We start from the raw sequence: 56,273 nt of genomic DNA, 5'->3' as shown, positions 1-56,273 counted from the left end.
AGGCATGCCGTACTCCCAACAGAGACAATCCAACGTCAATAAGGAATTGCTGGCCGTGACTGCAAGGCCCGCCCCTGCGCACGCCTGGAACCAACCCGATCAGCACTCGTTAATGCCTCGTCCGCGCCAGAACGATTGGCTGAAAGGATCATGTCCCACCCGCCGTATCCCGGCTGAGACCACGTTTTGGCATCGATGACATCGCGGTCCCCCTCCTCGTCTCGTATCTGGCCCCTGTTCGCTCTCAACTTCTTCATGGCCGACATGCAGTCGGGCATCGGCCCTTTCGTCGGCGTCTTCCTCCAGGAGCGCGGCTGGGCGAGCGGGTTGATCGGTACCGCGATGACGATCGGCAATGTCGCGGGCATGCTGATCACCACGCCGATCGGCGGCTTCATCGACGCCAGCCGCAACAAGCGCATGTGGGTCGTGATTCCCGGCATCTGCGTGGTGCTCGCCTCCGCGATCATCCTGATCTCGCAAAATTTCTGGGCGGTGACGTTCTCGCAGATCGCACAATCGCTGGCGAGCGCCGCGATCGTGCCGGCGGTCACCGGCATCACGCTCGGCATCGCCAAGCAGAAGGGCTTCAACGCGCTCAACGGCCGCAACCAGGCCTTCAACCACGCCGGCAACATGGTCGGCGCCGCGCTGTCGGGCTATCTCGGTTACAAGTTCGGCTATGTCTCGGTGTTCGTGCTGGCGGCGGTGTTCGGCGCCATCGCGATCGCCTGTGTGATGATGATCCCGGCCAAGGCGATCGACGATCGCGCGGCGCGCGGCAGCAAGGAGGACGATCCCGACAGCGCGCCGGACGCGCTCACGATGCTGCTCAAGCATCGTGCACTGCTGGTGCTGGCACTGGCGCTCGCGCTGTTCCATCTCGGCAATGCCGCCATCGTTCCGCTCTATGGCCTGGCGGCGGTCGCCGAGGGCCAGGCCAACGGCCCGAGCTTCGTCGCGACCATCGTGGTGATCGCACAAGGCATCATGGTCATCACGTCGCTGATCGCAATGAAGGCGGCGAGCAAGCGCAACTACTGGCCCATCATTCTTGTCTCCTTCATGTTCCTGCCCATCCGCGGCGTGCTCGCCTTCTTCGTCACGGGATGGTGGGGCGTCGTACCGATGCAGGTGCTCGACGGCCTGGGCACCGGACTCCAGACGGTTGCCGTCCCCGGCATGGTCGCGCGCTCGCTCAACGGCACCGGCCGCATCAATCTCGGCCAGGGTGCCGTGATCACCGTGCAGGGTGTCGGCGCGAGCCTCAGCCCCGCGCTTGGCGGCTGGATCGCGCAATGGATCGGCTACGGCCCGACATTCCTGCTGCTCGGCGGTTTCGGCCTCGCGTCCATGGCGCTGTGGTTCGCGTTCGGCGCCCACGTGAAGAAGTATTGAGGCGCGAGCTTCACGTGCCAAAATTCTTCTGGATCGCCTTGTCGAGCGTCTCGCCGCCGACGAAGCGCTGGCGTAGCTCGCGCTTGAGCAGCTTGCCGCTCGGGTTCTTGGGCAGGGCATCGACGAAGATGACGCGCTTGGGCACCTTGAAATGCGCCATCTGGCCGGCGCAATGCTTGATGACGGACTCCTCGTCGAGCTTCTCCCCGCTCTTGACCACGACGATCGCAGTCACCGCCTCGATCCAGCGCGGATCGGGCAGGCCTACCACCGCCACCTCGGACACGGCGGGGATGCGGTAGACCATCTCCTCGACCTCGCGGCTCGCGACGTTCTCGCCGCCGGTCTTGATCATGTCCTTGACGCGATCGACCACGGTGATGTGGCCCTCTTCATCGACAGTGGCGAGATCGCCGGAGTGAAACCAGCCGCCGGAGAACGCCGCCGCCGTCTTGACCGGATCGTTGTAATAGCCGGAGAGCAGATGCGGTGAGCGGTGCACGATCTCGCCGACTTCGCCGACCTTCACATCCTCCATTGACGTATTGACCACGCGGGTCTCGACATTGAGCACGGGCTTGCCGGCCGAGCCGGCCTTGCGCAGCTGGTCCGCAGGACCCAGCACGGTCGCGAGCGGCGCGATCTCGGTCTGGCCGTAGAAATTCCAGAACTTCACGCTGGGCAGGCGGCGCTGGAGCTCGAGCAGCACCTCCACCGGCATGATCGAGGCGCCGTAATAGCCTTTCTGCAAGGTGGACAAATCCGTCTTGTCGAAATTGGGCGAGCGCAGCATCGCGATCCAGATCGTCGGCGGCGCGAAGAACGACGTGATCTTGTGCGTCTGGATCAATGAGAGAATGTTGTCGGCCGCAGGCTTGCCCGTGATCACGCCGGAGGCGCCGAGATAGATTTGCGGCCCCAGGAACACGTCGAGCTGCGCGCAATGATAGAGCGGAAGGGCGTGCAGGAATTTGTCGTCCACGCTCATGCCGCCGTCGATGATGCAGCTGACATACTGCCACATCACGGCTTCATGGGTCAGCATCGCGCCCTTGGGCAGCGACTCCGTGCCGCTGGTGTAGACGATCTGCGCGAGATCGCGGCTGTCGACGAAGGCCCCAAGGTACGAGCCGTTGGCATCGAGCAGATCGGCGAAGGTGGTGAGGCCCGCTGGCGCCGTGGCGGGATCCTCACCCGGCAGCCAGATCATCTTCTCGACCGCGCAATCCCGGGCGCTGGCCGCGCGCGCGGACTCGACGAAATCAGGGCCGGCCGCGAGCAGCTTTGCGCCGGAGCTCTTCAGGATGAAATTGATCTCGTCCGGATTGAGCATGAAGTTGATCGGCACCAGCACCGCGCCGATCCGGGCCACTGCGAACCGGAGCGCCGCAAAGGCATGCGAATTGCGCGAGAGCACGGCGAGGCGGTCACCCTTTTTCACGCCGAGGCCAAGCAGGCCACGGCCGAGCCGATTGCAGATCGCGTCCATCTCGGCAAAGGTCCAGCTCACATTGCCGCAGCTCACCGCGAGCTTGCCCGGATCGCGGCCCGCCGCACGGCGCAGGAGGTCGCCGATGGAATGCTCGCGGGCCTTCGAGATGGTGGCTGCGATATCGCCGGTCATTTCCATTCCCCTGAATTTTCTCTTTGCGTGAGGGCCGCCCAGCACAGGTCAGGCCATGGCATCACACGGTTCTCGTCTTTGCAAAAGCGTAGTCGGCGGGACCGGCCGCGTCAAATCACCCAGCGAGCGCGGCGCCGTTACGCAAGAGTTGACGCTTCAGGGAGGCAAATCTAGCCTCGTGCATCAACGATAAAACTTAGGGGGAAATGCCATGTGCCGGATTATTTGTGCTACCCTAGCGGCCGGATTGACTGCGTTTCTAATCAGCCCGTCTCTCGCCCAGCAGGCACCGCTCAAGATCGGCGTGCTCTCCGACTTCTCCTCAGTCTATTCCGACATCGGAGGCCAGGGGAATGTCGAGGCCACCAAAATGGCGATCGAAGATTTCGGCGGGCAGATGTTCGGCAAGCCGATCGACATGGTCAGCGCCGACGTGCTGAACAAGCCCGATGTCGCCTCCACCATCGCGCGAAAGTGGTGGGAGACCGAGGGCGTCGACATGATCATCGACCTGCCGACCTCGGCCACTGCGCTTGCAGTGATGGAGCTGTCGAAGCAGTATGAGAAGATCATGATCGTGACGGATGCGGCAAGCTCCGACATTACCGGAAAGTCCTGCTCGCCCTACACCGCGCACTGGACCTACGACACCTACGCCAACGCGCACACGGTCGGCAGCGCCATCGTCAAGAACGGCGGCGATAGCTGGTTCTTCCTCACGGCGGACTACGTGTTCGGTCATTCAGTCGAGCGCGACACCTCCGACGTGGTGAAGGCGGCCGGCGGAAAGGTGCTCGGCAGCGTCAAGCATCCGCTCAACACCGCGGACTTCTCCTCATTCCTGCTGCAGGCCCAGGCCTCGAAGTCCAAGATCATCGGGCTGGCGAACGGCGGTGGCGACACCATCAATGCGATCAAGCAGGCCGGTGAGTTCGGCATCGTCGCCGGCGGCCAGAACCTGGCTGCGATCGTGATGTTCATCTCCGACGTGCACAGCTTAGGGCTGAAGCTCGCGCAGGGACTGATCATCACCGAGGCCTATTACTGGGACCTCAACGAGAAGACCCGCGCTTTCGGCAAGCGTTTCATGGAGCGCGTCAAGCGCATGCCGACGATGAACCAGGCGGCGACCTACAGCGCGACGCTGCACTACCTGAAGGCGGTGCAGGCCGCTGGCACAAAGGACACCAAGACCGTGATGGCCAAGATGCGCGAGCTGCCGGTGAAGGATGCCTTCACCGACAACGGCAGCTTACGCGAAGACGGCCGCATGGTGCACAGCATGTATCTGTTCCAGGTGAAGAAGCCCGAGGAGTCCAAAGGCCCGTGGGACTATTACAAGCTGCTCGCCGAAGTCCCTGCCGACCAGGCCTTCCGGCCCCTGAAGGACGGCGGCTGCCCTCTTGTGAAGTGAGCCAACAGGACGGACAAGGCGTAGGTTCGCTAGCGCTGTCGGTACAGGCTCAGAGCTTGTGCCCCTTCTGTCGCAGCGCCTCGATGAGGCGCTGCTTCAACTCGTCGGCCGTCTTCTGACCGACGTCCTGACCGATCTGCGCGCTGGCCTGCGCCAGCGCATCCGACTTCTCCAGAAGCTTCTTCCCGGCTGGCTGGACATAGAAAGCCTCGATCTGGCGCAGCTCGTCAATGCTGAAGCTCTGCGCATAGAGAGCGGCGACCTGGTCGATCATTGAGGTGAGGGCCGGGGTGTAGATCTCGGAGCCGGGTGCCGTCACCGCGTCATAATCGCGCTCGATCTCCGGCCTGTCCTGCGCGACCCAGGGCCTCAGCTTGAGCAGGAGCTGCGGCAACAGCGCGCGATACTGATCCGCGATCTTCAAGGTGACCACGAGCTTGCGCGCCGCGCTCATCGCCTCCGGCGAGGGCGCTTGCGCCGATGCACCCGAGATCAGGAGCAGGAGTGTGCCGGCGATCGTCAACACAAGTCTGGACATAAACCCCTCCGTTGGATCTCTCCGCGAAAATGCAGGCCGGCGATACTCAACGACCCGCGGGCGCCACGGCAGACCTGTCCGCAGGCGCGCTTTCCAGGACGGTGTCGGCCTCCTCGATCTCCGTCACCTTCACGAACAGGTTCGGCACCCGTTCGGTCCGGTCGAGCAGCCAGGCGGCTGCGATCATGATGACGATGCCGACGACGGAGACCGCGAGCTGCTCCCAGACGCCCTTGGTGTATTGCGTCAGGATCCAGTGCGCCGAGAACGACAGGAAGACGCCAAGGCAGAAGATCGGCAGCGAATGCTGGCCGCAGAGGATCACAGGGCGCAGCCAGGCCCCGTGCAGGGTCCGCCATTTGCGCGAGATGAGGTGAGTCACCCAGATCGCCAGCGCCAGGAAATGCGTGAAGCGCAGCATGTCGAGGTCGGTCTTGTCGATCGGGTAGATCGCCTTGATCATCCATTTCGGGGTCAGGGCATCGAGCGCGGGGACGTGCCAGGTCATCACGATCAGCAGCGCGAAGGCGAGCCAGGCCGCGGCCAGCGCCATCGCCGCCCTGGACCACACCCATCTCGCGATCTTGTCGATCTGGCCGATGCCGCACCAGGCTGCGAACACGAACATCAGCTGCCAGCAGAACGGGTTGAAGTACCAGTGCGTGCCGGGCGGATAGGAGGCGACGTTCCAGTCGAACCAGCGCGCCAGCACGTAGAGCACCACGGATGCGGCGAGCGTCAGGTTCGGCCGGCGCACCAGGCACCACACGATGAAAGGCGAGGCGAAAACGAGCGTGATGTAGAGCGGCAGCACGTCGAGATTGACCGGCTTGTACTTCAGGAGGATCGCCTGCCCGATCAGCTCGTCCGGATGCGACAGGAAATTGAACACGTTGAACTCGTGCTCGTACATCGGATTGTCGAAGCGGCGCGCGGTGCGGGCGATCTGCGCCGTGAACAGCAGGAACAGCATGATGTGGGCGACGTACATCTCGACCGCGCGCCGCCACAGCCGCTTCAGCGCGGCGAGAAACCAGCCGCCAGCGACGATCGGCCCGTAGATCCAGCCGACCAGATAACCGGAGATGAAGACGAAGAATTCGGCGGCGTCGCTGAAGCCGTAATTGCGCAAGGTCAGCCAAGCCACGACGTCGTGCGGAATGTGGTCGAGGAAGATCATCCACAGACCGATGCCGCGGAAGAGATCGAGTCGCAAATCCCGCTCGACCGGCGCGAGCAGCGCTGACTGGTCCCGTGTGATCATGGCCCCGCCTCGTTCGGTGGGCGTCGCGCCGTCGCGGCGCCGCAAAATCGGATGCTAAAAAATTGAAATCAAAAGTCGCCTGGCCGTGTGGCCAGGGCCGACGGTAGCCGACCTTGCTGCGCGCGCAAGGGCATAGTCATCGGAGCGGGCGGCACAAGCGTGCCGTCCTCCGCGCTGCACCATGAAGGGCCCTTCAAGATAAAGGGCGAAAACAACCCCATGCACAGTAGCTAACTCCTTGCGGCGCCTGCTTAATTTATTTGACGCGTCGGGCAGATTTCGGCCCCGATAGCGGCCCGGCCGCCGCTGCCGTCAGCTGAGCTCGTCACCCGTCGCCTGCATCTCGTTGAGCATCGCCTCGGCCTTGTGGCGCAGCGGCAGCGCGCCGCTCTCGGCGGCGATCGCGATGGTCGCGCGCAGGGCGCTCAGGATCGCCGCCCTGGCCTCCGGATCCGACGGCGGCGTCACCACGGCCTCGCCGAACAGCGCCTCCGCCTCCAGGCCGGAGAACCCCTGTTGCCGCGCGGTGTTGCGCGCTTCGCGCAGCATGTTCTGCGCGGCCTGGACGTCGCCGAGACGGTGGGTGGCGAGCGCCAGGTAGATCGAGCTGCGAAGCACCGCCGAGGTATAGCCGACCGCCTTCGCTTCCTCACGCGCTTCCGTCAGCATGCCGCGCGCCCGGTCAAACAGCCCCTGCTCCAGATAGGCCATGCCGAGACGGCAGGCGAGCACCGGCACGAACAGCCGGATGCCGTGCTTCTGCGCCAGGACAAAACCATTCTCGAGAATGGCCGCGGCCGCCGCCGGCTCGCCGCGGCCGAGCATCAGCCAGCCGCCGCTATAGGCCGCGGCGACGCGGTCGTAGGGGCGGCCGGTCTCCTCCGCGATCGCTGCGGCTTGCTGCTGGAGCTGCTCGGCGGCATCGATCTGGCCCATCACCGTGTGAGTGACGCTGTTCATCATGCAGCAAAGCAGGAGCAAAGATCGTGGGGTCGTGCCGATCGGAGCACTCGCGGTCAGACCCGCAAGGTGGACGCGGGCGGTGGCCAGCATCTTCTCGGCGCGATCGTAGCGGCCGGAAAGAAAATAGGCCTGCCCGAGACTGTATTGCGCGAGATTACGCCAAGCGGGATTTCCCGAGCTTTCCGCCAGATGCACCACATCTTCCCCGATCGTGACAGCTTCAACCGGCGTTCCATAGAAATTCTGGGCACCCGCTCTCATGGTCATGGCCGCGACCTTGCGTTCAATATCGCCAATCGCATCGGCTCGCCGTTCGGCCTCGCTCCCCAAATCCAGGGCTTCGGCGACACGCCCCGACCCGGCAAAGGCCAATCGCGCCTCCATCCGCAGGTCGATGGCGTCCGTTTCGCGCGCGTGCGTCACCGGGATCTTGTCGAGAGAACCCATCGCGATCTCGAAATAATCGACCGCTTCGGCAAAGGCCGAGCGCACCAGACATTTTCGAGCCGCGCTCCTGCCATGCTGAAAAGCCTTCCGCCAATCCTTCGCTCGGGTCGCGTGATAGCAGAGCGTATCCGGACCGTCGGTCCACGCCTCGTCGGTCTCGAGAGCCGCCAGAATGCTGGCATGGATGCTTTCCCGCACCTTCTCGACCATCGAATCGTAGGTCACCTGCCTGACCATCTCGTGCCGGAACTCGAGCGAATCCTCCAACTCACTGTCGATCCTGACGAGCAACTCGGCCCGGTCGAGCGCGGTGAGGCAATCCTGCAGGACGTCTTCCGGCACGGCCGCTACTCTTCGCAGTGTGGCCTGGTCGGCCCGGGGTCCAAGCGCCGCGGCGATCTGGAGAAGCGATCGTTCCTGTCGTGACACACGATCCAGCCGCGCCGCGATCACACCCTGAATGCTGCTGGGGATGCCGAGTTCGTCCACAGGACGCGCAAGGGAAAGGTCGCCCCACTGGCCAAGAAGCATGCCGCTGTCCTTCAAACTGCGGCAGACCTCCTCAATGAACAGCGGAACGTTGGCCGTATGAGAGATGATCCGATTCTTCAGGTCTTCGTTGGTCGTGGCGGGACCAAGCATGTCCGCGAGCATGGCCAGCCCCGAATTGTCATCGAGAGGCCGCATCGCCACGATTTCCGCGCGGCAGCTCGCGATCCACACCGGCATTCCATTGGGCCGCGTCGTCAGCAGCACAAGCAAATCAGGGCATTGCAGCCCCGAAAGGGTCGCGACGACCGCATCGCTGGCCCGATCCATCCAGTGCAGGTCCTCAATCAAAAGGATCGTACGCTGACGACGGGCGACGCTCTCGATGATCGCACAGCTTGCGTCTGAAATCGCACGACCGCGCGCGTGAGGCTCCAATTCATCCCATTGCGGATCGGAAACCGGCAAATCCAGGATCGCGTCGAGAGCCCGCTGTTGCACCACCGGCAATTCGTCTCTGGGATCATCCGTCTTGGTCTGATCTCTTGCTGACGTATCGAGGATCGAGAGCAACAGGCGCTTGAGCGCGCTGTACGGCGCACCCTGGAGATTCGGGCTGCACTCGACATCGATCAGCCGCCAGCCGCCAGCCCGGAGGTCCTGCGCGAATTCATGCGCAAGCCGAGACTTGCCAATGCCGGCGTCACCCATCAGCAGAACCGTCTGCCGGCCGGCAGCAACCCTATCCGCAGCGCGCCACAACAACGCCCGCTCCGTCGTGCGGTCGACGAATCTGGAAACGCTCCGCGCACGTCGGACCCGCCAGCTCGACAGATCACTCGCACCCATCACCCGGTAGACAGGCAGGGGCTCGCCGAAACCACGGAGCGCCTTGCGGCCAAGGAATTCAAAGCGGACGTGTCCGTCCGCCAGCTCCTGGCAGGCTTCGGAGACATAGATCTGGTTCGCCTCGGCTGCCGTCTCCAGCCGAGCCGCGAGGTGCTGGGCTGCGCCGCCGATCTCGTAGACCTTGGAAAATTCGCTCGCGACCATGTAGGCCACCACATGACCCGAGTGCAGGCCGACCCGGACTTGAAGTCCTGGATCGCCCAGACTGCCAACACGCCGGACCAGCTCGATGGCCGCGTGGCAGGCTAAGGGCGCGTGGTTGTCGTCGGCGATCGGGGCGCCGAAGACGGCGGCCAACCCGTCACCCAACTCCTTGCTGACGATGCCGCCGAACTGGCGCACCGCGCCTCTCATCGCCGCAAGAGCAGGCTCGAGGCGCGACACCGCCGCCTCCGGCTCCAGTTCGGCAACAAGACCTGTGGAATCGACGACGTCGGCACGCAGAATCGTCACAAAGCGTCGTTCGCTGTCGGGGTCGACGGGCTGGCGCACCGCCGCTCCGCATTTGGAGCACCAGCGGTCGCCCGGACCAATCGCCGACTGACAAGCGAAGCAATGCATTCCAGCGCCTTCAACCACTGCCTCGGCAGCCTCACCCCAATCCCCGCGAGGCGTTCGACCCAACAATACCTATAGGAAAGTGCATGGCAATTGGGCTTGCGACATAGGCGACGTTACGGGATGGAGGCTCTCTGGACGAAATACATTCCTGAGTGGTAGCGTTGAGGGCGCACAACAAACAGCGTGATCGGCCGTAGCGTGACGCGTATTTTCGGCCACCGCACCAGAGATTTTGACAAACAGACATATGAAGGAAAGAGGCGATGGCCGGACTGGTATATAGCGGCAAGGCATTTCGAGACTTGATGAATAGCAATTACTATCCTTTGGCGAACATGAAGAAGAGCGTCGCGAAGCTCAAGGAGTCCGAGGACATCGACCTGCCGACCTTGGAATACGGCCAGTACCATTTGATTCTGAACCCGGCATCGAACTGGCCGCAGGGCAGCGCCAAGTACTGGCACAAGGAAAAGGGCCGGGCCCGCGTCGACCTCAGCACCCAGCCGAACACAGTCCCCCTGTCCAGGGATGAGCCGGGCGTCATTCCGCTGACGCGATGCGATCTGCTCGATGCCTGCGTCCGGAAATGCTTCAACTCCGAGCCGCCAATCCCGATGAAGACGAAGATCATCACCCACGAAGCCAGCGACGCTTTCGCGCACCGGCACGAGATCCGGCTGGAGTGGGACTACAAGAAGGGCTCGGACAAGCCGACGCTGCTCAATCTGACGATGGTCTGTCCGCACAGATCCTGACGCATTCTGTAGTACGCAAGACGCATCACGCCCGCGCGACTGGCGCGGGCGTAGTGTTTGCTTCCGATCGCCGTTCGCCCCAAGGGGGCAGCCCTCGCGCTTGCCAAGACCGTGCTGTCGAAGGAAGCAGCACTGCCAAGACGCTGGTCCTATCCACCGCCTCCAAAAAACCGGTTCAGCTCGTACGCAGTCTGCTGCGGAAGCTCCTCCGGGAAGAAGTGCCCGCCATCAAGCGGCTTTCCGTCGATGTCATCTGCCCACGCCCGCCAGAGCCCCAAGGGGCCGCCCTCGCTCGCATACCACGCGTTGAGGGGGCCGCGACCGCTCCAGAGCACGAGCACAGGGCAGTCAATTCGGCGGCCGGAACGACGGTCCGCCACATCGTGCGCGTGATCGAGTGTCGCGGCCGCACGATATTCCTCGCAGATCGCGTGAACATGCGCCTCATCGCTCAACGCGTCGATATAGGCTGCTCGCACCGCCGGACTGAAGCTGCCGGCCGAAGACCCCCAGCCATGCAGCGCATTGTCGATGATGGCGTCGGGGGCTGCCGACAATAACCGCTCGGGAAGAGGTTCAGGCTGCGCAAGCAACGACCACGGCCAATAGCCGACCGTCAGGTTCTTGTCGGCGCGCTCCCAGGCGTCGGCAATAGGAACGACATCCAGGACGGCAAGTCGCTGCACGCGTTCGCGGTGATCAAGCGCGAGCCGAAAGGCGACACGGCCGCCACGATCATGGCCCGCGACCGAGAAACGGTCGAAGCCGAGTTTCGTCATGACGGACACCATGTCGTTTGCCATTGCTCGTTTTGCATATGGCGCATGGTCCGGACTGGAGGGAGGACAATCGCTCCGGCCATATCCGCGAAGATCGGCGCAGACCACGGTGAACTTTTGCGCGAGCAACGGCGCAACGTCTCGCCACATCAGATGCGTCTGCGGAAATCCGTGCAACAGGAGAACGGCCGGCCCCGAACCGGCCCGACGGATGAAGATCCGGGCCTCGTCCGCCTGAACATCGGCGGCGTCGAAATCCTCGAACTGCATTGGCCCTCTCCTTCCGAACGACGGCAAGCCAACAATCGAGCACCGGACGGGCCCGGTGTCCTCGTGTTGACGCCCGGCGCCATCCTGGGTTCCTTCCCGGATGGCATGCTCTGGGCTGATCGCGCTTACGCTTGGCAGCTCCACCGACGGCGACGGGACGCGCTTCGGCATGGTCCGAACGAACCCAAGCTCAGCCAAGCAGGACATGCATGATCGAGGACGCCCCAAAACAAAAAATGGCGCGCGCAAGGCGTGCCATTTCCTTCTGTAAACCAACAAATTCAGCGAAGGCCGCCGGCGACGTGAAGCGTCTCGCCCGTGACGTAGGATGCGTCGTCCGAAGCGAAGAAGGCCACCGCGGCAGCGATCTCCTCGACCTTGCCGACTCGGCCAAGCGGAGTGGTGGATTCGATCCAGTTTCGCATGTCGCCCTCGTGCAGGCCGGCGGACACGACCCCCTCGGTGACGATCATGCCGGGATTGACGGCGTTGACGCGGATCTTGCGCGGCGCCAGTTCCTTGGCCAGCACGGCGGAGATCGCATCCACCGATGCTTTGGTGGCGGAGTAGACGGCGCCGTTCGGCGGCGCGAGGGTCGACGCCGCGGAGCTGATGTTGATGATGCTTCCGCCATTGGCGTTGAAGTGCCGCGCCGCCTCTCCTGAGACCAGGAGGAGGCCCAGCACATTGAGATCGAACTGCTTGTGGAAATGCTCCGGCGTGATGGCCTCGAGCGGCGCGAACTCGTAAACGCCCGCGTTGTTGACGAGGATGTCGATCGCACCGAGCGCCTTCACGGTATCCGCGACTACGCTTTTCACGTCCTTGGCATCGGCCAGATTACCGTGAACGGCGATCGCTTTGCCGCCCTTGGCGACAATGGCGGCGACCACGCTGTCGGCGGCCTGTTTGCTGGCGCTGTAGTTGACGGCGACCGCCGCACCCTCGGCTGCGAGCCGCGCGGCGATTTCGGCACCGATGCCTTTGGATGCGCCGGTCACGAGCGCAACTTTTCCTTCGAGTCTCTTGGTCATCACATTCTCCATCATCCGGCGCGACGCCGATATTCAATAGTTCAATACTAGTGAACTATTGAATGAGTTCAAGGGAGGTGCTATATTTTGTGCATGGTGCAGTTCGTTCACCCATCGCGGAGCGAGATTTCACTGGCTGGGGTGCTGGGAGCGCTCGCGGACCCTATGCGGCTGCGGATCGTCAAAAGCCTGGCCGCACAGAGTGATTGCATGTCGTGCACCGAGGCGGCGCCCTGCCCTGACATGGCGAAGTCGACCCTGTCGAACCATTTTCGCATCCTGCGCGAGGCCGGCCTGATCCGGACGTCAAAGCAAGGCGTCCAGCACCGCAATGTCCTGCGCGAGGAGGACATCAACGCGCGGTTTCCGAAGTTGCTGAAGATGATCCTGAGCTATCCGGAGTGAGCCGTTCCCCCACTCTTGCGCAAGGTGCGACCGACGTTTCCACCGGAGCGCGGCCAAAACAAAAATGGCCCGCGTGAAGCGGGCCATTTTCGGATCGGGACCGGTAAGGTCCGAACTTGGTTGCGGGGATAGGATTTGAACCTATGACCTTCAGGTTATGAGCCTGACGAGCTACCGGGCTGCTCCACCCCGCGTTAACCGTTGCTTTGCCTTCGTGAAAGCGCCGGGGACGGTGAATGAAGGGCCGGCGCTGTTCGCGTGGCTTGCTTCGTCCGTCCCGAAGGCTTCCTTGGAAGGCAACCCCGGGCAAAGCCCGTTGGGTGCGGGCGGTATGTACCAACCCGGGGTGCCTTTGGAAAGGGCTGTGGGGACGTTTTTTTCGACTTTATGACAGCGCGGTGGACGAATTTGCAGCCTATTTGGCCGGCCCTTGCCAGAAGTTCCACAAGGGGCCAGCTTGCGGCAACAAAACCAGGCGGAAACGCCACTTAATGGGGGAGAACGCCATGGACCACGCCTTGGATCGCCCCTCAGATCGCCCCCCGCCGAGCGCCCCGCTTCGGGGCCTCGAAGACGCCTTCCATGCCATGGTCGAGCGGTCGCGGGCCGAGCCGGCGCCTGGCCTCGCCGAGCGGCTCGACCGGCTGGCGCGGTTGCGCACTGTCGTCGCCGACAACGAGGAGCGCTTCCGGCAGGCGATCTCGGCCGATTTCGGTCACCGCTGCGCGGTCGAGACCAATATCGCCGAGACCATGATGGTGTTCTCCGAGATCCGTCATGCCACCAAGCACCTCAAGAGCTGGATGGCGCCGCAGCGCGTTTCGACGGCGCTGCAATTCCTGCCCGCGCGCAACCGGCTGATGCCGCAGCCGCTCGGCGTCGTCGGCGTCATCGCGCCCTGGAATTATCCGCTGCAGCTGACGCTCGCGCCCGCCATCGGCGCGCTCGCCGCCGGCAACCGCGTCATCATCAAGCCGAGCGAGCTCGTGCCGCATTTCTCAGCGCTGCTGAAGGAGACGGTCGCCGCGCGGTTCGACGCTGCGGAATTGCTCGTCACCGGCGTCGAAGACGAGGTCGCAAAGGCCTTCGCGCATCTGCCGTTCGATCATCTCGTGTTCACCGGCTCGACCCGGGTGGGGCGGCTGGTGGCGGAGGCCGCGGGGCGTAACCTGACGCCCGTCACACTCGAGCTCGGCGGCAAGTCGCCTGTTATCATCGACGCCTCGGCCGACCTCGAAGAGGCCGCCGAGCGCATCGCCTACGGCAAGCTGCTCAATGCCGGGCAGACCTGCATCGCGCCGGACTATGTGCTGGTGCCCGAGCGCGCGTTGCAGGCCTTCGCCGAAAAAGTTCGCGCGCAGATGCGGCGCATGTACGGCACCGATCCCGCCAACAAGGATTACACCTCCGTGATCTCCGACCGGCATTATGCGCGGCTGGAAAATCTCGTCGCGGATGCGGCAGGCCGCGGCGCAAAGATCCTGCAGCCGGCGGAACCGGACGATCCCAACTGGAAGGCGCACCGCAAATTCCCGCCGACGCTGATCGTGGGCGCAACCGAAGACATGGCGGTGATGCAGGAGGAGATTTTCGGCCCCGTACTGCCCGTGCTCGGCTATCGCGAACCGGCCGATGCCATCGCCTTCGTCAACGCCAGCGACCGGCCGCTGGCGCTGTACTGGTTCGGCAAGGACCGCGTTGCGCGCGACGAGGTGCTGGCGCGCACCGTCTCCGGCGGCGTCACCATCAACGACTGCCTGTTCCACTTCGCGCAGATCAACCAGCCGATGGGCGGCGTCGGCGCATCCGGCACCGGCGCCTATCATGGCGAATGGGGCTTTCGCACGTTCAGCAAGCTGAAGCCGGTGTTCTATCGCTCGAAATTCAACCGCCTCGCCGACCTCTATCCGCCCTATGGCGGCAAGATCGCGCGGCTGGAGAAGATGATGCGATTCATGTCGTAGGTTTCAGCACCTGTCATTGCGAGCGCAGCGAAGCAATCCAGAATCCCTCCGCGGCAAAGGTCTGGATTGCTTCGCTTGCGCTCGCAATGACGGAAAGAATGAATGCAGGGGGAAACATCAGTGACGGACACATTCGATTTCGTCGTCGTGGGCGCGGGCTCCGGCGGCTGCGCGGTGGCGGGGCGGCTGTCGGAGGATGCGGGGACATCCGTGGCGCTGCTCGATGCCGGCGGTCGGAACGACAATTGGCGGATCACCACGCCGTTCGGACTGGCTTTGCCATACAAGGCGGCGAACTGGGGTTTCGATACCGTGCCGCAGAAGGGATTGAACGGCCGGATCGGCTATCAACCGCGCGGCAAGGGACTCGGCGGATCCTCGGCGATCAACGCCATGGTCTATATCCGCGGCAACAAATGGGACTACGACCACTGGGCCTCGCTCGGCAATGCCGGCTGGTCATATGCGGACGTGCTGCCCTATTTCAAGCGCTCGGAGAACAACGCCGATTTCGACGGCGCCTATCATGGCAAGGGCGGCCCGCTGCATGTCAACAGACTGCGCGCGGACAATCCGATCCACGACATCTTCCATCAGGCCGCCCGCGAGGCGCAGTTCCGCATCCGCGAGGACTTCAATGAAGAGGATCACGAAGGGCTCGGCAGCTACCAGGTGACCCAGCACAATGGTGAGCGCTGGAGCGCGGCGCGCGCCTATCTGCATCCCCACATGGACAAGCGCGCCAATCTGCGTGTCGAGACGCAGGCGCATGCCACGCGCATCCTGTTCGAAAGTGGGCGCGCGGTCGGCATCGAATATGTCCAGGGCAAGCAGACAAAGAAGCTACGCGCCCGTCGCGAGGTGATCCTCGCCTCCGGCGCCTTCCAGTCACCGCAATTGCTGATGCTGTCGGGCATAGGCGACGGCAAGGCGCTTGCCGCCCACGGGATCGACGTCGTGCATCATTTGCCGGGCGTAGGACGCAATCTGCAGGATCATCCGGATTTCGTGTTCGTCTACGCCTCCGACTATCCACACTTCGTCCATTCGTCGCTCGGCCGGCTACCATCCCTGCTCCGCGCCATCCAACGATACCGCCGGGAGCGGCGCGGCCTGATGACCACCAATTTCGCCGAGTGTGGCGGCTTCCTGAAGACCCGGGCCGACCTCGATGTGCCCGACATCCAGCTGCACTTCATCATCGCGACGCTCGACGACCACGGCCGCAAGAAGCACAAGGAGGCGGGCTTCTCGTGCCATGTCTGCCTGTTGCGGCCGAAGAGCCGTGGCAGCGTCTGGCTGAAAAGCGCCGATCCGCTGGCAGCGCCGCTGATCGATCCGAATTTCTTGGGCGAGGCGGAGGATCTCGAGACGATGGTCGCGGGCTTCAAGACGACGCGAAGGCTGATGGAGACGCCCGCGATGCGCGCGTTGCAGAAGAAGGACATGTTCACGTCCGATGTGAGAACGGACGACGATATCCGCGCCATCCTGCGCGCGCGTGTCGACACCGTCTATCACCCCGTCGGCACCTGCAAGATGGGCACCGACGCGATGGCCGTGGTCGATCCGGCGCTGAAGGTGCACGGCGTGGAAGGTCTGCGCGTCGTCGACGCCTCGATCATGCCGACACTGATCGGCGGCAACACCAATGCGCCGGCGATCATGATCGGCGAGAAGGCGGCGGATATGATCAGGGGCGAGATGCGGTGACTCTACCTCGTCGTCCCGGCCTAGTGCGCAATTGCGCATGGGGGGCTGGGACGATAGCAGCTTCTCAATTCAGCAAGAACCCGCCGTCCACCGTCACCACACTGCCCGTCATGTACCGCGAGGCCTTCGAGGCCAGCAGCAGGATCGCGCCGTCGAGATCGGACTCGGCGCCGATGCGGCGCTGGGGAATGCGCTCGGTCAGGCGCTCGCCCGGCGGCGTCGCCCAGAACGCGTGGTTCATCTCGGTGTCGATGTAGCCGGGTGCCAGCGCGTTGACGCGGATGTTCTGCCCCGCAAGCTCCAGCGCCATCGCTTTGGTCGCCTGGATGATGCCGGCCTTGGAGATCGCGTAAGGCGACACCGCCTTCAGCACGCCGGTGCCGAGCACGGAGGCGATGTTGACGATGTTGCCTGCCTGCTTGCGCGCGATCATGCGGCGCGCGATCTCGGTCGCGAGGAAATAGGCGCCCTTGAGATTGGCGCCCATCACCGCGTCCCAATCGGCCTCGGTCTGCTCGGTCGCGAGCTTTTCGATCGCGATGCCAGCATTGTTGATCAGCACCGTGACCGGGCCGAGCGCGGCTTCCGTGGCATCGACGGCCCTGGCGATCGATGCGATGTCGGTGACGTCGAGCGCGACGGCGGCGGCGCGGCCGCCCTTGCCGCGGATCTCGTCTTCCAGGCTCTTCAGCTTGTCGGTCTGCCGCGCCGCGAGCGCGACGGCCGCGCCATGTGCCGCCAACACCCGGGCAAATTGCCGCCCCAAGCCCTGGCTCGCACCTGTGACGAGGATGGTTTCTCGACTGACGTCGAATAGGTCTGACATTGGGCGCGTCCCTGAGCTTTGGGGTCATCGGTTTTGGCCATCAATACAGACGATTTTAACGATCTGAAACCGGAATGATCGGTTCTGCGTTCACTCGTTCCATGGCAGGCTCCCGCGCATGAACAGTTTCGATCTCGCCGTCTATGCGGCGCTCGCCATCGCGATCGGCTTCGGTTTCAGGACCGGCCTGCTCGGCAGCGCCATGACGATCCTGGCCTATCTCCTCGCCGCCCCCATCGCGGTTGCGCTGATGCCGCTGATCGTCCCGCAGGTCGCGGGCAATCCGAATGCGCCGCTGCTGCAGAACTGGATCTGGTTCTTCGGCATCTTCGTGGTGGTCGGCATGCTGTTTGGACATCTCGGCCGGCTGGCGCTGAGCGACACGATACGCGACGCCGGCATCGGCGACCGCCTCGGCGGCGCCGCGCTCGGCGCCATCAGGGTCGGCCTCGTCGCCACCACCTTGGTGCTGGTGTTCGACCAGATCGTGCCGGCCAACCGGCAGCCGCCGTTCCTCGCCGGTTCGCATCTGCGGCCGCTGTTCTCGACGGTCGGCCAGATGGGCTTCAAGTCGCTGCCGCCGGAGGCGGCCTCCGCGATCGACCGTCTCAAGCAGGAGCGGCGCATCTGATGAGGCGCATTTGCATCGCCGCGCAAGCGTGCATGCATTTTGATGCGAGCCAATCCCTTATCAGCGGCGCCAAGGTTGGCTAGAATAGCGGCTCTAAAAACCTGCCTGACATTACGGGAGTGAAACAGTGGATCTTGGGATCAAAGGCCGCCGCGCCATCGTCTGCGCATCCAGCAAAGGCCTCGGACGCGCCTGCGCCATCTCGCTGGCCGAGGCCGGCGTTCACGTCACGCTGACCGCGCGCGGCGCCGAGGCCCTGAAGAAGACGGCCGACGACATCCGCAAGGCCTATCCTGGTGTGACCGTCACCGAGATCGTCGGCGACATCACGACGCCGGCGGGCCGCGAGGCGGTGCTGAAGGCCTGCCCCGAGCCGGATATCCTGATCAACAATGCCGGCGGACCTCCGCCCGGCGATTTCCGCAACTGGACCCGCGACGACTGGATCAAGGCAATCGATGCCAACATGCTGACCCCGATCGAGCTGATCAAGTCGACGGTGGACGGCATGATGGCCCGCAAGTTCGGCCGCATCGTCAACATCACCTCAGCGGCGGTGAAGGCGCCGATCGACATCCTCGGTCTCTCCAACGGCGCGCGCGCCGGCCTCACCGGCTTCATCGCCGGCCTCTCGCGCAAGACCGTGATCAACAACGTCACCATCAACGGCCTGCTGCCGGGCCCGTTTGAGACCGATCGCCTGCGCAGCACCGCGAAGGGGGAATCCGAGAAGCGCGGCATCACGCCGGACCAGGTTCTGGCCGAGCGCGCCAAGCTCAATCCCGCGGGCCGCTTCGGCGATCCCGAGGAGTTCGGCTACGCCTGCGCATTCCTGTGCGGCGCCAAGGCCGGCTTCATCACCGGGCAGAACCTTCTGCTCGATGGCGGTGCCTTCCCGGGAACGCTGTGAGGGCGGTCTGGTACGAGGAGACAGGACCGGCGGCGGACGTCCTCACCTATGGTGAGATGGCCACGCCGGTCGCAGGTCCAGGCGAAGTTCGTATTCGCCTGGAAGCCTCCGGCGTCAATCCGGCCGATGTCGGCCGGCGCGGGGGCGGCTATCGCGCCAAGGAATTTTCGCGCGTCATTCCGAACAGCGATGGCGCGGGCTTTATCGACCAGATCGGCGATGGCGCGACGCGGTTCAAGATCGGCGACAGGGTCTGGCTGTTCAACGGCCAGCGCAACGGCCGCGCCTTTGGCACCGCGGCCGAATATATCGCGCTTGCCGAGCATCTGGTGACGCCGTTGCCGGACAATCTCTCTTTTGCGCAAGGCGCGACGCTGGGCATTCCCGCAATGACGGCGTGGTGCTCCCTGTTTGCGGACGGGCCGATCGTCGGCAAGTCGGTGCTGGTCACCGGCGGCGCGGGTGCAGTCGGGCATTACGCCGTGCAACTCGCGAAATGGGGCGGCGCGCAGGTGATCGCGACCGTCAGCTCGGCGATAAAAGGCGAGCATGCGCGACAAGCCGGTGCCGATCTCGTGGTCAATTACAGGGACGAAGATGTCGTTGCCAAGGCCATGGCCTTCACCGGCGGACGCGGGGTCGACCAATTGGTCGATGTCGATTTCGGCGGCAACATCGCGACGACCCTGAAATTGATGGCCATGAATTCGACAATCGCGGTCTACGCCACGAACGGCAACCGCACGCCGACCGTGCCGATGCGCGAGCTGATGGAGAAGTGCATTACGCTCCGCTCGCTCGTCTTGTTCGCGCTGCCGCCGGCGCTGCTTGCGGCGGCGCAGGCCGACATCTCGAAATGGCTGGCAGCGGGGCCGCGAATCCACAATGTCGCGGCGCAGTTTGCGCTGTCGGAGACGGCGCAGGCCCATGTCGCCGTCGAGAAAGGCGACAAGCTCGGCACCGTGGTGGTCGACTGCGCGCGCTGATATCGGCCGGAATCACCGCTGCTTGGTGATCTCGTCTTCGTCCCGCTGGCTTGGAGCGGATGAATCGGCCACCAGGTCTCCGTCGGTCCAGTCGACGCCGAATTCATCGAGCCCGTCGGCGAGCAGATCGCCCAGCATCGGCTCACCGAGCAGATAATGCGCCGTCTCGCGCCGGGGACTGCGATACTCCGCGCGTGCCTCCACGGCGCGTGCGCGCAAATCGTCCCAATCGTCGATCGTGCCGTCGCCGCGGCCGAGCCAGGTCAGCGCGACGAGATCGATCTGCTCGTCCTCGTTCATGGCCACGATGAAACTTCCGAGTTCGTTGACGACCGGATCGGAGCCGTCATCCTCGAGGACGTCGACCGCATCGTCATCAGTCGCATTCGAGCCGGAATCCGGATCGGAATCCGCCTGCTTGACGTCGAATTCACGCGCCTTTTCGATGATGAAGGCGACCTTCTCCGCGGAAATCGCAAGCTCTGGCATGGCTGGCCCTTTGTCTTTCCCTGGGTTCCCGCGATAACGCCGCACGGCGTCAGATGATCCATTGCGCCTGAGGGCGAAACTGCGCATGTTCCCCCGCAAAGCAAGAACATCAAACAAGAACATGGGGATGCGCCGGATGCAGTGGAAAGTCGGCAGGGTCAAGATCACCAAACTCGTCGAGATGGAGACGGTGGGTTCAACCCGCTTCATCCTCCCGGCAGCAACCAACGATGAAATCCGGAAGCTGCCCTGGCTGATCCCGCATTTCGCCACGGAAGAAGGCCGGCTGAAAATGTCGATCCATTCGCTGGTGCTCGAAACTCCTTCGCGCCGCATCGTGGTCGATACCGGACTTGGCAACGACAAGCAGGGCCGCAACGTCCCGACCTGGAACAATCGCACCACACCATTCCTGGAGACGATGATTGCGGCGGGCTTTCCGCCCGACAGCATCGATACCGTGCTGTGCACGCATCTTCATGTCGATCATGTCGGCTGGAACACGAAATGGGTCGACGGCAAATGGGTGCCGAGCTTCCCCAACGCGCGCTACGTCTTCGGCAAGACCGAATACCAGCACTGGCGCGACCACTCCACCGAGCCGGACAAGCAGGCCGTGTTTGTCGATTCCGTGAAGCCGATCGTCGATGCCGGCCGGGCGGAGTTGGTCGCGAGCGACCACCGGCTCAGCGAGGAGATCAGCATGATCCCAACCCCCGGCCACAGCCCCGGGCATATGAGCGTTCTGATCCGGTCGGACGGCGAGCAGGGACTGCTGACGGGCGACGTCGCCCATCATCCCTGCCAGATGGCGCATCTCGGCTGGTCCTCGAACGCGGATTCCGATCAGAGCCAATCTGCCGCGACGCGGCGCGAATTGTTCGGCCGGTTTGCCGACACCCCGACGCTGGTGATCGGCGGGCACTTTTCGGCCGGGCACATCAAGCGGGATGGGGACGCATTCAGGTTCGAGGCGCTGGCCTAGTCTCGTGCCCCGGACGAACCTCCCGAATCGAGAGGGCTGCAATGCGCCCTCTTTGAGCGGTTGAATTTCCCGCCGCCCTGTTCCATGAAGCTGTTTAACCGATCGGTCCATTCCAGGGAGAAACGAGAATGAAGCTTGTTCGTTATGGCGAGAAGGGTGCGGAAAAGCCCGGCCTGATCGACAAATCCGGCCAGTTGCGGGACCTGTCGGCGCATGTGAAGGACCTGACCGGCGAGGCCTATTCGCCCGAGAGCCTGAAGAAGCTGGCGGCGCTCGATCCGGCCTCGCTGCCCGCCGTCTCCGGCAAGCCGCGGTTCGGCGCCCCCGTTATCGGCATGTCGAAATTCGTGGCGATCGGCCTCAACTACAGCGACCACGCCAAGGAGACCGGCGCGGAAATCCCGAGCGAGCCGATCATTTTCATGAAGGCCAACACCTCGCTGTCCGGCCCGAACGACGCCATCGAGAAGCCGCGCGGCTCGACCAAGCTCGACTGGGAGGTCGAGATCGCCGCGATCATCGGCACGCGCGCAAAATACGTTTCGGAAGCCGACGCGCTCAACCACGTCGCCGGCTACTGCGTCTGCAACGACGTCTCCGAGCGCGCCTTCCAGATCGAGCGCCTGGGTCAGTGGACCAAGGGCAAGTCGCACGACACGTTCGGCCCGCTCGGTCCCTGGCTCGCCACCAAGGACGAGATCAAGGACGTGCAGAACCTGCCGATGTGGCTCGACGTGAACGGCCAGCGCCGTCAGACCGGCTCGACCAAGACCATGATCTTCTCGATGGCCAAGTGCATCTCCTATGTCTCGCAGTTCATGACGCTGCTGCCGGGCGACATCATCACGACAGGCACCCCGCCCGGCGTCGGCCTCGGCATGAAGCCGCCGACCTTCCTCAATGTCGGCGACGTCATCACGCTCGGCATCGAGGGCCTCGGCGAGCAGCGCCAGGAGATCGTCGCGGCGTAAGCCGCGGCCAGCGCACACTCGTCGTCATGCCCGGGCTTGTCCCGGGCATCCACGTCTCACAGTCTATCCACGCGGACGCGCGTGGATGGCCGGGTCAAGCCCGGCCATGACGGACGAGACACCATTTGCTCAAGACCGATCGCAGGGAATTGTCCCATGAAGCTCACCTTCTCCCCCGCCTCGCCCTTTGCCCGCAAGGTGCGCATCGCCGCGATCGAGCTCGGGCTGATCGACAAGATCGAACTCACGCCGGCGAGCGTCGCGCCCGGCACGGCCAACGAGGACTATTCACGCATCACGCCGCTGAAAAAGCTGCCGGTGCTGATCACCAATGACGGCGACGTCATCCTGGACTCGTATGTCATCGTCGAATATCTCAATGAGATGGCCGGCGGCAGCCTGATCCCCGATTACGGTCCGCGGCGCTGGAAGGCCAAGACCAATCATTCCCTGATCAACGGCATGCTCGATTCCATGCTGCTGTGCCGCTACGAGAAGATGGTGCGGCCGCAGGGCCTGCAATGGCAGGCGTGGTCGGACGACCATTGGAACCGGGCCTGGACCGGCATGGCGCGCTTCGAGAACATGCCCGATGTCCTCAACGGTCCGTTCGACATCTCGCAGATCGGCCTCGTCTGCGTGCTCGGCTATGCCGACTTCCGCTTCGCCGATTGCGGCTGGCGCAAGGCCTATCCGAAGCTCGACGCGTTCCACCAGAAAATGCTGGAGCGGCCCTCCGTGAAGATCTCAGTGCCGCCAGCGGCGTAGTATCGCGACGGCGGGGAGAAGGATGATGCTCGATCGCTTCCCCCGCCTCGGCATTCTCGGCGCGAGCCTCATGCTCGCGTTGACCGTCTCAACCACTTCCGTGCAAGCCGACGGCATGGTGCCTGGACAGCGAAACCTCGCCTGCGAACCGCCATCGTCAACCGACGACGGCTGGATGACTGCGTCGCCCGACAGCGTCGGCATGGACGGCGCGCAACTTTGCGGCATCGCCGCCCGACTCGGGCAACGCGCGACTTCGGTCCATTCGGTTGTCGTCGCGCGCCACGGCAAGCTCGTCTTCGAGCAATACTTCGCCGGCTACGACCAACCCTGGGGACAACCGGAAGGCCAGCGCGAATTCACCGCGACGACGAAGCACGACATCCGTTCGGCATCGAAGAGCATCGTTTCGCTGCTCGTCGGCATCGCGATCGATCGCAAGCTGATCGAAGGCGTCGACGAGCCTGTGCTCAAGTTCTTCCCCGATCATCAGGCGGTGAAGCAAGCGGGCTGGGAGGCCATCACGCTGCGCCATCTGCTGACGATGTCCTCGGGAATGAAATGGGACGAGGCGCGAGCATGGACCGATCCGAACAACGACGAGCCGCATCTCACCTTTGAAGCCGATCCGATCAGCTATGTGCTCGCAAGACCGATCGCCGCACCGCCGGATGTACTCTGGACCTATAATGGCGGCGGGACTGAACTGCTCGGCAACATCCTCGAACGCGTCTCGGGCAAGCCGCTAGAGACGTTTGCGCGCGAGGTGCTGTTCCAGCCGCTCGGGATCACCGATTTCGAGTGGAAGGCCTACCCGAAGAACGGCAAGATCGCGGCGGCCGCCGGCCTGCGCTTGCGTCCGCGAGATGCCGCCAAGCTCGGCCAGCTCGTGCTCGATCGCGGCCAGTGGAACGGCCAACAAATCGTCTCGGCCGATTGGATTGCACAATCGATCGCGCCGCGCTTCCAGGCGATCGGCTATTTCGGCGGCACGCTGTTCTACGGCTATCAATGGTGGATGGGCCGCTCGCTGGCCGGCGGGATGGAAATCAAATGGGTTGGCGCCTTCGGCTGGGGCGGACAACGCATTTTCATCGTGCCTGAGCTTGACCTCGTCATGATGACCACCGCTGCCCAATACGGCCAGCCGAAGGAAGGGCTGGCCGCGATCGACGTCCTCTCCAACATCGTCATTCCGTCCGTGCGTGACGCACGCTGAGTGCAAGGAAGCGAGCATGAGCCTGAAATACGCGGTCGGCGATCTCACCATCCATCGCATCATCGAGCAGGAAACCTCGTTCGTCCCGGCGCTGGAGATGTTGCCGGGGCTGACACCGGAGCTGCTGGCCGAGAACCGCGCGTGGATGAGGGAGGCGAAAGCCCTGGATGACAGCGACACATTGATGCTGTGCTTCCAGTCCTATGTGATCAAGACGCCGCACCACACCATTCTGGTCGACAGCTGCATCGGCAACGACAAGCCGCGGCCGCAGCGCCCGAAATGGAACATGAAGACCGACGACACCTATCTGCGCGGACTCAACGCTGCCGGATTCTCGCCTCACGACATCGACTTCGTGATGTGCACGCATCTGCATGTCGATCACGTCGGCTGGAACACGCGTCTGGAGAACGGCCGCTGGGTGCCGACCTTCCCGAAAGCGCGCTACGTCTTCGCCAAGCAGGAGTTCGATCATTGGACCGAGCAGAACGCGAAGGCGGAGGTGCCGCCCTTCGCCGACAGCGTGCTGCCGGTGGTCGAGGCCAAACGCCACGAGCTTGTCGGCAACGATCACCAGATCGGCGACCACGTTCGTATTCTGCCGACGCCGGGCCACACGCCGGGCCATATCGCCATCACGATGGGCCACGGCAGGGATGACGCCGTGTTCTCCGGCGACCTCATGCACTCGCCGTTGCAGACGCTCTATCCGGAGCTGTCGGTCAAGTTCGACCTCGATCAGGCCAAGGCGGCAACGACGCGCCGCAGCTTCCTGGAACGCTATTGCGATACCGACACGTTGTGCTGCACCGCGCATTTCCCCTCGCCGTCCGTTGGGAATATCCGGCGCAAGGGCAGTGGCTTCGTATGCGCGGCGGTGTAGTCGAATGGCGCAATCGTAGGGTGGGCAAAGCGAAGCGTGCCCACCATGCCAAACGCGTTGTAGAATGATGGTGGGCACGGCGCGCGAAGCGCGCCTTTGCCCACCTTACGATTCCACCCGTGTGGAGAAAGCAAATGACAATGCTCCCCGACATCCCGCTCCCCGCCGGCATCCGCTCACGCTATGTCGACGATATCAACGGCCTGCGCATGCATGTGCTGGAGGCCGGCTTCGAGACCAAGGGGCGGCCCTGCACCCTGCTGCTGCACGGCTTTCCCGAGCTTGCCTTCTCCTGGCGAAAGGTGATGCCGGCGCTGAGCTCGGCTGGCTATCACGTGATCGCGCCGGACCAGCGCGGCTATGGCCGGACGACGGGATGGAGCGCGGAGTATGACGGCGATCTCGCGCCCTTTTCGCTCTTCAACCTGGTGCGGGATGCGCTCGGGCTGGTGTCGGCGTTCGGCTACAGGCAAGTCGACGTGGTCGGACATGATTTCGGCAGCCCAGTCGCGGCCTGGTGCGCGCTGATGCGGCCCGACGTATTTCGTTCGGTGACGATGATGAGCGCGCCATTCGGCGGAGCGCCGCCGCTGCCGTTCAACACGGTCGACACGCCGGTAAAGCCAGCGGCCGAAGACCCCGTGCATCGCGAGCTCGCCGCCTTGCCGCGTCCACGCAAGCATTATCAATGGTACTATGCGACACGCCCGGCCAATGCCGACATGCACCGCGCGCCACAGGGCGTGCATGATTTCCTGCGCGCCTACTATCATCACAAGAGCGCGGACTGGACCGACAACAAGCCATATCCGCTGAAATCCTGGTCGGCGAACGAGCTTGCGAAGCTGCCGACCTATTATGTGATGGACCTGAACGAGACCATGGCCGAGACGGTCGCGAAGGAGATGCCCTCGCAGGCCGCAATCGCCGCCAATCAATGGCTGCCCGACCGCGAGCTCGGCTACTACAGCGCCGAATATGGCCGCACTGGATTCCAGGGCGGCCTGCAATGGTACCGCTGCGGCACATCGGGCGCATTCAACAGCCAGCTCCAATTGCTGGCCGGCCGCAACATCGACATCCCCTCCTGCTTCATCTCGGGCAAGCAGGATTGGGGCACCTATCAGCGTCCCGGCGTATTCGAGGCCATGCAGGCGCGGGCCTGCACGAAGCTGCTGGGCTGCCACCTCGTCGACGGCGCCGGTCACTGGGTGCAGCAGGAGCAGCCGGCCGAGGTGAGCCGCCTGCTGCTCGATTTCCTGGCGAAGAGCCGAAGCGTGGTTTGACCCGGGAACCCAAGCGCCCTATATAGTTTAGAATTATTCTAAACTAATCAGACAGGGCCGCCGTGAAGAATTTTGCCGATCTGACCGAGCGCGAGGTGCTTGCGGTCGCAATCTCCTCCGAGGAGGAGGACAGCCGCATCTACATGAGCTTCGCCGAAGACCTGAAGGAGCGCTATCCGGACTCCGCCAAGATCTTCGAACAGATGGCCGAGGAAGAGCGCGGCCATCGCCACATGCTGCTGGAAATGTACGAGCAGCGCTTCGGTCCGCATTTGCCCCCGATCCGCCGCGAGGACGTCAAAGGCTTCCTGCGCCGCCGTCCGGTCTGGCTCACCAAAAACCTGTCGCTCGACACCATCCGCAAGGAGGTCGAGACAATGGAATTGCAGGCCGAGCGCTTTTACGTGAAGGCCGCTGAACAGGCGCAGGATGTCGGCGTGCGCCGCCTGCTCGGCGATCTGGCCGAGGCCGAGAAGGGCCACGAAGAGGTGGCGGCGAAGCTGACGGACCGGATCCTGAGTTCAGACGTGCGCGCCGAGGAAGACCGCACCAACCGGCGCATGTTCGTGCTGCAATATGTGCAGCCAGGTCTCGCCGGCCTGATGGACGGCTCCGTCTCGACGCTGGCGCCGCTGTTTGCGGCTGCCTTCGCCACGCATCAGAATTGGCAAACATTTCTGGTCGGCCTCGCCGCCTCGATCGGTGCCGGCATCAGCATGGGCTTTGCGGAAGCGCTGTCCGACGACGGCTCGCTGACCGGGCGTGGTTCGCCCTGGCTGCGCGGTCTCACCTGCGGCTTGATGACGACGCTCGGCGGGCTTGGGCACACCCTGCCCTATCTCGTGCCCGATAGCTGGGCCAACGCATTCTGGATCGCGACGGGAATCGCCGGAATTGTCGTGTTCTTCGAATTGTGGGCGATCGCCTTCATCCGCGCGCGCTACATGGACACGCCGTTCCTCCAGGCCGTGTTCCAGATCGTGCTCGGCGGCGCGATCGTGCTGGCGGTGGGGATATTGATCGGAGCGGCGTAGGACGCCTTCATGCCCCGGCTTGACCGGGCATCCAGCACGCCGCGACCTGTCCGTGTCCAATCGGCGCCGGTGGAATACTGGATCGCCCGGTCAAGCCGGGCGATGACTGCGAGTGGTTGCTTGGCTCACCGCGTTCCGTCTTGCTCAGATGTCAATCGCGATCAAACGGCGGTTGCGGTGCTGGGCCAAACTGCGCATCATTGTTCCACGCTAAGAACAGGAGATGCGGGATGGCCAAATCCGAATGGAGCTTCAAGAGCGCGGTCGAGCTGTCGGCGGCACTGACGGCCAAGAAGGTTTCCGCGGTCGAGCTCACGCAGGATGCGATCGACCGCATCGAACGGCACGACAGCAAGGTCAACGCGATCTGCGTCCGGGATTTCGACCGTGCGCTGGACGCCGCACGCGAGGCAGACGCCGCATTGGCGCGCGGCGAGCGAAAGCCGCTGCTCGGTCTCCCCATCACTGTGAAAGAATCCTACAACATCGCCGGCCTGCCCACGACCTGGGGCTGGACGCCGCAGAAAGATTTCAAGCCGGCGGAGGACGCGCTGTCGATCGCCCGGGTCAAGGAGGCCGGTGGCGTCATCCTCGGCAAGACCAACGTCCCCGTGGGCTTGGCGGATTGGCAGAGCTACAACGAGATCTACGGCACGACGAACAATCCGTTCGATCTCGGCCGCACGCCGGGTGGCTCGTCGGGCGGCTCGTCTGCGGCGCTCGCGGCAGGCTACGGACCACTCTCGCTTGGGTCCGACATCGGCGGCTCGTTGCGCGTGCCCGCCTTCCATTGCGGGGTCTATGCGCATAAGCCGACCTACAATCTCTGTCCAACGCGTGGCCACACGCCGCCGCCCTTTCCAGCCATCCCGATGGAGCGCGATATGGCGGTGATCGGTCCGATGGCGCGGAGCGCAGTCGACCTGCCCCTGCTCCTGGACGTGGTGGCAGGCCCCGATCCGTTGGACCTGGGCATCGGATACAAGCTCGCGCTGCCGGAGGCGCGACACCGCGCGCTGAAGGATTTCCGGGTGCTGGTGATCGACAGCCATCCGCTGCTGCCTGCGAATGCAGATATTCGCGGCGCGATCGAAAAACTGGCGGGGCAATTGACGGGCACGGGCGCGCGCGTGGCGCGCGAAAGTCCGCTGTTTCCGGACTTCACGGAGGCTTCTCGCCTCTACATGCGCATGCTGATGAGCTTCCTCGGCGCCTTCCTTCCGCCGGACAATCTCGCGGGCGCGCGTGCCGGTGCAGCGCAGCTCTCACCCGACGACAAGAGTCTCGCTGCCGAACGGCTGCGTGGTATCACCAGCACGCATCAGGCCTGGGTATTCGACGAGGGCGCCCGCGCCGGCCTGCGCGCGCAATGGCGGCAATTGTTCAAGACATTCGATGCGGTGATCTGTCCGATCATGCCCACGCCGGCCTATCCGCATGATCATTCGCCGGAGCAGGAAAAGCGCCGAATCAACATCGATGGCAAGGACCACGCCTATCCGGACCAGCTTGCGTGGCCCGGCATCGCCACGCTGACGGGCCTGCCGGCAACGGCTGTTCCACTCGGCCTATCGAAGGACGGCCTGCCGGTCGGCGTGCAAATCATCGGGCCCTTCCTCGAGGACCACACGCCGTTGAAGCTCGCCGAGCTGATCGAACGCGAGTTCGGCGGGTTCGTGCCGCCGCCCTTGTTCAATGACTGAGAGAAACCCCATGAGCAACGACCTCGAACAGCTCACCGCGCTCAACCGCGACTATGTGGCCTCGGTGCAGAATTGCGACGTCAAGCGCTTCGACGAGATTTTGGCGCCGGAGTTCTACTGCTCCAATCCCGACAAGACGCTGGTCGATCGCGAGGCCTTCCTGAAGCAGACGGCGCGGCCGATTGCGATCCGAAACCTCAGAGAGCACGACGTCATCATCCGTATCATGGGTGATTTCGCCATCATCCACGCGGCAACGAGCTACACCAATGCGGACGGCCAGCAGGCCACCGGGCGCTATACCGATTGCTGGGCGAAGACGAACGGGACGTGGCTGGCGGTGTCGGCGCACGTGTCGCGGTAAAGAGCGCGTCACACCACACATTCTCCGGCACAGCCAGATATTCGGGAGGCCGCGAGCTCACCGCTCCAGATTCTTCAGCAGCAATTTCAGCGCTGTCGCTGCAAAGGTCTGCATATTGGCCAAGCGGTCGTTGCTGCCCGTCTCAAGCGTCATCACCTCGACTGCGGGCCCGGCGACCGCCATGCAGCTGTGGCCCGCCGCATCGCCGTAGCGATTGCCGGTGGGACCGGACGCCCCGGTCTCCGACAGGCCCCAATCGCAGTTGAAACGGCTGCGCATCTGCCCGGCCAGCAATTGCGCGTAGGGCTCCGAGGAGGAACGAAAGCCCTTCATTCCTTCGTCCGAAATATCCATCAGCACGCGCCTGGCATCGCGAGTGTAGACCACGGCCCCGCCGAGGAAATAAGCGGACGCGCCGGGCACCGCGAGAAGGCTGGCCGAGATCAGGCCGCCGGTCGAGGATTCCGCAACAGCAATGGTCTGTTTGCGCGCGATCAGCTTCGCTGCGACCTGTTCCGCAATGCCGACGAGCTCTTTCATTCCTTGACCCCTTATTGCTTCGCAACCGAGCTCGGCCTTTCTAGCATATGACAGCGCCGTTGGCCGAGTTGCAGCCAACGGGCAGGCCTGCTTGAATGGCGGCCAAAGGGCGGAGCGGCCAAGCTCTGCCCGCGGGAAAGACGCGACGAGGAAACGTGAAGGACACGTCATGGCGTCCCTGATCGCCGGCGGAGTGGATTGCGATGTGCATCCGGCCGTGCCGCATCTGACCAGCCTGCTGCCGTACCTGAACGAGTATTGGCGCGATCAGGTGACGACGCGCGGCATGGTCGATCTCATCTCGCAATCCTACCCGCAGAACTCGCCGATCACGGCGCGGCCCGACTGGCGCCCCGAAAGCGGCAAGCCGGGTGAAAGCCTGGCGGACATGCAGCGCCATGTGCTCGATCCCTTCCAGCTCTCGCACGCCATCTGCAATCCGCTCTACGGCGTGCAGATGGTGTTTTCAGAGGATCTGCAGGCCGCCTTCTGCCGCGCGCTGAACGACTGGCTCGTGAAGGAATGGCTCGATCGCGATCCGCGGCTGCGCGGCTCGATCGTGATCCCCACCCAAAGCGTCGAGAAGGCCGTCGCCGAGATCGAGCGCTGTGCGACGGACCGCCGCTTCGTGCAGGTGCTGATGCTCGTGATGGGCGATACGCCGCTCGGCAAGCGCGCGCTCTGGCCGATCTACGAGGCGGCGGAACGGCTGGAATTACCGATCGGCATTCATGCCGGTTCCGCCTATCACAATCCGCCGACCGCCGTGGGCTGGGGTTCCTACCACATCGAGGATTATGCCGGTCAGGCCCAGGCGTTCCAGACCCAGCTCACCAGCCTGATCGTCGAGGGCGTGTTCGTCAAATATCCGCGGCTGAAGATGGTGATGCTTGAATCCGGGGTGTCCTGGATCTCCCCATTTCTATGGCGCCTGCACAAGTTCTGGCGTGGGGTGCGGATGGAGACGCCGTGGGTTGATCGCGCGCCGCTGGACATTGTGCGCAGCAACATCCGCTTCTCGTTGCAGCCATTCGATGCACCGCCGGATGAGGCGACATTAATTCGCCTGTTTGATCATATGCAGTCCGACGAATTGGTCGTATTCTCCACCGACTATCCGCACTGGCAGTTCGACGGCCAGGAGGCGCTGCCCGCAGGTCTCACCCCCGATCTCGTGCGCAAGATCATGATCGATAATCCGCAAGCGACCTATCCCCGCCTGACTTAGCCGCTGCCAAAGGAGGCAAGGCGATGAATATTCAGTTCCGCGAAAGCTCCGAAGCCGCTTCCCCACTGGCCGTCAAAACCGCGATCGCGGACTGCGACATCCATCCGGCACGCGCGACCCGCGCCGAGCTCTATCCCTACCTGGCCAAACGCTGGCAGCATCATCTCGAAGTGTACGGCGTCCATGCCTATCAGGGCATGATGGAAGGCCCGCCCTATCCGAAGGCCCAGCCCAACGCCTCGCGCCGCGACGCCTATCCGCCGGAAGGCGGGCCGCAGGGCTCCTCGCTGTCCTTCATGCAGAAGCAGCTGCTCGATCCCAACAACGTGCAGCTCGGCGTGCTCAATCCGCTCAACACCGGGCAAGGCATCCGCAATCACGAGCTTTCGGCGGCCTTGTGCTCGGCGATCAACGACTGGCAGATCGACAAATGGACCAGCAAGGACAAGCGGCTGAAGGCGTCCATCGTCGTCGGCAATGAGGACGGGCTGTCAGCCGCCGCGGAAATCCGCGAGCGTGCCGGCGACAAGAATTTCGTGCAGGTGCTGCTGCTCAGCCGCAATGTCGAGCCGCTCGGCCAGCGTCGCTACTGGCCTATCTATCAGGCTGCGGAAGAGGCCGGCCTTCCCGTCGGCGTCCACGCCTTCGGCTTCGGCGGCAACCCCATCACGCCGTCGGGCTGGCCCTCCTATTACATCGAGGAGATGGTCGGCCACTCGCAGTGCCAGCAATCGGCGCTCGCAAGCCTCGTGCTGGAGGGCGTGTTCGAGCGCTTCCCGAAGTTGAAGATGGTGATGATCGAGGCCGGCTTCGGCTGGGCGCCGTCGCTAGCATGGCGGCTCGACAAAGTCTGGCAGCGCCTGCGCAGCGAGGTGCCGCATGTCAAGCGGCCGCCGTCCGAATATATCCGCGAGCAGGTGTGGTGGACGACGCAGCCGATGGAGGATCCGGAGCGGCGCGAGGATCTGTTCGATGTCATCAAGTGGATCGGCTGGGACCGGCTACTGTTCGCGACCGACTATCCGCACTGGGATTACGACGAGCCGTCGCGCGTGCTGCCCGCGGGCGTCAGCGACGACGACCGCGAGGCCTTCTATCTCGGCAATGCGAAGAAGCTGTACGGGATCAGTTGATGGCGCGGCATGTGATTGCCGCGGTCGACGAGCTTCCGCCCGGCACGCGAAAATTTCTGGAGATCGACGGACGGCCGATCGCAATCTTCAACATCAAGGGTGAATATTTCGGCCTGATGAACCGCTGCCCGCATCAGGGCGCTGCGCTGTGCGAGGGACCCTTGATCGGGCTCGCGCAATCGAAGGATCCGGGCGAGATCGAATATACCAAGCTCGGCGAGATCATTCGCTGCCCCTGGCATGGCTGGGAGTTCGACATCCGCACCGGCCAGTCCTACTGCGACCCTCGCCGCTTCCGCGTGAAGGCCTACCCGGCCCATGTCGAGCCGGGTGCAAGCGTGGTGAAGGGGCCGTATGTCGCCGAGACGATACCCGTGAAGATCGAGAGCGACTACGTCGTGGTGGAGCTGTAGCGAGAAGCAGGTTGCGCGGACATGCGCCGGCACGATTTCAGGCCTTATTCCGCGTTGCCGCGATCATCCACTCACGGAATGCGGCGAGCTTCGGCGCTTCGCGGCGCCCCTCCGGCGCGACCAGGTAGAAGCCCGCATCGGCCGGCAGCGCGATCTTGAAGGGGACCACTAGTCGCCCCTTGGCGATGTCGTCCTGGACATAGGAGGTCCGCCCCATCGCCACGCCGATGCCGTCGATCGCGGCCTGGATGGTCATGAAGATCATGTCGAAGGTGATGCCGGGCTGCCTGGCGATGTCGGCCGGCAGACCCGCCGCCGTCAACCACAGCCGCCAGTCGTCGCTGTTGGCGTTGGAGGTGTGCAGCAGCATGTGGCTCTTGAGGTCCTCGGGACAGCGCAACGGCTTGTCGCCACGCAGCAGAGACGGGCTGCAGACCGGAAACAGCTCGTCCGCCATCAGCCAGTCGGCGCGCAAGCCCGGCCACTGGCCGCGCCCGTAGCGGATCGCGGCATCGACATTGTCGCGCTGGAAGTCGACGAGGCTGGTGGAGGTCGTGATACGGACGTCGATGCCGGGATGGTGCTCCTGGAAATCGGTCAGCCGCGGCAGCAGCCATTTTGCGGCGAGCGAAGCCAGCGTCGAGACCGTCAGCACCTTGTCATCGTCCTTGCGCAGCAGCCGATCGGTGGCAAGCCGGAGGTCGTTGAAGGCGGCGCGGACGCCCGGCAGATAGTCGCGCGCCTCGGCCGTCAGCGCCAGCGCGCGGTTCTGCCGGACGAACAGGCGGATGCCGAGCTCCTCCTCGAGCCTGCGGATCTGGTGGCTGATCGCGGTCTGGGTCACGTTCAGCTCGGACGCCGCCAGCGTGAAGCTGAGATGGCGCGCGGCGGCCTCAAAGGCCCGCAATCCATTCAGGGAGGGCAATCTGGCAGTCATCTGGCAGCAGGATACATGACGTTATTTCATGCGAAAGAGTACAAATTGTCGTTTGTCGCAGTGCACCCGGAAGCAGATATTAGCGGTCAACTTAGCTCCAGGAGCTGGCAATGTCTACTTTGACCCAGAATTCGATGACAAATCATCATGCGCCAGGGCTGATCCACCAGATCGGCGAGACGCTTCACGTTTGGCACGAGCGTTACCGGACCCGGCGTGAGCTCACCAACTGGTCCGCGCGCGACCTTCAGGACGTCGGACTGTCCTGGAGCGATGTCGCCTACGAGGCCGACAAACCCTTCTGGCGGGCCTGATTGGCCGCCAGGCCGGCGCCGCCTGACTGTGGGGGCGCCGGCGGTCCCTTTCCCCTTTGGTCCCCTTGGGGGCGCGTGTCATGAGCACCCTTCGCCTGGAAGATCTGAAGCAATATTCGGACACGCTGCGCACGCGACACGGCGAGGCGCTGCGCGTTCGTTTCGTCGAGCCGCGCGACACCGAGGAGCTCCAGCACTATTTTCGCTCGCTCTCGACGCGGTCCCGATACAACCGCTTCTTCGGCGCGATCAGCGAACTGCCGCAGGGCCTGCTGCACGAATTCCTTCAAATCGGCGAGCGCGAACGTTTTACCGTGGTGGCGACCATGATGGTCGACGGCTTCGAGACCATCGTCGCCGAAGCGCGCTATGCGCTGCATGCCGAAACCGCGACGCTTGAATTCGGTCTGTCGGTTGCCGACCGCTGGCAGGGCCACGGCATCGCCACCGTGCTGATGAAGAATCTTGAATGCCGCGCGGCCGCGCTCGGCGCCGACCACATGTTCGGCGACACGCTGCGCTCCAACGCCGCCATGATCTCGGTCGCGCGTAAATCGGACTTCGCCTTCGTCAACCATCCGGACGACTGGAAGCTAGTGCGCTTCGACAAGGAGATCTCCGTCGCACCGAAAGACATTCCCTGCGCGAGCTGGCGCCTCGTCGCTCTTTCCCGTCAGGCCGATAGCCCCTCAGCCTCGGCCTGACACCACTCGAGCCCGGCCTGGCGAAAACCAGAGCCGGGCATTTTTGCGCCGCTACTTCCCCGTGAACACCGCCTTGCGTTTCTCGATGAAGGCCTGCACCGCTTCCTTGTGATCGGCGGTCGTGGTCAGGCGAACCAGACGTTCGGCCTCGTGGTCGCGCGCGGTCTCGAAGTCGAACAGCAGGGCCTCGTCGAGATTGTCCTTCATGTAGCGCAACGCGAGGCGCGGACCTTCAGCGAGGGATTTTGCCAGTGCAAAGGCCTCCGCCTGCAATTTGTCATCGGGCACCACGCGGTTGACGAGGCCGATGGCCTCGCACCTGACAGCATCGACCCGATCGCCGGTGAACAGCAGCTCGCGCGCCCGCGCGGTGCCGACGAGGCGCGTCAACAGCCACGCGATGCCATAGTCACCGGACAGCGCGATGCGCGCATAGCCGGTGGCCACGAAGGCCGATTGCGCGGCAATGCGGATATCGCAGGCCATGGCGATGGCGAGCCCCGCGCCGACCGCCGGCCCCGGCAGCGCCGCGATGGTCGGCTTGCGCACCGACACCAGCGCGCCGGTGAGCAGGCGCTGCCGCTCCTGGAGATCGGCGACCTTGTCGTCAAAGGACATCTCCAGCTTCTTCGGGTCGCGATGCGCGCCCATGCCCTTGACGTTGCCGCCGGCGCAGAACGCTTCGCCGGCGCCGGTGATCAGCAGCGCGCCGACATCGGGGTTCTCGCCGCAGGAGCGGATCATCGTACGCAGCGCCGGGGTCAGCGCGTCCGACAGCGAGTTGCGCGCCTCGGGCCGGTTCAGCGTGATCAATGCGACGCGATCGCGGATCACGCAGAGGAGTTCACTGGTGCCGGTATCGATGGTGGTTTCCGTGGACATGATTCCCGCCCTTGTAGGATGGGCAAAGCGAAGCGTGCCCACCAATTGCTGTTTCGTCGTTGATAGTGGGCACGGCGCTATGCGCCTTTGCCCACCCTACGGCAGCTTGCCTCAAAACTTCTCCACCCAGGGCCGCAGCTCCAGCTCCCAGCTCCAGGCGCTGCGCGGCTGCTGCAACACGTTCCAGTAGCTCTCCGCGATGGCATCGGGATCGAGCATTGAATCCGGCTTCTCCGGCGCTTCCGTGCGCGCTGCGCTCCTGATGCCGCCATCGATCACGAAATGGGCGACATGGATGCCTTGCGGCGACAATTCGCGCGCCATGCTCTGCGCGAGCCCGCGCAGTGCGAACTTGCCCATCGCGAACGGCGCGGACTGCGCATAGCCCTTGACGCTTGCCGAAGCGCCGGTGAACAGGATCGCGCCGTGCTGGTTCGGCAGCATGCGCCTGGCCGCTTGCTGCGCCACCAGGAAGCCGCCATAGGCACTGACCGCAATGGCGTTCGCCACGTCGGCCGGAACGAGATCGACGAACGGCCCGCGCGCGCGGCCGCTGGCGTTGTAGACGACCACGTCGGGCATGCCGATCTCGCGTTCGACCAGGCCAAACAGGCGTTCGACCGCATCAGGCTCGGTGGCGTTGCAGGCATAGGCCTTGGCGCCGGTCTCGCTGCAGAGCGCGCCGAGCTTCTCGATTTTTCGCGCGGCCAGCGCGACGCGGATGCCCTGGGCGGACAACAACCGCGCCAGCGAGGCGCTCAGGCCTTCGCCGGCGCCGACGATGAGGGCGATCTTGTATTTCGGGTGTTCCATGGCGTGATCTCTCGAAGACGGGAAGCCGCTGATCTATGCACGGTCCGCGCGGACAACCAGCCGGGACGATCATAATTCCGCAGAGCGAATTGCGCCCTCACGGCGATCATGCCTCCCTGACAATTTGCGGCTTTATCCGCTTTCGCGACTGGAGCATGATCGACATCATCACAAGCGGCAAGCGCCAAATCAGCGCAAAATGACCGCAAGGCGGAAACGAAGAGGATGATCATGCGACAGCCGGCCCCCGCGCAGCCAAAACAGGTCGCGGCCGCACCATCCGGACTGCTGGCTCCCGATACCACCGGCATGAATTTCTACCGCGCCGATCAGGCACTCACCGATCTCCTCCGCATTCATCTACCGGAGACGCTATTCCGCCACATCGAGCCGCATCTCGATCGGCTGGGCGAACTCGCCGGCGGCGTGCTCGATGAATGCGCGCGGCTCGCCGACCGGCACACACCGGTGCTGCACCAGCGCGACAAGTTCGGTCGCGACGTGCAGTGGATCGAATACCACCCGGCCTATCGCGAGCTGGAGAAGGCCGCCTTCGGCGAGTTCGGCATCCACGCGCTCTCGATCCGCAAGGGCATCATGGGCTGGCCGGACAAATATCCTGTCGTCGCCAAGCACGCCTTCACCTTCCTGTTCAACCAGACCGAATTCGGCATGGGTTGCCCGATCAACGTCACCGACGGCTGCGCCAAGCTGCTCGCGAATTTCGGCAGCGAGGCGCTGAAGGCGAAATATCTCGACGGACTAACCCAGACCGACATGAGCAAGCTGACCCAGGGCGGCCAGTTCATGACCGAGAAGGAAGGCGGCTCCGATGTCGGCACGCTGACCACGACGGCCGTGCAGGAAGGCGACCATTGGCGCCTCACCGGCGAAAAATGGTTCTGCTCGAACGCCGACGCAAAGATCGTGATGCTGCTGGCGCGCCCCGAAGGTGCCGGCCCCGGCACGCGCGGAGTCGGCCTGTTTCTGATGCCGCGCTTCCTCGACGACGGCTCGCAGAACCACTACCGGATCGTGCGTCTGAAGGACAAGCTCGGCACGCGCTCGATGGCCTCGGGTGAAATCAAGCTCGAAGGCGCGATCGCCTACGCGGTCGGCAAGCTCGACCGCGGCTTCGTGCAGATGGCCGAGATGGTGAACTCGTCGCGGCTCTCAAATGGCGTCAAATCCACCGCGCTGATGCGGCGGGCCTACCATGACGCGATGACGGTGGCGAAAAACCGCGTGGTGTTCGGCAACCGCATCATCGACCTGCCGCTAGGTCGGCGCCAGATGCTGAAGATCATGCTGCCGGTCGAGCAGGCGTTGTCGATGAGCTTTCTCACTGCGGACGCGCTCGACCGCGCCGAGGCCGGCAGCCAGGATGCGGCCGCACTGCTGCGCATCCTGACGCCGACCTTGAAATTCCGCGCCACCCGCGATGCGCGAAAGGTCTGTGGCGATGCGCTCGAGATGCGCGGCGGCATCGGCTATATCGAGGAATTCGCGACCGCCCGCCTGCTCCGCGACGCGCATCTCGGTTCGGTCTGGGAAGGCACCGGCAACATCGTCGCGATCGATGCGCTGAGGCGTGCGGTCGGCCGCCACGGCGCCGAATCCGCGCTGGCCGCCGATCTGCATGCTCGCCTCGATGACAGCCCCTCGGTGCCGCAGGCCTGGCGCGACCGGCTGCACACGCTCACCGATCGTGCGGTGGGCTTCGCACGCGAGGTCGCGGGAAAGGCCGACAATGAGGCCGATGCGCGCCGCGCCACCAGCCTGCTCTATCATGTCGCCGGTGCCGTCGCGCTCGCCTGGGAGGCGCATCGTATTCACGACATGCGGGGCGATGCGCGCAGGCTGTTGTTGTCGCGGCTGGTGATCGATCACCGGGTGTCGCCGAGCGATCCGTTCCGGCTGACGGAAAATGCCGTGCAGCAGAAGATCGCGGCGCTGCTGCTCGGCGATCGTGCAGGCAGCATGAGCGAGGTTGGCGAACTGGTCCTGGCAGCGTAGGCTGCACCCACGTTCGAAGCAAAAAAAGCGATAGGGAGTGCTCGATGAAGGCGGCCGTCCTCCATGAAGTCAACAAGCCCCTAGTCATCGAGGATGTCAGCCTGCCGAAGCCCGGCCCGCGCGAGGTCCTGATCCGGACCTCGGTCGCAGGTCTCTGCCACTCCGATCTGCACTTCATGGAAGGCCTTTATCCGCATCCGCTGCCCGCGGTGCTCGGGCACGAGTCGGCCGGTGTCGTCGAGCAGGTCGGCTCCGACGTCACCTATGTGAAGCCCGGTGATCATGTCGTCACCTGTCTTTCGGTATTCTGCGGCACCTGCGACAACTGCACCACGGGCCGCACGGTGCTCTGCACCGACACCACGGTGAAATTGCTGCCGGGGGTGTCCAATCGGATGCAATGGGCTCGCTCCGAGAAGCTGCATCAGTTCCTCAACCTCTCGTCCTTCGCCGAGCAGATGCTGGTGCACGAGAACGCGATCGTCAAAATCCGCAAGGAGATGCCGCTCGATCTGGCCGCGCTGATCGGCTGCGGCGTCATCACCGGCTACGGCGCGGTCGTGAACACGGCGAAGGTGACGGCCGGCGAGACCGTGGCCGTGATCGGCTGCGGCGGTGTCGGCATGGCCGCGATCAACGGCGCGCAGATCGCGGGCGCCGGCCGCATCATTGCCATCGACACCAACCCGGCCAAGCTCCAGCTCGCGACCAAGCTGGGCGCCACCGACATCATTAATCCGGCAGACGGCGACGTCGTGAAGCAGGTGCGCGATCTCACCAATGGCGGCGTGCATCATTCCTTCGAGGTGCTCGGCCGCAAGGAGACCGCGGAGCAGGCCTTCGGCATGCTCGCCTCGGGCGGCACGGCCACCATCGTCGGCATGATTCCGTTCGGCCAGAAGATCGAGCTGCACGGCTTCGACTTCCTGCGCGAGCGCAGGATCCAGGGCTCATCGATGGGCTCGAACCATTTTCGCGTCGACATGCCGCGGCTGGTGGATTTCTACCTGCGCGGCCGGCTGCATCTGGAAGACTGGATCTCGGCCAAGCTGAAGCTCTCCGAGATCAACGAAGGGTTTGCCAACATGAAGGCCGGCAAGACGCTGCGCAGCGTGATCATGTTTGACAGCTGATGGCTCGATGACGCGGGTCGCCCAGGATTAAGGCAACTGGTCCGGGCCGGCCAAGTCGCCACGCGACTCTTTCAGGAGCAGCAGCGCCGCAGCTGTCACGAGACCCGTGGCGAGCAGGTACAGGGGCGATATGTTCAAACCGGGCCCTTCGATGACCAGATAGGAGAACAATCCCGCGGTCGACGCGATGAAGCCGAGCCAAGCAAGCTTCGGAAAGCGAAATCCACGTTCGCCGCGCCAAAGATCATGCACGAGGTAGTACACGAGAAGGCTGTTGCAGAGTGCCGCCGGCAGCACGCCCAGGACGATTCCGTTTTCGAACGCGAGATAGGATAACACGCCGTCGACCTGAGCAATCACCGCGAAGGGCACATAGCGCGGATTGAGGCAGGCCAGCGCGATCGACGCAAGCTCGAACGCGTAGAAGTACCGCTCGTGCATCTTCGGGAGCAGATACGGCATGAGCATGAGCGATACACAGGCGACGAGCAGAATAAACTCCGGCCCCGCCCGTCGAGAGCGCGCGATGAAGATCGACAAGGCGAGCCCGCGCGCGGCCGCGAGCACCATGCCGACGGCGACTCCGATCGCGTACGGCAGTCCGCCAGCCAGCACCCAGATGTTCGCTGCGTTCATGGTGAGGCGATTGAAGGTGTGAGCTTGGTCCAGATAGACCGCGAACACGGAGGCCAAAGATCTACCGGCGACCAGAACCGGAATGGCGAGAACCACATAGATCCCGGGAACGGTGGCGAGCCATGCCGGGTGGATCCTGCGGCGCAGAATCATGCCGAGCACGAAGGGTCCCAGGAACACGCCCTGAGCCTTCACCGAAAATGCCATCGCAAATGACGCAACGCCATTTCGGTCCCGCATGAACAGCGCGATGGAAACCAGCGTGAAGTACGTCCAGATCGAATCACTCTCCGCCCACACCGCGCCGTTGAAGATCACCGTCGGTGCAAGCCAGACAGCGCAGAAGGCCAGGGAAGCTCGCAACGGCAGCTTTGTCGCTCGCCAGACGATCTGGGCCACAGTGATCGCGCAGCCCAACTCGAATACTGCCGAGATCGCTTTCACGAGGGAAAGTGGCTCGCCTAGCCAATCAAATCGGGCGGCAATCAGCAGGAGGTAGCTGTAGAACGGCGTGTAGTTGGTAAAGGCTTCGGCCAGCCCGGCGACTCCGTGATCGCGAGCAAAGACATACCAGGGGATCAGATGCTGAATGGCGTCATCGGTCGCGTGTTCCCGGGCAACGTAGCGGAGCGCAAGGCCGACAAGTCCACATCCGATCGCGACGGCGATTGCAAGCCGCCAACTCTCTGGCTGCGTCTTGTTCGGATTGACGTCATGACCGGGCCCGCGGATCGCGTCGATTCCAACAATGTCTTTTGTCACGCGATCACTCGTGAGGCTCCATTTCGTGACCCAACCTCTACGGGCCATCAATTCATAGCTGGATAACGTCTGGTTTCGCAGGTCTTAAGATTGCCGCGAAACGGTTGCTTGGTTAGCGAATGCTTTAGAGGAATTGACGCTCGTCGAAATGGCTGCCGGCGGGAAGGTAAGCCCGGCAAGACCAAATCTTGACCAACTGATGAACTGTCCTGGAGCATGATTGCGGAGGCTGGAGCGGCACTATCGCTGCAAATGTCGCGTGAAGATCCGCACCACATGGCCCCTGACCCGCGGCGCCTCGTCGTAGAGGTCTGAGGCGAGCCGCTCGATGGTCTCGCGCAGCGACAGGAACTGGGCCTGCCGCGCGCTGCTTTCGGTGCCTTGCATGCCCGCAAGCTCGTCCATGGCGGCGTCGCTGATCTGGCACTGCACGACCTCGCCGTCGTTCAGCATGGTGAAGCGAAAGGCGAGCCGTTCGAGATCATGGCCAATGATCCTGTCGCGCATGAGTGGCATCAATTCGTCCCGGTCGACCCCCGCGCCGAAAATGCCGAAAATCCCGCTGCTTGTCAGCAGCAAAGGCAATCCATGGCCTACTGAAATGCAACTTCGGCGAAACTGCGGAGCTTGCGGGAATGCAGTCGCTCGGATTCCTGCTGCTTGAGCCGTTCCAGCGCCTTTAAGCCGATCTCGAGATGCTGGCCGACGCGGCGGCGGTAGAATTCGCTGGCCATGCCTGCGAGCTTGATCTCGCCGTGGAGAGGCTTGTCGGAGACGCACAGCAGCGTGCCGTAAGGGACGCGAAAGCGGTAGCCGTTGGCGGCAATCGCGGCCGATTCCATGTCGAGCGCAACCGCGCGCGATTGCGACAAGCGGCGAATGACATCGGGCCCGCTGATCTCCCAATTGCGGTTGTCGACGCTCGCGACGGTGCCGGTGCGCATCAGGCGCTTGAGCTCGAATCCTTCGAGCCCGGTGACGTCCTCGACCGCCTCCTCGAGCGCCACCTGCATCTCCGCGAGCGCCGGGATCGGCACCCACAGCGGCAACTCACGATCGAGCACATGGTCCTCGCGCACATAGCCATGGGCGAGCACGTAGTCGCCGAGCCGCTGCGTGTTGCGCAGGCCCGCGCAATGGCCGAGCATCAGCCAGGCATGGGGCCGCAGCACGGCAACATGGTCGGTGACGTTGCGCGCGTTCGACGGACCGGTGCCGATGTTGATCAGGGTGATACCACGATAGCCGGGCGCGGCCAGGTGGAAGGCAGGCATCTGCGGCGTGCGCGCGGGCGCAACGCCCGTCGTCGCGCCGCCGCTGCGCGTGATCACATTGCCTGGAGCGACGAAGGCATCGAGGCCCGCCTCGCCAGCCTGAAGCCGCTGCTGGCAAAGCTGCGCGAAGGCGTCGACATAGAACTGGTAGTTGGTGAAGATCACGAAGTTCTGGAAATACTCTGGATCCGTGCCCGTGTAGTGGTAGAGCCGGCGCAGCGAGTAGTCGACGCGGGCCGCCCGAAACAGGGACAGCGGTTCGGGCGCGCCGGGCTGGAGCTCGAAAGTGCCGTCGGCGATGGCATCGTCCATGGTGGCCAGATCAGGCACGTCAAACGCATCGCGCAGCGATCGCGTCACCGGCGAGTTCTCGCTGGTGGTGATGGCGGCTTCGATGTTGATGTCGCGGCGATAGGCGAAGTGAACGGGGATCGGTTCGCTGGACTCGCCGATTTCGACTGGGACACCGTGGTTCTGGATCAACAGTCCGATCTGCTCTGTGAGATAAGTCCGGAACAGATCCGGCCGCGTGACGCTGGTCTCGTGCACACCGGGCCGCGCGACGAAGCCGTAGGCGAGCCGCGAATCCAGCCGCGCATGCGTCGCGGTGGTGATACGGACGAAGGGATAGAAGGCCCGCACCCGCGTCGTGATTGCCTCGCCGTTGACGTAAGCTTCGAACCGGTCACGCAGGAACTTCGTGTTGCGCTCGTAGATCTCTTCGAGGCGGGCGACGGCGAGGCCAGCGTCGGAATAGGATTCGGTGGCGATGGTAGGTGGAGATTGCATTGTTCGACGCCGGGTTGCTGGGGCTGAATCGAACTATAGCAAGAATGACGCCTCGCCGTCATCGCTCGCAATGACGGATGGGATGACGCGCTTTCGCGCGTCACTTCTCCCGGAACGCCCGCATGAACTGGTCGTGCAGCGGCTTCATCAGGTAGGACAGCATGGTGCGATCACCGGTCTGGACGAACGCTTCCGCGGGCATGCCGGGGATCAGCCTGGAGTCCCCGAGCTTGGCGACCTCCTCCGCGGACAGCGAGACGCGGATGGTGTAGTAGCTCTGGCCGGTGCGCTGATCGGTGGTGACGTCGGGCGAGACGCGGCTGACGACGCCGTTGAGCTCCGGCGTGGTGCGCTGGTTGAAGGCGGACAGGCGCAGCAGCGTCTTCTGGCCGATCTGGAGCTTGTCGATATCGACCGGATTGACCTTGGCTTCGACCTGGAGATCGTCGGCCTGCGGCACGATCAGCATGAGGGCGTCGCCGGCGGTGATGACGCCACCAACGGTATGCACGGTCGATTGCAGCACCATGCCGTCCTGCGGCGCGCGAATGTCGACGCGGCGAAGCTGGTCCTCGGCGGCGACCTTGCGCTCGATCATTTCGCCGATCTTGTCGTTGGTCTCGCGCAGATCCTTGGAGACCTCGCTGACCATGTCTTTGTCGACCTGGATGATCTGGAGCTCGGTCTCGGTGATCTTGCCCTTGGCCTGCGCCCGCGAGGCGATGTATTGCGCGCGCTCGCCGTTGAGGCGGGCGCTGTCGCGTTCGAGCGTGGTCAGACGGGAGATCTGCACCAGGTGCTTGTCATAGAGATCGCGGACCCCCACGAGCTCCTGCTGCACCAGCGAGATTTCCCTGTCCTTGGCTCGCTCCTGCGCGGAGAGGCCCTCGATCTCCTCGTTGAGCTGCTGGATGCGCTCGCGCAGCTGCGCCTTCTGGCCGGCGCGTCCGTTGACGCGGACGTCGAACAGCTTGGTTTCGGCGGAGAGCAGCGCCTTGACGTCGGGATCGTTGCCGCGATCGAGCAACGCTTGCGGGTAGTCGATCCTGTCGATTCCGCGCTGCTCGGCCTGGAGCCGCGCCGCACGCGCCTGCGCCGCGTCGAGATTCTTGGTGACGATGGCGAGATTCGCCTTGGTGACGGTGTCGTCGAGCCGCACCACGATGTCGCCGGCCTTGACCACGTCGCCATCGCGCGCACGCACCTCGCCGACCACGCCGCCGGTCGGATGCTGCACCTTTTTGACATTGGACTCGACGACGATCTGACCCGGCGCGATCAGCGCGCCCGAAATCTGCACCGTCGAAGCCCAGCCGCCGAGGCCGACCAGGAGGACCAGCACGATCCCAAGCCCGAGCATCAAGTGAAACCGGATCGACTGCCGTACGGTCCTCTTCGCGGCAGGCTTCGCGCCGCCGAGCGCCATCGTGCTCATGCCTTGGCTCCGCCTTCGCTGACGATCTTGATCGGCGCCGGCGGCGTCACGCGCGGCTGGAGCACCTGGGCGAGCACCTGTTCCTTCGGCCCGAAGGCCTGCATGCGGCCGTCGCGCAGCACCAGGATCTGGTCAACCGCTTCCACGCCGATCGGACGGTGCGCCACTACGATGACGATGGCGCCGCGCTCGCGCGTCGCGCGGATGGCGCGGGTCAGCGCCTCGTCGCCTTCGGTATCGAGATTGGAATTGGGCTCGTCGAGCACGATCAGGAAGGGGTTGCCATAGAGCGCGCGCGCCAGCGCCACGCGCTGCGCCTGGCCCGCGGAGAGCGCCGTGCCCTGCTCGCCGACCTGGGTGTTGTAGCCCTCGCGCATCTTGATGATCATCTCGTGCACGCCGGCTTCCTTGGCGGCGGCGATGATGCCGTCAGACGTGGCCTCGGGATCGAAGCGGCTGATGTTCTGCGCGATGGTGCCGCCGAACAATTCGACGTCCTGCGGCAGATAGCCGATGTGGCGGCCAAGCATGTCCGACGACCACTGGTCGAGCGCCGCGCCGTCGAGCCGCACCTTGCCGCGGACCGGCTGCCAGACGCCGACCAGCGCGCGGATCAGCGACGACTTGCCGGAGCCGCTCGGTCCGATCACGCCGAGGCCATTGCCGGCTTCGAGCGCAAAGGTGATGTCTTGCACGATGAGGCGCTGGTCGCCCGGCGGCACCATGGCGATACCTTCGACCGAGAGGCGGCTGGTGGGCGCCTGCAACTGGGTCGGCATCGTCTGCGCCGGCATCTGCTCGAGAAGGCGGGTCAGACGATGCCAGCTCTGGCGTGCCGCGACAAAGGATTTCCAGTGCGCGATCGCGAGGTCGACCGGCGCGAGCGCGCGTGCCGAGAGGATCGAGCCGGCGATGATGATGCCGGCGGTCGCCTCCTGGTGGATGACGAGATAGGCGCCGACCGCGAGCACGGCCGATTGCAGCATCATGCGCAGCACTTTTGCGACCGCGCCGAGACCGCCGGCGACGTCGCTCGCACGCTGGTTGCCGTCGAGATATTTTTCGTTGGCCTCGCTCCAGCGCGCGTTCATCCGGCCGGCCATGCCCATCGACACCATGACTTCGGCATTGCGGCGGCTGGCCTGGGCGAGATCGTTGCGCTGGGCGGCGAGCCCCATCGCCTCGCGCGCCGGCTGGCGGGACATCAACTCGGTGACCAGCGTCAACCCGACCAGGATGACGGCTCCGACCAGCGCGGTGACGCCGATCATGACGTGGAAGGCGAAGCAGATGGCGAGATAGAGCGGCAGCCAGGGCAGGTCGAAGAACGCGCTCGGTCCCATGCCGCCGAGGAAGGAACGGACATTGTCGAGATCCCGCAGCGGCTGAAGCCCCTCGTTGCGGCTGCCAACCAGCAGCGGCAGGCGCACGATGGTGTCGAACACCCGCTTGTTCAAGGCTTCGTCCAGGGCGGTACCGACCCGGCCCAAGATCCGGTTGCGGATCATGTCCAGCACGCCCTGCGCCATGTAGAGGAAACCGGCGAGGACGATCAGGCCGACCAGGGTCGGAATACTGCGGCTCGGCAGCACCCGGTCGTAGACCTCCAGCATGAAGATCGACCCGGTCAGATAGAGCAGGTTGATCATGCAGCTCATCAAGCCGACGCCGACAAACGCCGTGCGACAGGCGCGCAGCGCATCACCGAGCTCTGAGCGGCGGACGCCGGGAACGGCTGCCATCAGTCTGATCTCTTTCGGGTAGGGGCCAAAGTCCCTGATTTCAAAGGCAAATTCAGGAGTAATTGACCCGGATTAACATCGCGTTTGCGCTCATCGCCCAACGCAGTCGAACACCCGGGACCCCTATGGCCCACATCACCCCCGACCGACCCTGCACGCAAGTCCGGAATCTCACGATCTTGCGGCTTTTTCTTGCAGACATGTCACCTCTCCCCGGGCGGGGAGAGGTCAAAAGTTCGATCAATTGAACCCGGGCGCCATTAGAACCGGCCGCCGCCGCGGACCAGCCGCACGACCAGCAGCAGGATGACCGCGCCGATGGCGGAATAGATGATCTCCGATATCAGCCCGGTGCCGATGTGAATGCCGAGCTTCGGAAACAGGAAGCTTGCCACCAGCGCGCCGGCGATGCCGACCACGATATCGCCGATGATGCCGAACCCGGTTCCGCGCACCACCTTGCCGGCCAGCCAACCAGCGACGAGGCCGACGAACAGGATGACAAGCAAGCCTTCATTCGAAATGTACATAAATGAGGTCCCTCTCCGTGAACGGTTCCATGGAAGCGGAACCGGGATGAACGAGGTCTGAATGCTGTTCCCCCGTTCCCCGCTGGCGGTCCAAATATCATGACAGCGCGGTGACCGGCTCCGCCAGCACGCACCGTGCTGCCCGGCCCGGCCCGACCTCCACATTCCCAGGCAATTGCTCCAGGCAGCGCGGCTGGGCAGCGGCGCAGCGGGGCGCAAAGGAGCAGTTGTGCGGCCGCTCGCCCAGCGACGGCGGGGTGCCGGGGATGGTCTCGAGCCGCTGTCCCCGCTTGGCCCCGTGGACGGTCGAGGCGAGCAGGCCCCTGGCGTAGGGATGCACCGGCGAGCGGACGATGTCGCGAAGCGTGCCCTGCTCCACGATCTGGCCGGCATACATCACCGCGACCCGGTCGCAGATCTCGATGGCGACCCCGATGTCATGGGTGACGAAGATGACGGACATGCCGAACTCGCGCTGCAGCTCGCGCAACAGCAGCAGGATCTGGATCTGCACGGTGGCATCGAGCGCCGTGGTCGGCTCGTCCGCGAGCAATATCTTGGGACGACACGCGAGCGCCAGCGCGATCATCGCGCGCTGACGCATGCCGCCGGACATCTCATGCGGATAGGCATCGAGCCGCCGTTTTGCGGAAGGAATGCGCACGACCTCGAGCATTTCGAGTGCGCGCGCCCTGCCCTCCGCATACGACTTGCCTTCGTGACGCACCACGCTTTCGGCGATCTGCGCGCCGATGGTGTAGACCGGATCGAGCGCCAGCGCCGGCTCCTGAAAGATCATCGACACGGTTTGGCCGCGGAACGACGACAGCTGCTCGTCGTTCATGGCGAGCACGTCGCGGCCCATGACGTTGACCTTGCCCGTGATCTGCGTGCGCTTCTTCGGCAACAGGCGCATCAGCGCGCGCAAGGTCACGCTCTTGCCCGAGCCGGACTCTCCGAGCAGGCCCAGCACCTCGCCGTCGCCGAGCGAGAGACTGAGACCGTTCACGGCATAGACCGTGCGCTCCCCGGTGAAGCGGATGTTAAGGCCTGAGATCTCGACGAGCTTTGTCATGACGGAAGTTTCGGCAGCCTTTCGTGGTAGTCGGTGGCGCGCTGGAACGCGGCGCCGATGGTGAGCAAGGTCGCTTCATCGAACGAGCGGCCGATCAGCTGCATGCCGATCGGAAGACCGCTTTTGGTGAAGCCCGAGGGCACCGTGAGCGACGGCAGGCCGAGGTAATTCACCGGACGGGTGAACAGCGTCAGCCGCTGCAACAGCGCCGGCGCATTCGGCCCGCCGCCAACGTCGCTCTCCTCGATCGTTGGCGCCGGCACGGGGGACGCCGGCGCGATCATCGCGTCGACGCCCGATGTGGCAGCGTTGTGCGCGGCGAGCGCAGGTCCGCGCCAGCGCATCGCCTCGAGATAGGTGATGGCGGGGACCGCGAGGCCGTTCTGGAGCCGCATCAACACCTGCGGACCATAATCCTGCGGCCGCTCAATCATCCAGCGCTTGTGGAAGGCGGCGGCTTCGGCTGCGAGCACGAGCTGGCTTGCCGAGGACAATTGCCGCTGGTCGGGCAGCTCGACCGTGACGATGTCGGCGCCCTCACGCTTGAGCACCGCGACGGTCTCGTCCAGCACGCGCGCGACCTCGCCGTCGAGATCATCGACATAGAAGGACGAGGGGACGCCGACCTTGAGGCCCTTCAGCGAGCCCTTGGTCGCGCCGACATAGTCAGACAGCGGCTCATGACTGCAGGTCGAATCCTCGGGATCAGGGCCGGCCATCAGCGCCAGCAGCAGCGCGCAATCCTCGGCGGTGCGGGCGAGCGGGCCGACCGTGTCGAGCGACTGCGACAGCGGCATCGCGCCGGCGCGGCTGACCCGGCCGACGGTGGTCTTCAATCCCGTGACGCCGCAGAAATGCGCGGGCATGCGGATCGAGCCGCCGGTGTCGGAGCCGAGCGCCGCATAGGTCAGTCGCGCCGCGACCGCCGAGCCCGAGCCCGACGACGAGCCGCCGGTGATGTGCGCAGCGTTCCAGGGATTGCGAACCGGGCCGTAATGGGCGTTATGGCCAGTCGGGCCATAGGCGAATTCGGCGAGATGCAACGTGCCGAGGCGAACCTGGCCGGCGTCCTTCAGCCGCTGCAAGGCGGTGGAGGTGACGGTCGGAACGAAATCGCGGCGGATCAACGAGCCGCAGGTCGCGACGTGACCTGCGTCGTAATACATATCCTTGTGCGCGAGCGGCACACCGTGCAGCGGACCGCGGACTTCCCCCTTGGCGAGTTCGGCGTCGGCGGCATCGGCGGCCTTCAGCGCTGCCTCTGCCTCGATCGACATGAAGGCGTTGAGGTGCGGCTGCCACTGCGCGATGCGATGCAGCAGCGCACGCGTCACCTCATGCGAGGACACCTGCTTCATCGCGATCGCGCGCGCGACCTCGGTGAGCGTCATCAATGCGGGCTCGGTGCTCATTTCGAGACCTTGGCAGTCTGCGCGATCGGATAAAGCGCGGGCTCGAGATCGAACGGCAACGTGCCGGCAATGGCCGCAAAGCCCTCGAAGGCCGGTCCGATGGAATTGGAGATGCGCGTCGCGATCTCGTCGTCGACGGGAACGCCGGCGACCTGTGCCGTCGCCTTGATCTCTTTTGTCGTCGGTCTCATGCGGTTTCCTCCTTCGGCGCGCGGCTATGGCCTGAACCCGGGATCGCCATGTAGCACGCGGCCTCGTGGCCCATTCTATCGAGCGCGGTGAGTTTTGGTGTCGCATTTGCGCAGAGCGGCTCCGCAAACGGGCAACGGGTGTGGAAGCGGCAGCCCGAGGGTGGATCGATCGGATTGGGCGGATCGCCCGTGATCGGCGGCGTCTCGGTGCGGCGGTCCGGATCCGAGGACGGCATCGCGGCAAGAAGTGCGCGCGTATAGGGATGCGCCGGTTGGTCCCAGACCTGGTCGACCGGGCCGAGCTCGACGACCTCGCCGAGATACATCACCAGCACGCGATCGCTGATATAGCGCACGACGTTGAGGTCGTGACTGATGAAGAGATAGGTCAGGCCGAACTCACTCTTGAGATCGGCAAGCAAATTGAGCACCTGCGCCTCGACCGACTTGTCGAGCGCGGAGACGGCTTCGTCGAGAATCACCAGCCGCGGCGACAGGGCCAGCGCACGCGCGATGTTGACGCGCTGGCGCTGGCCGCCGGAGATCTCATGCGGGTAGCGGTTGGCAAAGTTTGCAGGAACCAGGCCCACTTTGCCCAGCAGCTCGCGCGCCAGCGCGCGCGCGGCGCCGTCGGCCATGCCGTGCACCTTTGGGCCGAAGGCGATCGAGTCCTCGATGGTCAGGCGCGGGTTGAGCGAAGCGTAGGAATCCTGGAACACCATCTGCATGCCGCGGCGCAGCTCGCGCAAGGAGAGCGACTGGCCGACGCTCATGCCGTCATAGATGATGTCGCCGGTGTCGCGCGGCATCAGATGCATGAGCAGCCGCGCGGTGGTCGACTTGCCGCAACCGGACTCGCCGACGATGCCGACGGTCTCGCCCTTGGCGACGGTGAACGAGACATTATCGACCGCCCGCACGGTGCGCTTTGCGGCGAACAGGCCGCCACGAACCGGGAAATGCTTGGTGAGGCCGTTGACCTGGAGCAGCGGCTGGGCGACGCCGCCGAGGTCTTCGATCGGCTCCAGCATTGCGACGGAGAGGTTGGTTTCGCTCATGGCTAGTTCCTGATGTCCATGGCGCTGCGCAGGCCGTCCGAGAGCAGGTTGAAGCAGATCGAGACCGCGAAGATCATTGCACCGGGGAGCGCGGCGACCCAGGGGTTGACATAGATCGCGGTCCGCAAGGTATTCAACATCAGGCCCCATTCCGGCTCCGGCGGTTTGGTGCCGAGGCCGAGGAACGACAGGCCTGCCGCGAGGATCATCGAGACCGAGATCAGGCTGGTCGCGTAGACGAAGATCGAACCGAGCACATTGCCGAGGATATGAACGCGCATGATGGTGAACGGTCCCGCGCCCGAGGCGCGCGCGGCGTCGACGAAGTCCATGTTGCGCACGCCCGTCGTGACGCTTTCGGCGACGCGGGTGATCTGCGGCACGAACACGACGGTCAACGACACGATGGAATTGAGGATGCCCGCGCCCAGCGCGCCCGAGATCGCGATCGCCAGCAGCACGGACGGAAACGCGTAGAACACGTCGATCGTGCGCATGATCGCAGTGTTGAGCTTGCCGCCGACATAGCCGGCAACGAGGCCGAGCGAGGTGCCGATGCAGAAGGCGAGGATCACCGGCAAAATGCCGATGAGAAGCGACAGCCGGCCGCCATAGATCAACCGCGCCAGCATGTCGCGGCCGAGTTCGTCGGTGCCGAGCGGGTAGCCGGATGTGCCAATGTGCCGAAGGCGGCGGATCATCGAGCCCTTGTAGGGATCTTCCAGACCGAGCCACGGCGCAACGATCGCGGAGAGGAAGATCAGCAGCAGCACCAGCGCGCAGACCATGCTGACCTTGTCACGCCGGATACGACGGCCGACGGTCGCCCAATAGCCGCGCGCCTTGGTCGCGGGCGCGGACTGAAGCGCCGTATCGCTGGTGACGGACAACGGAAGCTCGCTCATCGCTAGCCCCGTTTGATGCGCGGGTCGATCGCGGCTTGCGCGATGTCGACCATCAGATTGAGGAAGACGAAGAACAGCGCCAGGATCAGGATCGTGCCCTGCAGCAGCGGCAGGTCGCGCTGGAAAATCGCGGAGTTGAGCAGGAAGCCCGAGCCCGGCCAGGAGAACACCGTCTCGATCAGGATCGAGCCGCCGAGCATGTAACCGAGCTGAAGTCCCATCACCGCGAGCGCGGTGGGGGCGGCGTTCTTGATGACGTGGCGGAACACGCCGCGCTCATGCAGGCCTTTTGCACGCAGCGCCTCGACGAAGTCCTGGCTGAGAATGTCGCCGGTCAGCGCGCGCACCGTGCGAGTGACGATGCCCATCGGGATCACCGAGGTCGTGATCGCTGGCAGCACGAGATATTGCAAATGCGCCCAGTCCCAGGCCCAGGCGGCCGAGCCGCCGGGTCCGGCGCCGACAGCGGGCAGCCAGTTCAGCTGGACCGAGAAGATGATGACGAGCACCATGCCAAGCCAGTAATGCGGCACCGAAACGCCGGCGATGGCAAAGGAGGTCGCCAGCTTGTCGATCCAGGTCTCGCGGAAATAGCCGGCGATCAGGCCGAGCAGGATGCCCATGGTGAAGCCGATGATCGCCGCCGCAATCGCCAGCGTGACCGTGTTGCTGACCGCGCGCATGACCTCGGCGAGCACCGGGCGGCCCGTGGCGATGGAATTGCCGAGATCGCCATGAAGCGCGCGGAGCAGCCAAAGCCCGAACTGCACCGGCAGCGGGCGGTCGAAACCATAGGCTGTCCGGAGCTGCGCGGCGAGCTCCTGCGAGGCGTCTGCGGGGAGCACCGCGACGAGCGGATCGCCCGGCGTGATGTGCACGAGCAGAAAACACACCAGCGCGACGCTGATGACGATCGGGATGACGTAGACGATGCGTCTGGCGATATAGGCGAGCACGTTGTTTCTTTTCTTCCCTTCTCCCCTTGTGGGAGAAGGTGGCGCAAAGCGCCGGATGAGGGCTCTAACCCCGGATGCAGTGTTAACGAAAAAGAGAGAGGGTCATCCGCGGAAAGAGATCCCTCACCCGGCTTCGCTTGCGCGAAGCCACCCTCTCCCGCAAGGGGAGAGGGTGCACTGCGTATGAGGCGCGAACTATTGCATCGACACCAGTGAGAAGTCGATGAACCAGCTCTTTGGCTGCACGACGCCTGTCACCTTCGGGCTGATGGCGCGGGGACCGACGTCGTGGGCGACATAGAGGAAGGCCGCGTCATCGACGGAGGCCGCGTGCAGTTCGGCGAGCGCGGCGTCACGCGCGGCGGGATCGAAGGTCTGCCGCGCCTTCTTCACCAGCTCGTCGAATTTGGGATTGTTGATGAAACCCCAATTGTTCGAGACCGGCGGCGCCATGCCCGATTGCAGGAAGCGCACCAGCGCGAAGAACGGGTCCATCGCCGCATAGGTGACGTTGGTCGCGTTCGAGCCGTTGGCACTGGGATCCTTGGCGCCGCGGCGCCAGTTGGTGAACAGCGTATTCCACTCGATGACATCGAGCTGCACGTCGAAATAGCATTCGGCCAGCGCCTGCTGGATATATTCGTTCATCGGCAACGGCTGCATCTGGCCCGAGCCGGACGCAGACGTCTGGGTCTTCACCGTCAGCTTCTTGTTCGGGCCGAATCCGGCCTCCTGCATCAGCTTCTGTGCAGCAGCCTTGTCGTACTTGATCTCGAAGGTCGGTCTGCCGCGCCAGGGATGGCCGACCTCGAACGTGCCGGTCGCGGGCACCATCAGCCCCGCGAGCAGGCCGTCCTTGAGGCCTTCGCGATCGACGCAGAGGTTCGCGGCCTTGCGCACGCGGATGTCGTTCCAGGGCGAGCCCTCGACGCGCGAGAACTGCCACGGCCAGACGTGCGGCTGCTCGTTGGCGTAGAGCTTGAAGCCGCGCTGCTTGAGCTCGGGCAACGCGTCCGGCGCCGGCGCCTCGACCCAATCGACCTGCCCGGAAAGCAGCGCCGCGGTGCGCGCGTTGGCCTCCGGCATCGGCAACAGCACCATCTTGTCGACCTTGGGCACGCGGTCCTTGTTCCAGTAGCTCGCATTCTTGACCAGCTCCAGCCGCTCGCGCGGGGTGAAGCCCGCCATCTTCCACGGGCCGGTGCCCGCGGCGTCCTTGGCAAACGCGGTCCATGCGGCCTGCGACTTGGCCTTGGCGTCGGCGCCCTCCGCCTTGTCGTAGAAGGCCTGCCACTTCGCCGGGCTCGCCATGAAGAGATTGGTGAGGTTGATCGGCAGGAAGCTGTCGGGCTCCTTGGTGGTGAGCTCGACCGTCATGTCGTCGACCTTCTTCGCTGATGCCAGCGTCGGCATGCGCGAGGCCGTGACACCGACCTGGCTGGCGTCGAATTGCGGCGCGTCCTGCTTCAGCACCTTCTCGACATTCCACACCACGGCGTCCGCATTGAACGGCGAGCCGTCATGGAAGGTGACGCCCGGCCGCAGCTTGAAAGTCCATTTGGTCTTGTCGGCATCGTCGACCTTCCACTCGGTAGCAAGGCCGGGGATCACCACGCTCGCCTTGTCGGCCGAGGAAAGGTCCCAGCCGGTGAGCGCGTCATACATGGTGAGGCCGGTGAAGCGGTTGCCTTCAAAGCCCTGATCGGGCTGGCCCAGCGTGCGCGGAATATCGGCAGCCGTCATGGCGATGCGCAGCACGGTTTCGGCAGTGGCCGCGCGCGGCCACGCAGCCGCGCTACTGAGCGCCAGCAACGCGATCAGCGCCGCGCGGGTCTTGTTTTTCTTGATCAACATTGACTCAATCCTTTTCCGGCTTCGATGACTAATTTTGATGCAATCGTATGCAATGCCTATGCCAATGGGGAAACTTATTCTGCAAATTGCCCCTGCGACGACAAGTCCTTGTGATGACACGTCGGCGAAAGCACCTCGCTGCCTATTCTGGCATCAAGATTGCAGGTTTGGCTCCGATTGTCCTTGAAGTCTTCCTTGGAGCTTTGGCCCATGCGTATCCGACTATCGACCTGTTTCGCCGTGCTTGCACTGGCGTTGTCCGCGATTCCGGCGGGCGCCGAAACGGTGCTACGCTACGGCATCTCGATGGCGGACATCCCGCTGACGACCGGCCAGCCCGATCGCGGCGCGGGCGCCTATCAGTTCACGGCCTACACCATCTACGATCCGCTCGTGGCGTGGGAGATGGACGTCGCCGACCGGCCGGGAAAGCTGGTGCCCGGATTGGCCACCGAGTGGAGGGTCGATGCCGAGAACAAGACCAAATGGCGCTTCACCTTGCGCAAGGGCGTGAAGTTTCACGATGGCAGCGAGTTCGATGCCGACGCCGTGATCTGGAATCTGGACAAGGTGCTCAATGACAAGGCGCCGCAATTCGACAAGCGCCAGAATGCGCAGGTCAAGACCCGCCTGCCTTCGGTCGCGAGCTACGCCAAGATCGACGACTTCACGGTGGAGATCACCACCAAGACGGTCGATTCCTTCTTTCCCTATCAGATGCTGTGGTTCCTGGTCTCCAGCCCGGCGCAATACGAGAAGCTCGGTAAGGACTGGGACAAGTTCGCGAGCCAGCCTTCGGGGACCGGCCCGTTCAAACTGACAAAACTGGTGCCGCGCGAACTCGCCGAGCTCACGAAGAATCCGGATTATTGGAACAAGAAGCGTATTCCCAAGGTCGACAAGCTCGTGCTGGTGCCGATGCCGGAAGCGCTGACGCGCACCAATGCGCTGCTGGCCGGGCAGGTCGATCTGATCGAGACGCCGGCGCCGGATGCCGTGCCGCAGCTCAAGGCCGCCGGCATGAAGCTCGTCGACAACGTTACGCCGCATGTCTGGAATTATCATCTGAGCGTGCTGCCGGGTTCGCCCTGGACCGACATCCGCCTGCGCAAGGCGCTGAACCTCGCGATCGATCGTGAAGCCGTGGTGGGCCTGATGAATGGCCTTGCGAAACCCGCCAAGGGACAGGTCGATCCGTCGAGCCCCTGGTTCGGCAAGCCGAGCTTCGAGCTGAAATACGATGTCGCAGCCGCCAAGAAGCTGGTCGAGGAAGCCGGCTACTCCAAGGCGAAGCCGCTGAAAGCGACCTTCATCATCGCACAGGGCGGCACCGGCCAGATGCTGTCGCTGCCGATGAACGAATTTTTGCAGCAGAGCTTCAAGGAGATCGGCATCGACATCGATTTCAAGGTCGTCGAGCTCGAGACACTCTATACGCATTGGCGCAAGGGCGCGGCCGACGAGATGAACGCCGGCATCACCGCCAACAACATCGCCTATGTCACCTCTGACCCGCTCTACGCCATCGTCCGCTTCTTCCATTCGAGCCAGATCGCGCCGGTCGGCGTCAACTGGGGCGGCTACAAAAACCCGAAGGTCGACGCGCTGATCGACGAGGCCAAGCAGACCTTCGACAGCGCCAAGCAGGATGAGCTGCTGGCGCAGGCGCACGCGCTGATCGTCGACGACGCCACGCTGGTATGGGTGGTGCACGACACCAACCCGCATGCGCTGTCGCCCAAGGTCAAGCAGTTCGTGCAGGCGCAGCACTGGTTCCAGGATCTCACGACGATCGGGGCGGAGTGAGGCTCAAGGTCGGCACCCCGCTTCCGCAAACACCACTGTCGGGGGGGGGGGGGGGGGGGCGCCCCCCCCGATTTTATTGGCGCCCCCCCGGGGGGGGGACACCCCGGGGGGGGGGGGGGGGGGGGGGGCGGGGCGCCGCCCCCCCGCCCC

The 56,273-nt window shown here is 64.2% G+C and carries 52 protein-coding genes and 1 tRNA gene (1 of these 53 running past the window's edge); 26 read left to right on the top strand and 27 right to left on the bottom strand.

The genetic code is table 11. The annotated features are described in order from the left end of the window. Positions 1-6, bottom strand: the beginning of a protein-coding gene (locus tag AC0L23_RS22565) for an MBL fold metallo-hydrolase (protein ID WP_018459445.1). The gene continues 798 nt to the left of window position 1, outside the view; the window shows 6 of its 804 coding nt (coding positions 1-6); it begins with the start codon at positions 4-6; its stop codon lies beyond the left edge, outside the window. 189 nt (positions 7-195) lie between these two features. Here AC0L23_RS22565 and AC0L23_RS22560 point away from each other — a divergent pair, with 189 nt between their 5' ends. After that, positions 196-1,398 carry an MFS transporter gene (locus AC0L23_RS22560; protein ID WP_085361650.1) on the top strand — a complete coding sequence of 401 codons (1,203 nt, stop codon included), beginning with the start codon at positions 196-198 and terminating at the stop codon, positions 1,396-1,398. A 10-nt stretch (positions 1,399-1,408) separates the two neighbouring features. Here the strand turns inward: AC0L23_RS22560 and AC0L23_RS22555 are convergent, their stop codons facing one another. Beyond that, positions 1,409-3,022 carry an acyl-CoA synthetase gene (locus AC0L23_RS22555; protein ID WP_085361678.1) on the bottom strand — a complete coding sequence of 538 codons (1,614 nt, stop codon included), beginning with the start codon at positions 3,020-3,022 and terminating at the stop codon, positions 1,409-1,411. 211 nt (positions 3,023-3,233) lie between these two features. Between AC0L23_RS22555 and AC0L23_RS22550 the strand changes: the two genes are divergently transcribed. Beyond that, positions 3,234-4,436 carry an ABC transporter substrate-binding protein gene (locus AC0L23_RS22550; protein WP_085361651.1) on the top strand — a complete coding sequence of 401 codons (1,203 nt, stop codon included), beginning with the start codon at positions 3,234-3,236 and terminating at the stop codon, positions 4,434-4,436. Positions 4,437-4,485: 49 nt separating this feature from the next. On the opposite strand, the gene AC0L23_RS22545 is transcribed toward AC0L23_RS22550, so the two are convergent. The 3 genes from AC0L23_RS22545 to AC0L23_RS22535 form a co-directional block, all read right to left on the bottom strand. Further along, positions 4,486-4,974, bottom strand: coding sequence for a DUF2059 domain-containing protein (locus tag AC0L23_RS22545; RefSeq protein ID WP_026233811.1), 489 nt, complete (start codon positions 4,972-4,974; stop codon positions 4,486-4,488). Between the two features lie 46 nt (positions 4,975-5,020). Then, positions 5,021-6,238, bottom strand: coding sequence for an OpgC domain-containing protein (locus AC0L23_RS22540; protein WP_026233810.1), 1,218 nt, complete (start codon positions 6,236-6,238; stop codon positions 5,021-5,023). 312 nt (positions 6,239-6,550) lie between these two features. Beyond that, positions 6,551-9,607 carry an ATP-binding protein gene (locus AC0L23_RS22535; RefSeq protein WP_085361652.1) on the bottom strand — a complete coding sequence of 1,019 codons (3,057 nt, stop codon included), beginning with the start codon at positions 9,605-9,607 and terminating at the stop codon, positions 6,551-6,553. 263 nt (positions 9,608-9,870) lie between these two features. On the opposite strand from AC0L23_RS22535, the gene AC0L23_RS22530 reads away from it, so the two are divergent. Continuing rightward, positions 9,871-10,362: a hypothetical protein gene (locus tag AC0L23_RS22530; RefSeq protein ID WP_018459438.1), complete on the top strand. Its 492-nt coding sequence runs from the start codon at positions 9,871-9,873 to the stop codon at positions 10,360-10,362. 149 nt (positions 10,363-10,511) lie between these two features. Here AC0L23_RS22530 and AC0L23_RS22525 read toward each other — a convergent pair whose 3' ends face one another. Further along, the gene (locus AC0L23_RS22525) at positions 10,512-11,411 is read right to left on the bottom strand and encodes an alpha/beta fold hydrolase (RefSeq protein WP_085361653.1); all 900 of its coding nucleotides are present in this window, start codon (positions 11,409-11,411) and stop codon (positions 10,512-10,514) included. Positions 11,412-11,692: 281 nt separating this feature from the next. After that, positions 11,693-12,445 carry an SDR family NAD(P)-dependent oxidoreductase gene (locus AC0L23_RS22520; RefSeq protein ID WP_085361679.1) on the bottom strand — a complete coding sequence of 251 codons (753 nt, stop codon included), beginning with the start codon at positions 12,443-12,445 and terminating at the stop codon, positions 11,693-11,695. A 93-nt stretch (positions 12,446-12,538) separates the two neighbouring features. Here AC0L23_RS22520 and AC0L23_RS22515 point away from each other — a divergent pair, with 93 nt between their 5' ends. Continuing rightward, complete coding sequence (locus AC0L23_RS22515; protein ID WP_026233807.1) at positions 12,539-12,850, top strand: ArsR/SmtB family transcription factor; 312 nt, start codon at positions 12,539-12,541, stop codon at positions 12,848-12,850. 117 nt (positions 12,851-12,967) lie between these two features. Here the strand turns inward: AC0L23_RS22515 and AC0L23_RS22510 are convergent. Next, positions 12,968-13,044: transfer RNA gene (locus tag AC0L23_RS22510), tRNA-Met, on the bottom strand. 312 nt (positions 13,045-13,356) lie between these two features. Here AC0L23_RS22510 and AC0L23_RS22505 point away from each other — a divergent pair. Further along, positions 13,357-14,814, top strand: coding sequence for a coniferyl aldehyde dehydrogenase (locus AC0L23_RS22505; RefSeq protein ID WP_085361654.1), 1,458 nt, complete (start codon positions 13,357-13,359; stop codon positions 14,812-14,814). 120 nt (positions 14,815-14,934) lie between these two features. Beyond that, the gene (locus AC0L23_RS22500) at positions 14,935-16,527 is read left to right on the top strand and encodes a GMC family oxidoreductase (protein WP_085385072.1); all 1,593 of its coding nucleotides are present in this window, start codon (positions 14,935-14,937) and stop codon (positions 16,525-16,527) included. A 64-nt stretch (positions 16,528-16,591) separates the two neighbouring features. On the opposite strand, the gene AC0L23_RS22495 is transcribed toward AC0L23_RS22500, so the two are convergent. After that, positions 16,592-17,353 carry an SDR family oxidoreductase gene (locus tag AC0L23_RS22495; protein ID WP_085361656.1) on the bottom strand — a complete coding sequence of 254 codons (762 nt, stop codon included), beginning with the start codon at positions 17,351-17,353 and terminating at the stop codon, positions 16,592-16,594. Between the two features lie 118 nt (positions 17,354-17,471). Here AC0L23_RS22495 and AC0L23_RS22490 point away from each other — a divergent pair, with 118 nt between their 5' ends. The 3 genes from AC0L23_RS22490 to AC0L23_RS22480 all read left to right on the top strand — a co-directional run bounded on the left by AC0L23_RS22490 (position 17,472) and on the right by AC0L23_RS22480 (position 19,880). Next, positions 17,472-17,984 (top strand): CvpA family protein, encoded by a 513-nt coding sequence (locus AC0L23_RS22490; protein WP_018457563.1) that lies wholly within the window; start codon positions 17,472-17,474, stop codon positions 17,982-17,984. A 127-nt stretch (positions 17,985-18,111) separates the two neighbouring features. Further along, positions 18,112-18,894 (top strand): SDR family oxidoreductase, encoded by a 783-nt coding sequence (locus AC0L23_RS22485; RefSeq protein ID WP_085361657.1) that lies wholly within the window; start codon positions 18,112-18,114, stop codon positions 18,892-18,894. Further along, entirely contained in the window at positions 18,891-19,880 is a 990-nt protein-coding gene (locus tag AC0L23_RS22480) for an NADPH:quinone reductase (protein ID WP_085361658.1), read from the top strand. Before AC0L23_RS22485 ends, AC0L23_RS22480 begins: the two co-directional genes overlap by 4 nt. Positions 19,881-19,892: 12 nt before the next feature. Here the strand turns inward: AC0L23_RS22480 and AC0L23_RS22475 are convergent, their stop codons facing one another. After that, complete coding sequence (locus tag AC0L23_RS22475; RefSeq protein ID WP_018457565.1) at positions 19,893-20,369, bottom strand: DUF3775 domain-containing protein; 477 nt, start codon at positions 20,367-20,369, stop codon at positions 19,893-19,895. Between the two features lie 136 nt (positions 20,370-20,505). On the opposite strand from AC0L23_RS22475, the gene AC0L23_RS22470 reads away from it, so the two are divergent. From AC0L23_RS22470 to AC0L23_RS22430, 9 genes are all read left to right on the top strand, one after another. Then, complete coding sequence (locus AC0L23_RS22470) at positions 20,506-21,354, top strand: MBL fold metallo-hydrolase (RefSeq protein ID WP_026233400.1); 849 nt, start codon at positions 20,506-20,508, stop codon at positions 21,352-21,354. Positions 21,355-21,482: 128 nt separating this feature from the next. Then, positions 21,483-22,325: a fumarylacetoacetate hydrolase family protein gene (locus AC0L23_RS22465; RefSeq protein WP_085361660.1), complete on the top strand. Its 843-nt coding sequence runs from the start codon at positions 21,483-21,485 to the stop codon at positions 22,323-22,325. A 156-nt stretch (positions 22,326-22,481) separates the two neighbouring features. After that, entirely contained in the window at positions 22,482-23,093 is a 612-nt protein-coding gene (locus tag AC0L23_RS22460; RefSeq protein ID WP_018457568.1) for a glutathione S-transferase family protein, read from the top strand. 25 nt (positions 23,094-23,118) lie between these two features. After that, positions 23,119-24,312, top strand: coding sequence for a serine hydrolase domain-containing protein (locus AC0L23_RS22455; RefSeq protein ID WP_085361680.1), 1,194 nt, complete (start codon positions 23,119-23,121; stop codon positions 24,310-24,312). 16 nt (positions 24,313-24,328) lie between these two features. Further along, the gene (locus AC0L23_RS22450) at positions 24,329-25,198 is read left to right on the top strand and encodes an MBL fold metallo-hydrolase (protein ID WP_085361661.1); all 870 of its coding nucleotides are present in this window, start codon (positions 24,329-24,331) and stop codon (positions 25,196-25,198) included. A 134-nt stretch (positions 25,199-25,332) separates the two neighbouring features. Beyond that, positions 25,333-26,484 (top strand): alpha/beta hydrolase, encoded by a 1,152-nt coding sequence (locus tag AC0L23_RS22445; RefSeq protein WP_085361662.1) that lies wholly within the window; start codon positions 25,333-25,335, stop codon positions 26,482-26,484. A 62-nt stretch (positions 26,485-26,546) separates the two neighbouring features. Beyond that, positions 26,547-27,518 (top strand): iron exporter MbfA, encoded by a 972-nt coding sequence (gene mbfA, locus AC0L23_RS22440; RefSeq protein ID WP_018457571.1) that lies wholly within the window; start codon positions 26,547-26,549, stop codon positions 27,516-27,518. Between the two features lie 230 nt (positions 27,519-27,748). After that, entirely contained in the window at positions 27,749-29,221 is a 1,473-nt protein-coding gene (locus tag AC0L23_RS22435; RefSeq protein WP_085361663.1) for an amidase, read from the top strand. A 10-nt stretch (positions 29,222-29,231) separates the two neighbouring features. Next, on the top strand, positions 29,232-29,585 hold the full coding sequence (locus AC0L23_RS22430) for a nuclear transport factor 2 family protein (protein ID WP_018457573.1): 354 nt from the start codon (positions 29,232-29,234) through the stop codon (positions 29,583-29,585). 57 nt (positions 29,586-29,642) lie between these two features. On the opposite strand, the gene AC0L23_RS22425 is transcribed toward AC0L23_RS22430, so the two are convergent. Beyond that, positions 29,643-30,125, bottom strand: coding sequence for a CinA family protein (locus tag AC0L23_RS22425; protein ID WP_018457574.1), 483 nt, complete (start codon positions 30,123-30,125; stop codon positions 29,643-29,645). 169 nt (positions 30,126-30,294) lie between these two features. Between AC0L23_RS22425 and AC0L23_RS22420 the strand changes: the two genes are divergently transcribed. From AC0L23_RS22420 to AC0L23_RS22410, 3 genes are read left to right on the top strand one after another with little or no spacing between them, the layout of a single operon-like run. Continuing rightward, positions 30,295-31,353 (top strand): amidohydrolase family protein, encoded by a 1,059-nt coding sequence (locus AC0L23_RS22420; protein ID WP_085361664.1) that lies wholly within the window; start codon positions 30,295-30,297, stop codon positions 31,351-31,353. 23 nt (positions 31,354-31,376) lie between these two features. Beyond that, complete coding sequence (locus AC0L23_RS22415; RefSeq protein ID WP_018457576.1) at positions 31,377-32,486, top strand: amidohydrolase family protein; 1,110 nt, start codon at positions 31,377-31,379, stop codon at positions 32,484-32,486. Beyond that, positions 32,486-32,899 carry a Rieske (2Fe-2S) protein gene (locus tag AC0L23_RS22410; protein ID WP_018457577.1) on the top strand — a complete coding sequence of 138 codons (414 nt, stop codon included), beginning with the start codon at positions 32,486-32,488 and terminating at the stop codon, positions 32,897-32,899. The genes AC0L23_RS22415 and AC0L23_RS22410 overlap by 1 nt, the downstream gene beginning before the upstream one ends. 37 nt (positions 32,900-32,936) lie before the next feature. On the opposite strand, the gene AC0L23_RS22405 is transcribed toward AC0L23_RS22410, so the two are convergent. Continuing rightward, on the bottom strand, positions 32,937-33,836 hold the full coding sequence (locus AC0L23_RS22405; protein WP_026233402.1) for a transcriptional regulator GcvA: 900 nt from the start codon (positions 33,834-33,836) through the stop codon (positions 32,937-32,939). 110 nt (positions 33,837-33,946) lie between these two features. On the opposite strand from AC0L23_RS22405, the gene AC0L23_RS22400 reads away from it, so the two are divergent. Both AC0L23_RS22400 and AC0L23_RS22395 read left to right on the top strand, forming a co-directional pair. Then, positions 33,947-34,150, top strand: a complete 204-nt coding sequence (locus AC0L23_RS22400; RefSeq protein ID WP_007599575.1) for a DUF1127 domain-containing protein — start codon at positions 33,947-33,949, stop codon at positions 34,148-34,150. An 80-nt stretch (positions 34,151-34,230) separates the two neighbouring features. Further along, entirely contained in the window at positions 34,231-34,854 is a 624-nt protein-coding gene (locus AC0L23_RS22395; protein WP_018457580.1) for a GNAT family N-acetyltransferase, read from the top strand. A 51-nt stretch (positions 34,855-34,905) separates the two neighbouring features. Here AC0L23_RS22395 and AC0L23_RS22390 read toward each other — a convergent pair whose 3' ends face one another. Next, entirely contained in the window at positions 34,906-35,736 is an 831-nt protein-coding gene (locus tag AC0L23_RS22390) for an enoyl-CoA hydratase (RefSeq protein WP_018457581.1), read from the bottom strand. Positions 35,737-35,847: 111 nt separating this feature from the next. Then, complete coding sequence (locus AC0L23_RS22385) at positions 35,848-36,549, bottom strand: SDR family NAD(P)-dependent oxidoreductase (protein ID WP_018457582.1); 702 nt, start codon at positions 36,547-36,549, stop codon at positions 35,848-35,850. A gap of 231 nt (positions 36,550-36,780) precedes the next feature. Here AC0L23_RS22385 and AC0L23_RS22380 point away from each other — a divergent pair, with 231 nt between their 5' ends. Further along, complete coding sequence (locus tag AC0L23_RS22380) at positions 36,781-38,565, top strand: acyl-CoA dehydrogenase family protein (RefSeq protein WP_026233403.1); 1,785 nt, start codon at positions 36,781-36,783, stop codon at positions 38,563-38,565. 44 nt (positions 38,566-38,609) lie between these two features. After that, positions 38,610-39,698: a Zn-dependent alcohol dehydrogenase gene (locus AC0L23_RS22375; protein WP_027515339.1), complete on the top strand. Its 1,089-nt coding sequence runs from the start codon at positions 38,610-38,612 to the stop codon at positions 39,696-39,698. Between the two features lie 27 nt (positions 39,699-39,725). Here the strand turns inward: AC0L23_RS22375 and AC0L23_RS22370 are convergent, their stop codons facing one another. The 13 genes from AC0L23_RS22370 to AC0L23_RS22310 all read right to left on the bottom strand — a co-directional run bounded on the left by AC0L23_RS22370 (position 39,726) and on the right by AC0L23_RS22310 (position 54,317). Next, positions 39,726-41,096: a hypothetical protein gene (locus tag AC0L23_RS22370; protein WP_473357438.1), complete on the bottom strand. Its 1,371-nt coding sequence runs from the start codon at positions 41,094-41,096 to the stop codon at positions 39,726-39,728. 240 nt (positions 41,097-41,336) lie between these two features. After that, positions 41,337-41,612: a DUF1488 family protein gene (locus tag AC0L23_RS22365; protein WP_026233404.1), complete on the bottom strand. Its 276-nt coding sequence runs from the start codon at positions 41,610-41,612 to the stop codon at positions 41,337-41,339. Positions 41,613-41,689: 77 nt separating this feature from the next. Beyond that, positions 41,690-43,159 carry an AMP nucleosidase gene (locus AC0L23_RS22360; protein ID WP_085358017.1) on the bottom strand — a complete coding sequence of 490 codons (1,470 nt, stop codon included), beginning with the start codon at positions 43,157-43,159 and terminating at the stop codon, positions 41,690-41,692. Positions 43,160-43,259: 100 nt separating this feature from the next. Beyond that, entirely contained in the window at positions 43,260-44,594 is a 1,335-nt protein-coding gene (locus tag AC0L23_RS22355) for an HlyD family type I secretion periplasmic adaptor subunit (RefSeq protein WP_085354331.1), read from the bottom strand. Further along, positions 44,591-46,336 carry a type I secretion system permease/ATPase gene (locus AC0L23_RS22350; RefSeq protein WP_085358019.1) on the bottom strand — a complete coding sequence of 582 codons (1,746 nt, stop codon included), beginning with the start codon at positions 46,334-46,336 and terminating at the stop codon, positions 44,591-44,593. Before AC0L23_RS22350 ends, AC0L23_RS22355 begins: the two co-directional genes overlap by 4 nt. A 260-nt stretch (positions 46,337-46,596) precedes the next feature. Further along, positions 46,597-46,866 carry a GlsB/YeaQ/YmgE family stress response membrane protein gene (locus AC0L23_RS22345; protein WP_007605178.1) on the bottom strand — a complete coding sequence of 90 codons (270 nt, stop codon included), beginning with the start codon at positions 46,864-46,866 and terminating at the stop codon, positions 46,597-46,599. Positions 46,867-46,963: 97 nt separating this feature from the next. After that, a complete protein-coding gene (locus AC0L23_RS22340; protein WP_085358021.1) occupies positions 46,964-47,941 on the bottom strand; it encodes an ABC transporter ATP-binding protein in 978 nt (325 codons plus the stop codon). Then, complete coding sequence (locus tag AC0L23_RS22335) at positions 47,938-49,353, bottom strand: Asp-tRNA(Asn)/Glu-tRNA(Gln) amidotransferase GatCAB subunit A (RefSeq protein ID WP_018457592.1); 1,416 nt, start codon at positions 49,351-49,353, stop codon at positions 47,938-47,940. Before AC0L23_RS22335 ends, AC0L23_RS22340 begins: the two co-directional genes overlap by 4 nt. Next, the gene (locus AC0L23_RS22330; RefSeq protein ID WP_018457593.1) at positions 49,350-49,544 is read right to left on the bottom strand and encodes a hypothetical protein; all 195 of its coding nucleotides are present in this window, start codon (positions 49,542-49,544) and stop codon (positions 49,350-49,352) included. Before AC0L23_RS22330 ends, AC0L23_RS22335 begins: the two co-directional genes overlap by 4 nt. Further along, positions 49,541-50,602: an ABC transporter ATP-binding protein gene (locus AC0L23_RS22325; protein ID WP_085383889.1), complete on the bottom strand. Its 1,062-nt coding sequence runs from the start codon at positions 50,600-50,602 to the stop codon at positions 49,541-49,543. Before AC0L23_RS22325 ends, AC0L23_RS22330 begins: the two co-directional genes overlap by 4 nt. Before the next feature lie 2 nt (positions 50,603-50,604). Further along, a complete protein-coding gene (locus tag AC0L23_RS22320) occupies positions 50,605-51,507 on the bottom strand; it encodes an ABC transporter permease (RefSeq protein WP_085358023.1) in 903 nt (300 codons plus the stop codon). Positions 51,508-51,509: 2 nt separating this feature from the next. After that, positions 51,510-52,463 carry an ABC transporter permease gene (locus tag AC0L23_RS22315; RefSeq protein WP_085349306.1) on the bottom strand — a complete coding sequence of 318 codons (954 nt, stop codon included), beginning with the start codon at positions 52,461-52,463 and terminating at the stop codon, positions 51,510-51,512. A 195-nt stretch (positions 52,464-52,658) separates the two neighbouring features. After that, a complete protein-coding gene (locus tag AC0L23_RS22310; RefSeq protein WP_018457597.1) occupies positions 52,659-54,317 on the bottom strand; it encodes an ABC transporter substrate-binding protein in 1,659 nt (552 codons plus the stop codon). Between the two features lie 210 nt (positions 54,318-54,527). Between AC0L23_RS22310 and AC0L23_RS22305 the strand changes: the two genes are divergently transcribed. Then, positions 54,528-56,123 (top strand): ABC transporter substrate-binding protein, encoded by a 1,596-nt coding sequence (locus tag AC0L23_RS22305; protein WP_473357437.1) that lies wholly within the window; start codon positions 54,528-54,530, stop codon positions 56,121-56,123. Positions 56,124-56,273 lie beyond the last annotated feature (150 nt).

The sequence above is a fragment of the Bradyrhizobium sp. MI1.4 genome (genome assembly GCF_055811315.1).
Note: the sequence above shows the minus strand (reverse complement) of the source record. Positions and strands in the feature narration are given on the sequence as shown.

What these genes read in the sequence shown, in the direction of transcription:
- AC0L23_RS22560 (WP_085361650.1), top strand. Translation starts at nt 196, where the DNA reads ATGACATCGCGGTCCCCCTCCTCGTCTCGTATCTGGCCCCTGTTCGCT.
- AC0L23_RS22555 (WP_085361678.1), bottom strand. Translation starts at nt 3,022, where the DNA reads ATGACCGGCGATATCGCAGCCACCATCTCGAAGGCCCGCGAGCATTCC.
- AC0L23_RS22550 (WP_085361651.1), top strand. Translation starts at nt 3,234, where the DNA reads ATGTGCCGGATTATTTGTGCTACCCTAGCGGCCGGATTGACTGCGTTT.
- AC0L23_RS22545 (WP_026233811.1), bottom strand. Translation starts at nt 4,974, where the DNA reads ATGTCCAGACTTGTGTTGACGATCGCCGGCACACTCCTGCTCCTGATC.
- AC0L23_RS22540 (WP_026233810.1), bottom strand. Translation starts at nt 6,238, where the DNA reads ATGATCACACGGGACCAGTCAGCGCTGCTCGCGCCGGTCGAGCGGGAT.
- AC0L23_RS22535 (WP_085361652.1), bottom strand. Translation starts at nt 9,607, where the DNA reads ATGCATTGCTTCGCTTGTCAGTCGGCGATTGGTCCGGGCGACCGCTGG.
- AC0L23_RS22530 (WP_018459438.1), top strand. Translation starts at nt 9,871, where the DNA reads ATGGCCGGACTGGTATATAGCGGCAAGGCATTTCGAGACTTGATGAAT.
- AC0L23_RS22525 (WP_085361653.1), bottom strand. Translation starts at nt 11,411, where the DNA reads ATGCAGTTCGAGGATTTCGACGCCGCCGATGTTCAGGCGGACGAGGCC.
- AC0L23_RS22520 (WP_085361679.1), bottom strand. Translation starts at nt 12,445, where the DNA reads ATGACCAAGAGACTCGAAGGAAAAGTTGCGCTCGTGACCGGCGCATCC.
- AC0L23_RS22515 (WP_026233807.1), top strand. Translation starts at nt 12,539, where the DNA reads ATGGTGCAGTTCGTTCACCCATCGCGGAGCGAGATTTCACTGGCTGGG.
- AC0L23_RS22505 (WP_085361654.1), top strand. Translation starts at nt 13,357, where the DNA reads ATGGACCACGCCTTGGATCGCCCCTCAGATCGCCCCCCGCCGAGCGCC.
- AC0L23_RS22495 (WP_085361656.1), bottom strand. Translation starts at nt 17,353, where the DNA reads ATGTCAGACCTATTCGACGTCAGTCGAGAAACCATCCTCGTCACAGGT.
- AC0L23_RS22490 (WP_018457563.1), top strand. Translation starts at nt 17,472, where the DNA reads ATGAACAGTTTCGATCTCGCCGTCTATGCGGCGCTCGCCATCGCGATC.
- AC0L23_RS22475 (WP_018457565.1), bottom strand. Translation starts at nt 20,369, where the DNA reads ATGCCAGAGCTTGCGATTTCCGCGGAGAAGGTCGCCTTCATCATCGAA.
- AC0L23_RS22470 (WP_026233400.1), top strand. Translation starts at nt 20,506, where the DNA reads ATGCAGTGGAAAGTCGGCAGGGTCAAGATCACCAAACTCGTCGAGATG.
- AC0L23_RS22465 (WP_085361660.1), top strand. Translation starts at nt 21,483, where the DNA reads ATGAAGCTTGTTCGTTATGGCGAGAAGGGTGCGGAAAAGCCCGGCCTG.
- AC0L23_RS22460 (WP_018457568.1), top strand. Translation starts at nt 22,482, where the DNA reads ATGAAGCTCACCTTCTCCCCCGCCTCGCCCTTTGCCCGCAAGGTGCGC.
- AC0L23_RS22455 (WP_085361680.1), top strand. Translation starts at nt 23,119, where the DNA reads ATGCTCGATCGCTTCCCCCGCCTCGGCATTCTCGGCGCGAGCCTCATG.
- AC0L23_RS22450 (WP_085361661.1), top strand. Translation starts at nt 24,329, where the DNA reads ATGAGCCTGAAATACGCGGTCGGCGATCTCACCATCCATCGCATCATC.
- AC0L23_RS22445 (WP_085361662.1), top strand. Translation starts at nt 25,333, where the DNA reads ATGACAATGCTCCCCGACATCCCGCTCCCCGCCGGCATCCGCTCACGC.
- AC0L23_RS22435 (WP_085361663.1), top strand. Translation starts at nt 27,749, where the DNA reads ATGGCCAAATCCGAATGGAGCTTCAAGAGCGCGGTCGAGCTGTCGGCG.
- AC0L23_RS22430 (WP_018457573.1), top strand. Translation starts at nt 29,232, where the DNA reads ATGAGCAACGACCTCGAACAGCTCACCGCGCTCAACCGCGACTATGTG.
- AC0L23_RS22425 (WP_018457574.1), bottom strand. Translation starts at nt 30,125, where the DNA reads ATGAAAGAGCTCGTCGGCATTGCGGAACAGGTCGCAGCGAAGCTGATC.
- AC0L23_RS22420 (WP_085361664.1), top strand. Translation starts at nt 30,295, where the DNA reads ATGGCGTCCCTGATCGCCGGCGGAGTGGATTGCGATGTGCATCCGGCC.
- AC0L23_RS22415 (WP_018457576.1), top strand. Translation starts at nt 31,377, where the DNA reads ATGAATATTCAGTTCCGCGAAAGCTCCGAAGCCGCTTCCCCACTGGCC.
- AC0L23_RS22410 (WP_018457577.1), top strand. Translation starts at nt 32,486, where the DNA reads ATGGCGCGGCATGTGATTGCCGCGGTCGACGAGCTTCCGCCCGGCACG.
- AC0L23_RS22405 (WP_026233402.1), bottom strand. Translation starts at nt 33,836, where the DNA reads ATGACTGCCAGATTGCCCTCCCTGAATGGATTGCGGGCCTTTGAGGCC.
- AC0L23_RS22400 (WP_007599575.1), top strand. Translation starts at nt 33,947, where the DNA reads ATGTCTACTTTGACCCAGAATTCGATGACAAATCATCATGCGCCAGGG.
- AC0L23_RS22395 (WP_018457580.1), top strand. Translation starts at nt 34,231, where the DNA reads ATGAGCACCCTTCGCCTGGAAGATCTGAAGCAATATTCGGACACGCTG.
- AC0L23_RS22390 (WP_018457581.1), bottom strand. Translation starts at nt 35,736, where the DNA reads ATGTCCACGGAAACCACCATCGATACCGGCACCAGTGAACTCCTCTGC.
- AC0L23_RS22385 (WP_018457582.1), bottom strand. Translation starts at nt 36,549, where the DNA reads ATGGAACACCCGAAATACAAGATCGCCCTCATCGTCGGCGCCGGCGAA.
- AC0L23_RS22380 (WP_026233403.1), top strand. Translation starts at nt 36,781, where the DNA reads ATGCGACAGCCGGCCCCCGCGCAGCCAAAACAGGTCGCGGCCGCACCA.
- AC0L23_RS22375 (WP_027515339.1), top strand. Translation starts at nt 38,610, where the DNA reads ATGAAGGCGGCCGTCCTCCATGAAGTCAACAAGCCCCTAGTCATCGAG.
- AC0L23_RS22365 (WP_026233404.1), bottom strand. Translation starts at nt 41,612, where the DNA reads ATGCCACTCATGCGCGACAGGATCATTGGCCATGATCTCGAACGGCTC.
- AC0L23_RS22360 (WP_085358017.1), bottom strand. Translation starts at nt 43,159, where the DNA reads ATGCAATCTCCACCTACCATCGCCACCGAATCCTATTCCGACGCTGGC.
- AC0L23_RS22355 (WP_085354331.1), bottom strand. Translation starts at nt 44,594, where the DNA reads ATGAGCACGATGGCGCTCGGCGGCGCGAAGCCTGCCGCGAAGAGGACC.
- AC0L23_RS22350 (WP_085358019.1), bottom strand. Translation starts at nt 46,336, where the DNA reads ATGGCAGCCGTTCCCGGCGTCCGCCGCTCAGAGCTCGGTGATGCGCTG.
- AC0L23_RS22345 (WP_007605178.1), bottom strand. Translation starts at nt 46,866, where the DNA reads ATGTACATTTCGAATGAAGGCTTGCTTGTCATCCTGTTCGTCGGCCTC.
- AC0L23_RS22340 (WP_085358021.1), bottom strand. Translation starts at nt 47,941, where the DNA reads ATGACAAAGCTCGTCGAGATCTCAGGCCTTAACATCCGCTTCACCGGG.
- AC0L23_RS22335 (WP_018457592.1), bottom strand. Translation starts at nt 49,353, where the DNA reads ATGAGCACCGAGCCCGCATTGATGACGCTCACCGAGGTCGCGCGCGCG.
- AC0L23_RS22330 (WP_018457593.1), bottom strand. Translation starts at nt 49,544, where the DNA reads ATGAGACCGACGACAAAAGAGATCAAGGCGACGGCACAGGTCGCCGGC.
- AC0L23_RS22325 (WP_085383889.1), bottom strand. Translation starts at nt 50,602, where the DNA reads ATGAGCGAAACCAACCTCTCCGTCGCAATGCTGGAGCCGATCGAAGAC.
- AC0L23_RS22320 (WP_085358023.1), bottom strand. Translation starts at nt 51,507, where the DNA reads ATGAGCGAGCTTCCGTTGTCCGTCACCAGCGATACGGCGCTTCAGTCC.
- AC0L23_RS22310 (WP_018457597.1), bottom strand. Translation starts at nt 54,317, where the DNA reads ATGTTGATCAAGAAAAACAAGACCCGCGCGGCGCTGATCGCGTTGCTG.
- AC0L23_RS22305 (WP_473357437.1), top strand. Translation starts at nt 54,528, where the DNA reads ATGCGTATCCGACTATCGACCTGTTTCGCCGTGCTTGCACTGGCGTTG.